This is a genomic window from Paenibacillus sp. (genome assembly GCF_031177825.1).
Taxonomy (GTDB): domain Bacteria; phylum Bacillota; class Bacilli; order Paenibacillales; family YIM-B00363; genus Paenibacillus_AE.
This window is the reverse complement of sequence record NZ_JAPSKE010000013.1, coordinates 115344-155969: the sequence shown is the minus strand read 5'-3', so window position 1 is coordinate 155969 and position 40626 is coordinate 115344. Positions and strand designations below refer to the sequence as shown.

32 protein-coding genes and 8 tRNA genes (1 of these 40 cut by a window edge) are annotated in these 40626 nt (G+C 57.5%); 32 read left to right on the top strand and 8 right to left on the bottom strand.

Annotated elements, in window-relative coordinates:
- Positions 1-46 precede the first annotated feature (46 nt).
- From RIN49_RS16490 to RIN49_RS16370, 25 genes are all read left to right on the top strand, one after another.
- Positions 47-122: transfer RNA gene (locus RIN49_RS16490), tRNA-Phe, on the top strand.
- Positions 123-150: 28 nt separating this feature from the next.
- Positions 151-236 (top strand) — tRNA-Tyr (locus RIN49_RS16485).
- A gap of 9 nt (positions 237-245) precedes the next feature.
- Positions 246-320 (top strand) — tRNA-Gly (locus RIN49_RS16480).
- An 8-nt stretch (positions 321-328) separates the two neighbouring features.
- A tRNA-Arg gene (locus RIN49_RS16475) sits at positions 329-405 on the top strand.
- 10 nt (positions 406-415) lie between these two features.
- Positions 416-488 (top strand) — tRNA-Lys (locus RIN49_RS16470).
- Positions 489-501: 13 nt separating this feature from the next.
- Positions 502-584 (top strand) — tRNA-Leu (locus tag RIN49_RS16465).
- A 12-nt stretch (positions 585-596) separates the two neighbouring features.
- A tRNA-Gly gene (locus RIN49_RS16460) sits at positions 597-671 on the top strand.
- Positions 672-685: 14 nt separating this feature from the next.
- Positions 686-759: transfer RNA gene (locus tag RIN49_RS16455), tRNA-Pro, on the top strand.
- A 171-nt stretch (positions 760-930) separates the two neighbouring features.
- Complete coding sequence (locus RIN49_RS16450) at positions 931-2202, top strand: hypothetical protein (protein ID WP_309121257.1); 1272 nt, start codon at positions 931-933, stop codon at positions 2200-2202.
- A gap of 75 nt (positions 2203-2277) precedes the next feature.
- Complete coding sequence (locus RIN49_RS16445; protein ID WP_309121256.1) at positions 2278-3009, top strand: ABC transporter ATP-binding protein; 732 nt, start codon at positions 2278-2280, stop codon at positions 3007-3009.
- A complete protein-coding gene (locus RIN49_RS16440; RefSeq protein WP_309121255.1) occupies positions 2996-3748 on the top strand; it encodes an ABC transporter permease in 753 nt (250 codons plus the stop codon). Before RIN49_RS16445 ends, RIN49_RS16440 begins: the two co-directional genes overlap by 14 nt.
- A gap of 13 nt (positions 3749-3761) precedes the next feature.
- The gene (locus RIN49_RS16435; protein WP_309121254.1) at positions 3762-5195 is read left to right on the top strand and encodes a sensor histidine kinase; all 1434 of its coding nucleotides are present in this window, start codon (positions 3762-3764) and stop codon (positions 5193-5195) included.
- 17 nt (positions 5196-5212) lie between these two features.
- A complete protein-coding gene (locus tag RIN49_RS16430) occupies positions 5213-5908 on the top strand; it encodes a response regulator transcription factor (RefSeq protein WP_309121261.1) in 696 nt (231 codons plus the stop codon).
- A 60-nt stretch (positions 5909-5968) separates the two neighbouring features.
- Positions 5969-6187, top strand: a complete 219-nt coding sequence (locus tag RIN49_RS16425) for a hypothetical protein (RefSeq protein WP_309121253.1) — start codon at positions 5969-5971, stop codon at positions 6185-6187.
- 229 nt (positions 6188-6416) lie between these two features.
- Positions 6417-7160: a polyphosphate polymerase domain-containing protein gene (locus RIN49_RS16420; protein ID WP_309121252.1), complete on the top strand. Its 744-nt coding sequence runs from the start codon at positions 6417-6419 to the stop codon at positions 7158-7160.
- On the top strand, positions 7153-7854 hold the full coding sequence (locus RIN49_RS16415; RefSeq protein WP_309121251.1) for a DUF4956 domain-containing protein: 702 nt from the start codon (positions 7153-7155) through the stop codon (positions 7852-7854). The genes RIN49_RS16420 and RIN49_RS16415 overlap by 8 nt, the downstream gene beginning before the upstream one ends.
- 26 nt (positions 7855-7880) lie before the next feature.
- Positions 7881-9812: a carbohydrate-binding domain-containing protein gene (locus RIN49_RS16410; protein WP_309121250.1), complete on the top strand. Its 1932-nt coding sequence runs from the start codon at positions 7881-7883 to the stop codon at positions 9810-9812.
- Between the two features lie 340 nt (positions 9813-10152).
- A complete protein-coding gene (locus tag RIN49_RS16405; protein ID WP_309121249.1) occupies positions 10153-11127 on the top strand; it encodes a sugar ABC transporter substrate-binding protein in 975 nt (324 codons plus the stop codon).
- Positions 11124-12599, top strand: a complete 1476-nt coding sequence (locus RIN49_RS16400; protein ID WP_309121248.1) for a sensor histidine kinase — start codon at positions 11124-11126, stop codon at positions 12597-12599. The genes RIN49_RS16405 and RIN49_RS16400 overlap by 4 nt, the downstream gene beginning before the upstream one ends.
- Positions 12574-14127 carry a response regulator gene (locus RIN49_RS16395; RefSeq protein WP_309121247.1) on the top strand — a complete coding sequence of 518 codons (1554 nt, stop codon included), beginning with the start codon at positions 12574-12576 and terminating at the stop codon, positions 14125-14127. The genes RIN49_RS16400 and RIN49_RS16395 overlap by 26 nt, the downstream gene beginning before the upstream one ends.
- Before the next feature lie 14 nt (positions 14128-14141).
- Complete coding sequence (locus RIN49_RS16390) at positions 14142-15242, top strand: sugar ABC transporter substrate-binding protein (protein ID WP_309121246.1); 1101 nt, start codon at positions 14142-14144, stop codon at positions 15240-15242.
- A 244-nt stretch (positions 15243-15486) separates the two neighbouring features.
- Complete coding sequence (locus RIN49_RS16385) at positions 15487-16590, top strand: sugar ABC transporter substrate-binding protein (RefSeq protein WP_309121245.1); 1104 nt, start codon at positions 15487-15489, stop codon at positions 16588-16590.
- Positions 16591-16683: 93 nt separating this feature from the next.
- A complete protein-coding gene (locus RIN49_RS16380; protein WP_309121244.1) occupies positions 16684-18204 on the top strand; it encodes an ATP-binding cassette domain-containing protein in 1521 nt (506 codons plus the stop codon).
- Between the two features lie 12 nt (positions 18205-18216).
- On the top strand, positions 18217-19437 hold the full coding sequence (locus RIN49_RS16375) for a sugar ABC transporter permease (protein WP_309121243.1): 1221 nt from the start codon (positions 18217-18219) through the stop codon (positions 19435-19437).
- A gap of 134 nt (positions 19438-19571) precedes the next feature.
- Positions 19572-20075 (top strand): DUF4825 domain-containing protein, encoded by a 504-nt coding sequence (locus RIN49_RS16370; RefSeq protein WP_309121242.1) that lies wholly within the window; start codon positions 19572-19574, stop codon positions 20073-20075.
- 49 nt (positions 20076-20124) lie between these two features.
- Here RIN49_RS16370 and pgmB read toward each other — a convergent pair whose 3' ends face one another.
- The 8 genes from pgmB to RIN49_RS16330 form a co-directional block, all read right to left on the bottom strand.
- Positions 20125-20805: a beta-phosphoglucomutase gene (gene pgmB / locus RIN49_RS16365; RefSeq protein ID WP_309121241.1), complete on the bottom strand. Its 681-nt coding sequence runs from the start codon at positions 20803-20805 to the stop codon at positions 20125-20127.
- A gap of 16 nt (positions 20806-20821) precedes the next feature.
- Positions 20822-23107, bottom strand: a complete 2286-nt coding sequence (locus RIN49_RS16360; protein WP_309121240.1) for a glycoside hydrolase family 65 protein — start codon at positions 23105-23107, stop codon at positions 20822-20824.
- 5 nt (positions 23108-23112) lie between these two features.
- Positions 23113-25218 carry an amylo-alpha-1,6-glucosidase gene (locus RIN49_RS16355; RefSeq protein WP_309121239.1) on the bottom strand — a complete coding sequence of 702 codons (2106 nt, stop codon included), beginning with the start codon at positions 25216-25218 and terminating at the stop codon, positions 23113-23115.
- Between the two features lie 18 nt (positions 25219-25236).
- The gene (locus tag RIN49_RS16350) at positions 25237-26073 is read right to left on the bottom strand and encodes a carbohydrate ABC transporter permease (RefSeq protein WP_309121238.1); all 837 of its coding nucleotides are present in this window, start codon (positions 26071-26073) and stop codon (positions 25237-25239) included.
- Positions 26073-26948 (bottom strand): carbohydrate ABC transporter permease, encoded by an 876-nt coding sequence (locus RIN49_RS16345; RefSeq protein WP_309121237.1) that lies wholly within the window; start codon positions 26946-26948, stop codon positions 26073-26075. The genes RIN49_RS16350 and RIN49_RS16345 overlap by 1 nt, the downstream gene beginning before the upstream one ends.
- A 121-nt stretch (positions 26949-27069) precedes the next feature.
- Positions 27070-28338, bottom strand: coding sequence for a sugar ABC transporter substrate-binding protein (locus RIN49_RS16340; protein WP_309121236.1), 1269 nt, complete (start codon positions 28336-28338; stop codon positions 27070-27072).
- A 119-nt stretch (positions 28339-28457) separates the two neighbouring features.
- Positions 28458-29999: a response regulator gene (locus RIN49_RS16335; RefSeq protein WP_309121235.1), complete on the bottom strand. Its 1542-nt coding sequence runs from the start codon at positions 29997-29999 to the stop codon at positions 28458-28460.
- A complete protein-coding gene (locus RIN49_RS16330; RefSeq protein WP_309121234.1) occupies positions 29996-31774 on the bottom strand; it encodes a sensor histidine kinase in 1779 nt (592 codons plus the stop codon). The genes RIN49_RS16335 and RIN49_RS16330 overlap by 4 nt, the downstream gene beginning before the upstream one ends.
- A gap of 184 nt (positions 31775-31958) precedes the next feature.
- On the opposite strand from RIN49_RS16330, the gene RIN49_RS16325 reads away from it, so the two are divergent.
- The 7 genes from RIN49_RS16325 to RIN49_RS16295 all read left to right on the top strand — a co-directional run.
- The gene (locus RIN49_RS16325) at positions 31959-34088 is read left to right on the top strand and encodes an ABC transporter transmembrane domain-containing protein (protein ID WP_309121260.1); all 2130 of its coding nucleotides are present in this window, start codon (positions 31959-31961) and stop codon (positions 34086-34088) included.
- Positions 34085-34612, top strand: a complete 528-nt coding sequence (locus tag RIN49_RS16320; protein ID WP_309121233.1) for a hypothetical protein — start codon at positions 34085-34087, stop codon at positions 34610-34612. Before RIN49_RS16325 ends, RIN49_RS16320 begins: the two co-directional genes overlap by 4 nt.
- The gene (locus RIN49_RS16315) at positions 34605-35120 is read left to right on the top strand and encodes a hypothetical protein (RefSeq protein WP_309121232.1); all 516 of its coding nucleotides are present in this window, start codon (positions 34605-34607) and stop codon (positions 35118-35120) included. The genes RIN49_RS16320 and RIN49_RS16315 overlap by 8 nt, the downstream gene beginning before the upstream one ends.
- Before the next feature lie 612 nt (positions 35121-35732).
- On the top strand, positions 35733-36092 hold the full coding sequence (locus RIN49_RS16310; protein ID WP_309121231.1) for a Lin0512 family protein: 360 nt from the start codon (positions 35733-35735) through the stop codon (positions 36090-36092).
- A 121-nt stretch (positions 36093-36213) separates the two neighbouring features.
- Positions 36214-38490: an AraC family transcriptional regulator gene (locus RIN49_RS16305; protein ID WP_309121230.1), complete on the top strand. Its 2277-nt coding sequence runs from the start codon at positions 36214-36216 to the stop codon at positions 38488-38490.
- A gap of 43 nt (positions 38491-38533) precedes the next feature.
- Positions 38534-40141: an extracellular solute-binding protein gene (locus RIN49_RS16300; protein ID WP_309121229.1), complete on the top strand. Its 1608-nt coding sequence runs from the start codon at positions 38534-38536 to the stop codon at positions 40139-40141.
- Between the two features lie 210 nt (positions 40142-40351).
- Positions 40352-40626, top strand: partial view of an ABC transporter permease gene (locus RIN49_RS16295; RefSeq protein ID WP_309121228.1) — the 5' end (the start) only. 661 nt of this gene lie beyond the right edge of the window; the window shows 275 of its 936 coding nt (coding positions 1-275); it begins with the start codon at positions 40352-40354; the stop codon falls past the right edge of the window.

The window sequence follows — 40626 nt, the reverse complement described above, 5'->3', positions numbered from 1 at the left end:
GCAGGAGACCGCGGGTTCGAATCCCGTCGGCTCCGCCATTTTTTACGGCTTGGTAGCTCAGTCGGTAGAGCAATGGACTGAAAATCCATGTGTCGGCGGTTCGATTCCGTCCCAAGCCACCATTTTCCAAGCAACATCGGTTTACCCCATGGGGGATTAGCGAAGTGGCCAAACGCGGGAGACTGTAAATCTCTTCTCTTACGAGTTCGGTGGTTCGAATCCATCATCCCCCACCATTACGATTTGCGGACGTGGCTCAGTGGTAGAGCATCGCCTTGCCAAGGCGAGGGTCGTGGGTTCGAATCCCATCGTCCGCTCCAAACGACGCGTGCCCTTAGCTCAGCCGGATAGAGCGTTTGACTACGAATCAAAAGGTCAGGAGTTCGAATCTCTTAGGGCACGCCATTATAAATACGAGCCATTAGCTCAGTCGGTAGAGCACCTGACTTTTAATCAGGGTGTCGAAGGTTCGAGTCCTTCATGGCTCACTTTGTTTCATATGCGGTTGTGGTGGAATGGCAGACACGCTATCTTGAGGGGGTAGTGGGCGTACGCTCGTGGAGGTTCGAGTCCTCTCAACCGCATTCCTTACATAAGCGGACGTGGCTCAGTGGTAGAGCATCGCCTTGCCAAGGCGAGGGTCGTGGGTTCGAATCCCATCGTCCGCTCCATGATGTAAAAACAACGGGACGTAGCTCAGCTTGGTAGAGCACCTGGTTTGGGACCAGGGGGTCGCATGTTCGAATCGTGTCGTCCCGATACTTATATATGGAAAAAGGGTCAAGCCGATGAGCTTGGCTCTTTTTTTGCTTCAACGAGTTAATAAACTGTTAATAGTTCCTTTAGAAGGATTCAATCGGCGTTGTCTATAATGAATAACAAGAGGAAACGTTTCCCCGAATCAAGCCGTTACATATAAGGAGAGATACTATGAAAGTCAGCAAGAAAGCGATCCCTGTCGTCGCCTTCGCGCTCGGCGCGTGCGTCTTCGTATCGACGGCGCTCGCGGATATGGCGCTCGGCACCGGCTACGACCGGTTGAAGGAAGCGGCGAAGCATACGGCCTCGCAAATGGAGGCGGAATTACAAAATTATACGCTGGAAGCGTCCTTCACGTTGAAGGACAATAACCGAATCCTTCTTCAATCGTCCAGCGTGAAGAAGATCGACACGGTCAAACAGGCGTCCATCGAAACCGAAGTGTCGAAAACCGGCAGCGGGGAAACGACGACGGGTCACTACAGGTACAACGATATGGAGCGGACGATATGGAAGTCCGACGAGGAAAATAAATATTACGTCTCGGAATACGTCGACAATCCGTTCGGACAGGAGCGCAGCCCATTCGCGAACCCATTCCGACGAGACGGCGCAGCAGAATTCGAACGCATCGTGGACGCCTTGGTCGGAAGTTTGAAAGAGCAGGTGCAGGTCGAGGAAAGGTCGGACGGGGGCATAACGTACTCGGGTACCTTAACCGAGGCGCAGGTGCCGGCTGTCGTCAACGCCGTAGCTTCGTTCGCGGTGAAACAGAGTATGAACGAGCAAAGCCATATGGACCCAGAACAGCGTCTGCCCGAGTTAACCAGCGACGTCTTCGTGAAGAAGATATCCGGAACGGCAGTCGAGAGCGAGTCGGGCTTGTTGGAGCAGGCGACGGGCGAAGCGATCCTATCCGGGAAAGACGCCGCAGGCGAGGTACACGATCTGACGTTGAGCGTGATCGTAACCTTAACTGACATAGGGACGACAGCGGTCGAGGCGCCGGATCTTCGGAATGCGGCGTTCGAGAAGGTCAGCAGATCGGGCATTACGGAAATGTACGTGGGAACCTACCGGAACGACATCGTCATGGAGAAGGACGGCAAGTTCCTAAAGGTCGGCGAAAGAACGCTAGAGATCACGGGCGTGGACGGGGATAAAGTATCGGGCAAGTATTCCGAGGCGGTCAAGCCCGGATTCGAGTCGGAGTACGGCGAACCGTACGACTTTACGTTCGAATACGAGCCGGACAGTTCCAAGCCGATGTCGTTCTTCACGTACGCCAACCCGCAAGGCGAGCAAGAGTACGGCCAGTTGTCTCCAGGCGGCGCGGGCAGGCTTTATCTCAACTTGAAGATCGAAATCATAGACGACACCTCGTACCGTTCCAACGATAAACCGTATTTCAACGGAGAGTTTAACCGCGTGTTCGAAGAGTAGAAAACAAAGGCTGTCCCAGCGGCGCTAATCGTCGCGGGGACAGCCATGTCAACGTTTCGGGAGATGTGGCCAACGATGAGGAAAGCGAAAGCGATCGAAATGATCGGTTTAACGAAGATGTACCCGAACGGTCGGGGGATGCGCGACTTACATCTATCGATCGACGAAGGGGACATCTTCGGGTTTCTGGGACCGAACGGTTCCGGGAAGACGACCGCCATGAAGATGATGACGGGGTTAATGAAGCCGGACAGCGGCGAGGTGAAAATTTTCGGAACGAGCGTGCAAACCGACTATGTCCAAGCGATGAAGCACGTCGGGTGTATTATCGAGACCGCGGAATCGTACCCGTATTTAACCGCGAACGAGAACTTGAAGTTATTCGCCCGATTTTATCCTCATGTAGATCAACGGAGAATCGACGAGTGCCTGGAGATCGCCGGCATGCTGAAATATAAGAACGAAAAATCGAGGAAGTTTTCGCTCGGGATGAAGCAAAGGCTCGGGGTTGCGGCCGCGATCTTGTCCAATCCGAAGGTATTGATTCTGGACGAGCCGCTGAACGGCTTGGACGTCGAGGGGATGCTCGATATGCGGAGATTGATCAAGCGGCTATCGGAGGAGGAAGGCACGACGTTCTTCATCTCCAGCCACTTGATTCACGACGTGGAGCTGACCTGCACCCGAATCGGCGTCGTCTACGGCGGGAAGCTCGTGAACGAGGATTACACGCAGAACATTCTAAGCGATTACGCCTCGCTGGAACATTACTTCGTAAGCGAGGTGGAGCGACATGGAAGGGTTTAAAGCCGCTTTCCGCAACGAAATGTTCAAGCTGTTCAAGCGCAAGAAGATGAACGCGGCGGCCATCTTGGCCATCCTTGCCGTCGTAATCGGGCAAGTCGCGGTGACTGCGGCGAAGCACGGACTCGGGCTTCGGATCGCGGGAGGGACCGAATTTCCGTTGGTCGTGTTGTCCGCCTTTTCCTATACGCTCTTGCCGTTATTCGCGGCGTTCGTCGCGATCGATATGTTTAACGGCGAGTTCGCGTCCAATACGATGAAAATTACGCTCGCGAGACCGGTATCCCGCCTCGGAGCGTTCAGCGCCAAGGTGGCTTCCGTCGCTGTTTTCATTGCGGACAGTCTGCTGTTCGTTATGGCGCTTTCCTTGGCTGCGGGGCTCCTCTTCAATCCGTCGACCGCGGGGTTGGGCGGGGTAGCGAGAGTGATGGTGTCTTATGTCGTGACGTTCCTGCCGGTTTTCGTGTTTTCGCTGCTCGTCGTATTGCTGTCGAACGTGCTTCGGGGAGGTTTAGCCGTTTTCTTCCTATCGGTGCTTCTTTTTCTCGGCTTCATGTTCTTAAGCGTCCTCTTCCCGAATGCCTCCAGCTTCCTAATCACGTCCATGTTCGATTGGCATGCGCTGTGGATTTCGGAGAAGATCAACGTTTTCAAGATCGTTCGGCAAGGTTTGATTATGACGGGGTTCGGCGTTATGCTGTTTACCGCGGGGTTTATGTTATTCGACCGCAAAGACTTATAGGAAGGTCGTCCGAATGCAGGTAACCAAACGGTTTTTCGCGATGAACGCCCTAGCGATGCTGGGATCTTTCGCTTTCGCCTTGCTCTCCGCCGTCATCTTCGTCGCGGTGTATATGAGGGTGATCGGCCCGGAGGCGAACCTGAACGACATGCAGCGATTATTCGAGACTCGCGCGGGAATCGGAGAAATCAAGAACGAAGCGGCATCGATGGATTTCGATCAGCTGCTCGAGGAACGATATCTAGAACAGCTGACCGACCGCGTCGAGATGTTCGGAGCGAGCGCGATCATCGTTCGCAATCGAACGGTGTTGTACGCGACGGAACCGATGAGCGCCGTCGACGCCGAGAGGAGCTTGTTGTTGTCGGAACATGCCGGGGGGCTGGATACGCTGGAGCTTGCCGGAACGACGTATATGTTCGCGAAAGCCGAATACAAGCTTGCCTCGGGAGAAGAGGGCGTTCTGTTATTGCTTGCCCCGATGAAGCTGAAGTCGAACTTCTACCTTCTCCTAGGCGTGGTGACGCTCGGCGTCTTCTTCCTGACGTTCCTTCTGTTGAACTTGTGGGTTTCCTACCGGTTCTCGCGCGGCGTGATCGAGCCGGTCTCCCGTTTGAGGGACGCCGCCGTGAAAATCAGCGAAGGCGATTTGGACGGAGGCATCGCGGAGGAGGGCGAAGGGGAAGTCAGAGAGCTGTGCAGGACGCTCGAGCTGATGCGCATCAAGCTGAAGGAATCGATCTACATTCAGCACAAGTATGACGAGAATCGCAGTTTCCTCGTGTCGAGCATATCGCATGATTTGAAAACGCCCGTCACATCCATCCGAGGGTATATCGAGGGAATTCTGGACGGGGTCGCGCATACGCCCGATAAGGTTAAGGATTATTTGGAGACGGCCCGTTCCAAGGCGCTGCAAGTGAACGCCATGATCGATGATCTGCTCCTCTATTCTAGATTGGACCTGAATCAGCTGCCTTATCACATGGAACGAACGGACCTGGAACGGTATTTCGCGGATTGCGTCGAAGATCACCGCTACGAATATGAGCAGGCGAACATGCAGCTGACGTTGCGAAGCGAGCTGGATGGACAAGTGATCGTGTTCATCGATCGCGAACGGATGAAGCGCGTCGTTCAGAACGTTCTCGACAACGCGAAGAAATATATGAAGAAGGGCGATGGAGTCGTAACGATTGTGCTGCGAGCGACGTCGTCGTCCGCGGTCGTGGAAATTCGCGACAACGGGCTAGGCATTCCGGAGGATGACGTGCCTCACATTTTCGAGAGGTTTTATCGAGCCGACCCGTCAAGGAGAAGCGCGGAAGGCAGCGGTCTCGGTCTCGCGATCGCGAAGCAGATCGTCGAGGGACACGAAGGGAAAATATGGGCGCGAAGCAACGTCGGGGAAGGCACCCGCATTATGATATCGCTTAGAATGTTATAACGAGGCCGGTGATGATCGTGAAACGAATCTTGATCATAGAAGACGATCCGAGTATCGCGAATTTACAGAAGGATTATTTGGAACTCAGCGGATATTCCGTCACGGTCGCCGATAACGGAACGGACGGGTTGGCGATCATGGAACGGGAACGGTTCGATCTGATCGTGTTGGACATTATGCTTCCGGGCGTCGGCGGCTTCGAAGTGCTGAAGGCGGTTCGGGAGAAGGAGGACATTCCCGTCCTCCTCGTCTCGGCCAGAGCGGAAGAAATTTATAAAGTGAACGGACTCGGCCTCGGCGCAGACGATTACATTACGAAGCCGTTCAGTTCCGGCGAGCTCGTGGCGCGGGTGAACGCGCACTTGAATAAGTACGAGCGAATGAAGGAGCGGTTCGGAAAAGAGCGGGAAGGCACCAAGCTGACGGTGCGCGGGCTCGAAGTTCATAAGGAGTCCCGAAGAGTGTTCGTGAACGGGAAGGAAGTCGCGATGGCGCAGAAGGAATACGAGCTGTTGTTGTTTCTTCTCCAGCATGCGAACCGCGTGTTCGACAAGGAAGCGCTGTTCGAACGGGTTTGGGGCATGGATGCGCTCGGCGACGCGTCGACGGTTACGGTTCACATCGCCCGAATCCGGGAGAAGATCGAAGACAACCCTTCCAAACCCCAATATATAGGGACGGTATGGGGGTCAGGGTACCGGTTTATCGTATAACCGAAGAGAGGAAGGAGGGACCCGATCACGAGAACAGAAGCGCTGCACGCGAAAGCAGATGTGCTGAAGCAGTATGAAGTGTACGGGTACCGGATCGCGGTGTACCTGTTAGGGGACGAAGCATCGGCGGCCGAGGCTTCGAAGGATGCGCTGGCGGAGCTTTACCGGACGGACGCGTTCTTCCGCCAGCCCTCCGCGCTTCAGGAGCGAACCGCGAAGCAAGTATTCATGAGGCACTCCTTGTCGGCGAAGGCGTCGTCCCGAAGACGTCCTTCCTAAGCGCCGTATTAACTAATTGTGTACCAAGCTCAATGCGTTAATGTTATCTTACGGAATTTATTATGAAATATACGGTACTGCGAGAAAAGAGCGGGGTTCGCGTCAATGCGAACCCCGCTCTTTTGGCGTTCGCTCGGACGTTCAGCTTACGTTCAACTAAGGTTCAGGGTCGATTCAGGCAAGAGGGTTACAATCCGTTATGTACATGAAACGAAGGAGTGCATCCCGGATGGCGATCGAAGTGTTTAACCGCTACGAAAACAAATATTTGCTCGACGACGAAGCCTATCGGCGCGTGTACGATCGGCTGCTCGAATATATGGAGCTCGACGAATACAACAAGCAGCATCCGTTCTATTCGATCGGCAACATCTACTTCGACACACCGAACGACGCGCTGATTCGGAAGAGCCTCTCCAAGCCGAAATACAAGGAGAAGCTCCGGCTCCGGGCGTACGGCGTCCCAAAGCCGGGAGCGAAAGGCTACTTGGAGCTTAAGAAGAAGGTGTTCGGCTTGGTGAACAAGCGAAGGACGTCTTTAACGCTCGACGAAGCGTTCGATTTCGTCCGTACGGGCGTCGAGCCGGAGCATAAGGATTACATGAACACGCAAGTGCTGCAAGAGATTCATTATTTTTTGCAGCGATACGATCTCGAGCCGAAGGTGTATCTGGCTTACGAACGGAAGGCGATGTTCTGCATCGGCAACCGCGATCTTCGCATTACGTTCGACACGAATATTCGCTCCCGCCGATACGACCTTAGGCTCGAGGACGGGGATTACGGCGAGCCGCTGCTCGAATCGGGACGCTGGCTGATGGAAGTGAAAGCGGAGAAGACGATCCCGATGTGGCTGTCGCGGATGTTGTCCGAGCATCGGATGTTCCGGACAAGCTTCTCGAAATACGGCAACGAATACAAGAAATACGCTGCGAACGGAAAGATTGGTAAGGAGGCCGCCATTTATGCTTGAATCCATCGAATCGCTATTCTCGTCAGCCGCCGCGGCGGCGACGCCGGAACTGACGTTGTCCCATGCGTTGACAACGATCTTGATTTCGATTTTGCTAGGGGGCGCGATCAGCTTCACGTACATGAAGACGAGCAACCGTAACGTCTACTCGCCGAATTTTACGCTGACCATGATGCTGCTGCCCATGATCGTCGCGATCATCATCCTTCTCATCGGCAGCAACATCGCCAGAGCGTTCAGTCTGGCCGGCGCGTTCTCCATCATCCGGTTCCGAAGCGCGCCGGGGGACCCGAAGGACATTGCGTTCGTGCTGTTCACGATGGCGGCCGGTCTCGCCGTCGGCGTAGGCAGCTTCGGTTACGCCGTCCTGTTTACCGTGCTGCTCTGCGCCTTGATGTTCCTGTTGAGTTACTTCAAGTTCGGGGAACGAAAGACGACGCAGCGGTTATTGAGAGTAACGATCCCGGAGGATTTGGGGTACGAAGAGGCGTTCGCCGAAGTGTTCCGCACATTCGGAATCGCCTACGAGCTGAGGAAAGTCCGGACGACCGAGTTAGGCAGTTTATACGAGTTGGTGTACGTCGTCACGATGGATCAGGGAACGAATCAGAAGGAGTTTCTGGACGCCGTCCGGTGCCGGAACGGGAATTTGGACATTACATTGACGATGACGCCGACGATGAACGAAATCTAAATCGATACGAAAAGAGGACGAACGAGATGAAAACGGAACATAAACGGTTCAAGTTATGGGCTTTGCTCTTCTGTTTCGCCGCGGCGTTGTCCGCGTGCGGCGGAGCCGAGGATCCGGCGTCGACGGAGACGGTGGCCGCGGTCGCGGAGACGACGGCGGCGCAGACGGACGGGAGCGCCGAAACGTCGGCGGCCGTCGCTGCGGATTCGCCCGTACCGGCGACATACGAGGACGAAGATCTCGCGGCGGATTGGAGCGCGGAAAACCCGACCGCGATCGACTTGAACGCCGAAGCGGGGCCGGTGAAGATTACGGCCGCAGGAACGTTCGTGTTAAGCGGAAAGCTGAGCGACGGCGGCGTCGTCGTCGAGGTTTCGAACGAAGAGAAGGTGCGGATCGTCTTGAACGGCGCGGACATTCGAAACGCATCCGGTCCCGCCATCGAGATCGTAGAGGCGGAGAAGGTGTTCTTAACGCTGCAGGAAGGTTCGAACAACGTCGTCTCCGACGGCTCGACGTATGCCGATACGGCCGAAGACGCGCCGAACGCCGCCGTGTACAGCAAAGCGGATCTCGTCGTGAACGGGAGCGGCTCGCTGGTCGTACAAGGCAATTATAAAGACGGCTTAACGAGCCGAGACGACTTGAAAATCGTGAGCGGCTCGATCGAGGTGCACGCAACCGACGACGGCGTCGTAGGACGCGACTTGTTGGCAGTCAAAGACGGCTCACTGACGGTCGAAGCGGGAGGCGACGGGCTGAAGTCGACGAACGATACGGAAGAGGGAAGAGGGAATATCGCGATCGAGGGCGGCGCGTTCGTCATCGACGCCGGCGGCGACGGGCTGCAAGCGGCTGTGTCGGTAAGGGTCGACGGCGGTTCGTTCGACATCGTCTCCGGGGGCGGCAGCGCCAACGGCGAGGTGCACACGGACGATCAAGCCTGGGGCATAGGGATGGGAGCTCGACAGCCGTCCGAATCGACCGCGCCGTCCGCGACCGCAACGGCGACGACGGCAACGGCAACGACAACGGCTGCGGATGCGACGGACGCCGCGAGCATGAAGGGGGTGAAAGCGGCATCCCATATCGTAGCGACCGCCGGTACGATCGCGATCGATTCGGCCGACGACGCGATCCACAGCAACGGATCGATCGCGATCGGCGGCGGAGAATGGAACGTCTCCTCCGGCGACGACGGGCTCCATGCAGACGCTTCGATCGTCGTCGAAGGCGGCAACCTCGTCATCGCGAAGAGCTATGAAGGAATCGAGAGCGCGGTCGTCACGATCGCTGGCGGCGACGTCCGCGTCGCGGCCGACGACGACGGCGTGAACGTCGCTGGCGGCAACGACGGTTCTTCGGCCGGCGGCCGTCCGGGAGAAGATGCGTTCGCCGGTTCCGGAGACTACAAGCTTGTCATCACGGGCGGTACCTTGATCGTGGATGCGGAAGGCGACGGTTTGGATTCGAACGGCTCGATCGAGATGAGCGGCGGCACCGTCGTCGTATACGGTCCGACTTCCGCCGGCAACGGAGCTCTGGACTACAACGGCTCCTTCGAGCTGAGCGGCGGCTCGTTGGTCGCCGCGGGAAGCGCGGGCATGGCTTCGGCGCCTTCCGACGGTTCTACGCAAGCGTCCATTCTTATGACGTTCCCGCAGACGCAAGCCGCCGGTACGACGGTTCGCGTGGAGGACGCCTCAGGCAAAGAGGTCGCGGCGGTCGCGCCGACGAAGGCGTTCCAGACGATCGCGATCAGTTCTTCGGGTCTGCAGCAAGGCGGCGCTTACACTCTCTATACGGGGGATACGGAAATCGTCTCCTTCGAAATCGCGCAGTCCGTCACTTGGTTGAACGAGTCGGGCGTGACCGAAGCCCAGTCCGGGGGACCCGGAGGATTCGGCGGCGGCCGCCGCCCTGCCGGCGGCGAGCGGCCGGCGTCGCCGCAGCCGTAACGAGTGCAAGGATAGGCTTTCGCACGCATCGCTTCAAGGCGCGTATTCCCGCATGGGAATACGCGCCTTTTTCTATGTCATCGTGCCATCCGCGAACTTTCAACTCATCCTCAAGAGGGACTCAGATTACTCTCCTATACGGCGGTTATATACAAATCTATTGCGGCGAGCAAACGACGATCGAAGCGACGTTCGGCGACCAAGCGTCGACGCAGACATCTCCGATCGTTTCGTAAGCGATGGAGTAGGGCTTTTGTTTGCTCCGGGAGGCAGGAAATTGAGAATTCGTTCGAAGATGATATGATGAAGCTAAGTCATCCAGTCGAAGGAGGGCGCCGCTTTGCGCAAAACCGCAGTCATCCTGTTGGGATTGATCGCTTTCGTCCTATGCTATTTCACGCTCGTCTCGGCGGGACAGGCGTTCCGCGCCGGCTGGCCGCTGCCGCGCGCCTTGGACGAACAGCAAGCTCGTTATCGTCTGCTTCTGATCACGCAAGAGCTGGAGACTCCGTTCTGGGATCGCGTCGGCGCAGGGGCGCTGGAGCGAGCGGCGCAGGACGACGTCGGCCTGCAAGTATGGGGAAGCTACGGCAGCGAAGACGAGTTCCTGAAGAAGATCGAACTCGCGATCGCCTCGAAGGTCGACGGCATAATCGTGCAAGGGTTGGACGCGGCGGAGTTCAAGGCGCTGACGAAAATCCAAGCCGGTCTGTACGGAATCCCGGTCATTACGGTGGCGAACGACGTGCCGATGCAGGACAGCCTAAGAAGGACGTACGTCGGATCCGATCATTTCGCGGCAGGACGGATGATCGGCCGCGAATTGGCGGCCGACATGGGACCGAAGGGGACGGTCGTCCTGCTCGGCGGCAGCCGGCAGCAGCATTACCAGAAGCAGCGGCTGGACGGCGTTCTGAATGCGCTTCGCGAATACCCGGAGATCGTCACGGTGTATGCGGAGACGGCCGATCCGAGGGAGCAGGTCATCGCCGCCACGCGAGACGTCATGAACCGGCACCCCGAGGCGGATGCCTTCGTCGCGTTGAACGCCAATATCGCCGAGGGCATGATACAAGAGATCGGGAAGCGCTCGCGGATCGAGCCTTATCATATCTTTACGTTCGACGACGGTCCGGAATCGGCCTCGCTCCTGAAGGAAGGGAAGCTGGACGGCGTGATCGAGCAGTCGCCCGAAGCGATGGGGAGACGCAGCGTCGAGCTGATGGTGCGATGGCTGGACGGCGAGACGGTGCCGCTCGATACGAACGGCTATTTCACCGACATTCGCATGCGGAAAGCGACGGACGCCCCATGACGACGACCATCCAAAGAAAAATATGGATTCTCGCCTCGGTCGTCCTTACGATCATGGCGGTCATCTGGGGCGCGCTGACCTATTACAATCAGAAGACGCAGGACCGATACAACGACATCCTGCAGCGGTACCTTCGCATGAACGAAGCGACGGTCGCGAGCCAGCAGCTGGTCGCTTCGTTGAACAATTATTTGTTGTCCCCGACGTCGGATCGCTTGGCGCAGCTGCAGGCGGGCCGAGACGCCATGCTCCGGGCGAAGTCCGAGGCGAGCCGTCTCCGCAACGCGGACAACGATTTCGAAATGAGCAGTTATCTTCACCTGATCGACAGTCTCGTCGAAACGACGGACCGGACGCTGTTGTTCCTCGATCTGAAGGACGCCGAAGCGTCGGGACGGACGTTCTCGGAGGCGACGCGCATCTCGAAATATATTTCGGAGATGACGCTCGCCTTGATCGACAAGGAGTTGAAGACGTACGACCGGTTCTATCGCGGAATTATCGAGCAATCGGAAGCGTTGAAGCGGCTCGGTTTGTGGCTGCTTCTGCTGATCACGTTTTCGCTGGCGCTGTTCGCGTATTGGTTCTCGTCCAGCATCACGAAGCCGGTATTCACGCTCATCCAAGCGGCCAAGGAGCTGTCTCGCGGACGATTCGACCTGAAGATCGAGGTGGCGTCGAACGATGAGATGTCGTTCCTCGCCAAGATGTTCGACCGCATGCGGATCAACATCAACAATCTGTTTCAGGAAATCCAAGAGAAGGCTCAATTGGAAAAGGAGCTCCAGCAAAGCAAGCTGCTGTTGCAAGAAAGCCAATTGCGCAGTCTGCAAAGTCAAATCAACCCGCACTTCTTGTTCAACACGCTGGATACGATCTCCAAGAAAGCCTACTTGGAAGGCTCGGAGGAGACGAGCGATCTGCTCGTCAACGTCGCCAGCCTGCTGCGCTACAATCTAAAGCGATTGGATCGCTCGGTGACGTTATACGACGAGGTGCGCGTGCTGCAGCAGTACATCGAGATTCAGAAGGCGAGGTTTTCGGAGCGGCTGCGGTTCCATACGGACATCGACGAGTCGTGTCTGCACGTGCAGCTGCCGGGGCTAACGCTGCAGCCGATCGTGGAGAACGCCGTCATTCACGCGGTCGAGCCCCGAGAGGACGGGGGCTTCATTCGATTCCGGGTCGTCGACGGTCCGGAGCGGGTCACGGTCGAGATCGAGGACGACGGACCCGGCATCGCCCCATCCGCTGTGGACAGAATGCTGGAAGGACTTGAGCCGGAACGCGATGCGGAAAGCCATTCGACCGGCATCGGGTTCGCCAACGTCGTCAAGCGGCTGCGCTTGTTTTATGCGGTCGAGGACGTGCTGGACATCGAGAGCGACGTCGGAGCGGGAACGAAAATCGTCTTGAAACTACCGAAAACAAGGAGAAGCGAAGCGTATGTTCAAGGTCCTGATCGTGGATGACGAGCGGATCGAACGGGAAGGGCTGCGCGCGATCTTGAAGAACGGCTGCCCCGATCTCGAAATCGAGGAAGCGTCGAACGGGAAGATCGCGGTGGAGCGGGCGGCTGCGTTCCGGCCGGACTTGATCTTAATGGATATCAAGATGCCGGGGATGAACGGCCTCGAGGCGGTGGAGCGGATCGCGGCCGACGATCCCGACATTCGGTTTATTATGGTGACGGCGTTCGATACGTTCGATTACGCGCGTCAAGCGATCAAGCTCGGCGTGAAGGATTACTTGCTGAAGCCGAGCAAGGCGCGCGAAATCGTGGAGACGGTCGATAAGGCGAGGAAGCAGATCGAGGAGGAGCGGAAGTCGCTCGAGCGGAACGAGAAGCAGCAGGCGGCGCTGAAGAAGGCGATGCCGCTCGTCGAAACCGACGTCGTGACGCAGCTGCTGTTCGATCATGTGCACGAAGTGCATCTGGAGGAGCTGCTCGGTCTTCTGGACATCCGGGCCGCGAACGAGATGTTCGTCATGAGCGTGCTGCTGCCCCCAGGCTCCGAATCGTCGTATTCGGCCGTGAAGGAGAAGGTGCGGCAGGCCGGCAGCGGCTGGGTCGGCGCCATGAACGGCCGGCGCATTCCGATCATCGTCTTTCGCGAGAACGATCGGTCGTTCCGCTCGCAGGCGATGTCCTTGGCGCGGAGTCTATTAACGGCCGCGCCGAGCGTCGGCGCCGGATCGGGTTGGTTCGTCGGGATCGGCAATCCGTACGCTTCGCTCGGTCAAATCCGGCAGTCGTACCAGGAGTCGCTGCTCGCTTCGATGGACCCGTCGATGGCCGTCAAATACCGTTTTTACGAGGATCTCCCGGCGCAGGGAACGGCCAGTCTCTCCATCGGGCAAGCCGCGAGGCAGCGGGAGAGGCAGCTGCTCGACTCCATTCGGCTCGGGCAATGGGATACCGTTCAGGAGAACCTGATGGAGGTCATCGGACGGTACGAGCGGGAAGGCGCGAATTTGGTGCTGACGCAGCAGCGCATGCTGGAGCTGCTGTGGATCGCGTCCCGCACGCTGAACGATCTCGGCGTCGAGGCGGAAGCGCCGACGTATACGTTCCAAGCGCAAGATTTCCGGCAGCTGCGCGCCGAAACCGGACATCTGCTGAAGCGAATGAAGAAGGCGTATGCGGAGCATTACAACCGCTTGGCGCCGGATACGATCCATCGGATCAAGCAGTATATCGAAGAGCATTCCCACGAGGATATTTCGCTCGAGGCGATCGGCAGGCGGGTCGGGCTCAGTCCGTTCTATATCAGCAAGATGTTCAAGGAGCAGCTCGGCGTCAACTACATCGACTACCTAACGGAATGCCGCATCGAGAAGGCGAAGAAGCTGATGGCCGACCCCGAGAAGAGTTTGAAGGAAATCACGTTCGAGGTCGGGTATCACGATCCGAATTATTTCAGCAAGGTGTTTAAGAAGCTGTGCGAGCTGTCGCCCACGGAATATCGGAAGACGCTGCTGCAGGGGGCGAAAGAATGAAAGGGGGCGGAACGGTGAATCGTTCTCGCGTTCGCGGCGGGACGGCGTGGCTTCTGTCGCTGCTCCTGCTTGCGTCGGCCTGCCTCTTCGCCTCCTGCGAAGAGAACGGAGACGCTTCGGAGCTCGCCCCGCCCGCGGAGCAGCCGACGGACGGCGAACGCCCGCCGGGCGACGGCAAGGTGAACATCGGCTTCTCGATGGATACGCTGCTGGAGGAGCGTTGGCGGAAGGATCGGGATTTGTTCAAAGCGGCGGCGGAGGCGCTTGGCGCGGAAGTGGACATTCTGGCGGCGGACGGGGACGACGCGCTGCAGATCGCGCAGGCGGAGACGCTGATCAGCCGCGGCGTCGATCTGCTCGTCATCGTGCCGCATAACGCCGAGGCGATGGCGACGATCGTGCAGAAAGCCCACGCCGCCGACGTGAAGGTGTTGGCGTACGACCGGTTGGTGCGCAACGCGAATGTCGATATGTACGTATCGTTCGACAACGTGCGGGTCGGCGAGCTGCAGGCGGAAGCGATCACGAAGCTGGTGCCGCGGGGGAATTACGCGTACATCGGGGGCGCGGAGACGGATAACAACGCGCATCTCTTGAAGCAGGGCGTATTCAACGTGCTGCAGCCGCGGATCGACAGCGGTGATATTAGAATCGTATATGACCAATGGACGGAAAATTGGGAACCGGCGAACGCGTTCGAGAACATGGAGGCCGCCTTGGAAGCGAACGGCAACGCCATCGACGCGGTCATCGCAGCGAACGACGCGACTGCGGACGCCGTCATCGAGGCGCTGGCGGCGCGCGGGCTGGCGGGCAAGGTGCCGGTCGCCGGTCAGGACGCGGACTTGACCGCGGCGCAGCATATCGTCGAAGGTACCCAGACGATGACGGTCTACAAGCCGATCCAGTCGCTGGCGCAGGCGGCCGCCGAATTGGCGGTTAAGCTGGCGTCGGGCGCCGCCGTGACGTCGAACCGGTCGATCCCGAACGGGAAGGTTGACGTCCCGTCGCTGCTGTTGGCGCCGATCGCCGTCGACCGGGCGACGATCGACGCCACGATTATCGCGGACGGCTTCCATTCGAGGGAAGACGTCTATAGGAACGTAAAAGAATAACGACTTACGAATCGGGCAGCGTCGGGTTTTCGAATCCGGCGCTGTTTTTTTATGGGCCGAACCGGTCCGGCTCGGTGCAGTCGGAGAAACTTCCGGCTGGTGCCGCCCCGACTTTGGGCCGCAAGTTAAAAAAGTGAAGACGATATTAAAAGAGTGCTATACGACAGCGCTTTCACGCCCCCCGCCCGGTGATATAGTTACGGTGTAGCCACACAAAAGAACTAGACCGAGAGGGGTAAGCCGTATGAAAAGATGGATGAAACCGTTGTCCTTATTGTTACTCGTTATGATGGTTTCCGCGCTCGTCGCGGCGTGCGGGCAGAGCGGCAGCGGCAATGTGAGCGTAGGCATCGTGCTGCCGACGAAAGACGAACCGCGTTGGGTGCAGGACGAACAACGCTTCAAGGAAGCGCTGTCCGGCACGGAGTACACGACCGAAATTTTGTTCAGTCAAGGTTCGTCCGCGAAGGAGAAGGAAAACGTCGAGACGCTGCTCAATAAAGGCATCGACGTCTTGATCATCTGTCCGCAGGACGGCGCAGCCGCGGCGGCGGCCGTCGAAGCGGCGAAGAAAGAAGGCGTCACGGTCATCGCGTACGACCGCTTGATTACGGACACGGACGCGGTCGACTACTACGTTACGTTCGACAGCGTCGCGGTCGGCGCGGCGCAAGGGCAGTACTTGATCGACAATGCGCAAGGCTCCGGCGTACCGCTGTACTTGTATGCGGGCGCGGCGTCCGACAATAACGCGTTCTTGTTCTTCGAAGGCGCATGGAGCGTGCTCCAGCCGAAGATCGCCGACGGCACGTTCAAGATCGCCAACTCGAGCGAAGCGGAAGCGCTGAAGGAGAAAGCCGAGTTGTCCCGGGACGAGATGAGCAAGATCATCGGTCAAGTGACGACGAACTGGGATCCGAGCGAAGCGAAGAACAAGGCGCAGACGCACTTGACGGCGGCAAGCGCGGACCTGAAGGGCGACGTCGCGATTCTTGCGCCGAACGACGGCACGGCCCGCTCGATCGCCGACGTATTCGGTTCCGACGGCGCAGTGTCCAGCTTCGTGGTGACGGGTCAAGACGCGGAGAAGGCGTCCATCCAATACATCATCGACGAGAAGCAATCGATGACGGTGTTCAAGGACGTTCGGACGCTCGTGAAGGACGCGATGGGCATGGCGGTGACGATCCTCGACGGCCATACGCCGGAGACGACAGGCTCGTACGATAACGGCGCCGTCGAGGTGAAAGCGAAGCAAACCGACGTCATCGTCGTCGACAAAGCGAACGTGAAGAGCGAGTTGATCGATTCCGGATATTACGAAGCAAGCGAGTTCACCGGCTTATAATACAATAGCGCTGCACGGAATAGCGGTAGAGCCTGGCTTCTATCGCTATTCCGCTCTTGCGAAAGCGGCAGGGGAGAGGGGGGTCGGCGAACCATGAGCGAATCGATATTGGAGATGCGACAGATTTCTAAGGAGTTTCCGGGAGTGAAAGCGCTGGCCGACGTGAATTTCAAGGTGAAGAAAGGCGAAATTCATTGCTTGGTCGGGGAAAACGGCGCGGGCAAATCGACGCTGATGAAGGTGCTCAGCGGCGTCTATCCCTACGGCACGTATGAAGGGGATATCGTGTTCGAAGGGGCCGTGCAGCAGTTCCATCAAATTACGGACAGCGTGAAGGCGGGCATCGCGATCATCTATCAGGAGTTGGCGTTGTTCCCCGATCTGACGGTGTACGAAAACATCTTCGCCGGCAACGAAGTGAAGCGGGGCAAGCTCGTCGACTGGAACCGGACGGTCGTTCAAGCGAAGGAGATGCTTCGGAAGGTGAAGCTGAACGTCAATCCGGAGACGCTCGTGAAAGATCTCGGCGTCGGCAAGCAGCAGCTCGTCGAAATCGCGAAGGCGCTCAGCAAGGACGTAAAGCTGCTCATCCTGGACGAGCCGACGGCGGCGCTGAACGAGGACGACAGCGAAAATTTGTTGCAGCTGCTGCGGGAGCTGAAGCAGCAAGGCATCGCGTGCATTATGATTTCCCACAAGCTGAAGGAAGTGATCTCGATCGCGGATTCGGCGACGGTGCTTCGCGACGGGCGGACGATCTGCACGTTGGACGGCGCCAAAGGGGAGATCACCGAGAACGCCATTATTAAAAACATGGTCGGTCGGGAAATCGAGGACATCTATCCGAAGCGAACGAATCCGACGTTCGGAGACAAAATCCTCGAGCTGCGGAACTGGAGCGCATACGACCCGCGGCTGGGCCGGAAGGTCGCGAAGAACGTCGATCTGCACGTGCGCAAGGGCGAGATCGTCGGAATCGCGGGCTTGATGGGCTCGGGCCGGACGGAGCTGGCGCTTAGCATTTTCGGAAATCCCAAAGAATACAAGCTGCAAGGCGAGCTGCTGCTCGACGGCAAGCCGGTAGCCTTCCCGCATACGAGCGACGCGATTCGCGCGGGCATCGCATACGTGACCGAAGATCGCAAGGGGAACGGGCTGTTCCTGGCCCAAGACATTAAGAGCAACATCTCCTCGGCAAACCTGTACGGCATCGCATCGAACGGCATCGTGAACGAGAACGAAGAAGTGAAGGTCGCGACGGAATACAAGAACTCGATGTATATCAAGGCGCCGTCCGTAGAGCAGTTGGTCGGAAAATTAAGCGGCGGCAATCAGCAGAAGGTATCGCTCGGCAAGTGGCTGTTCGTCGGGCCGAAGCTGCTGATCTTGGACGAACCGACGCGAGGCATCGACGTCGGGGCCAAATTCGAAATCTATTCGATCATGAACAAGCTGATTCGGGAAGGCATGAGCATCATCATGATATCGTCGGAGTTGCCCGAAGTGCTCGGAATGAGCGATCGCGTATATGTAATGGCCGAAGGCGAGATCAAAGGGGAACTGGCGATCGCCGACGCCGATCAAGAAAAAATTATGCAGCTTGCGACGCAATAGGAGGGATCCCCCATGGAATTGAATCGCGCGCCGGAGGCCGTCACGACCGGGACGCCGGCAGGCTTCTTCCAAGAAGCCCGGACGTTGATTCGAACGAATATTCGCGACTACGGCATGTACATCGCTTTATTCGTTATTATGCTTACATTCACGGTTCTTACCGACGGACTGTTCATGTCCTCCCGAAATATCAGCAATCTGCTCGATTCGACGGGATATATCGCCGTGCTGGCCGTCGGCATGACGCTCGTCATCGTCATCCGCCACATCGACTTGTCCGTCGGTTTCGCGGCCGGGTTCATGGGCGCGATCGCGGCGATTTTGCTAACGCAGATGGGCGTGCCGGTGGCGGTCACGATTCCCGTCATTCTCGTCCTCGGCGTCGTCCTCGGCCTGATCAACGGGGTGCTCGTGGCGAAGATCGGCATCCCTGCGTTCGTGGCGACGCTGGCCGGCTGGCTTGTGTATCGGGGCGCCCTGCTCCAAATTACCGAGAAATCGGGCACGATCATCATTAAAGACGAAGCGTTCAACGCGATCGGCAACGGCTTCATTCCGTCGCTGATGGTCGTGAACGGGCTGCACCTGCTCTCGCTCCTTGTGGGACTGGCCGGCATCGCGTTGTATGTGTGGAGCGAAATATCGAACCGCCGCAATAAGCTGAAGTACCAATTCGAAGTCGTCTCGAAGCCGATCTTCGTGCTGAAGGTCGCGTGCGTATCCGCCATTATCGCGTATGTCACTTGGATTCTCGCGGGCTACAACGGATTTTCCTGGACGGTGATCATTATGCTGCTGGTGGTCGTCGTCTATCACTTCTTCACGACGAAGACGGTCACGGGCCGCCATATTTACGCGGTGGGCAGCAACCCGGAAGCCGCGCATCTGAGCGGCATTAACGTCAAGAAGATCACCTATATCGTCTTCGGTTCGATGGGCATGCTCTCCGCGCTGTGCGGCATCTTGTTTACGTCCCGCCTGCAATCGGCGACGACGACGGCGGGCACGCTGTTCGAGCTGGACGCCGTCGCAGCCGCTTACGTCGGCGGCGTTTCTTCCGCCGGCGGCGTCGGCAAGGTGACGGGCGCCATCATCGGCGCGATCGTTATGGCGTCGCTTTCCAGCGGCATGAATCTGCTGGGCGTCGGAATTTCGTACCAGTACATGATTCGCGGCGGCGTATTGGCGGCGGCGGTCATCTTCGACGTCATGACGCGTAAGAAGCGGGGATAAACGGCAATGAGACAGCATGCGGAATGCGCACCCTAGAGGTGCGCATTTGTCGTTGCTGCAACCTATTGCAGTTACAAAGCGTAATATGAACATTGCGGGCAATAATAAGGAAGTACCGGGAGGGATGAGGAAAAGTGAACAAGGGGATCTTTATCATCCTTTTACTGGCTCTATTCCAAGCAGGCATCGGATGCAATTCAAATCCTAAAGAAGAAGACGACCTATTTCGGTTTAAAAACTCATATGTAGGGGATAACGGGGCCGTCGGGAACATTGCGAGGCGATTGCCGGGTCCAGGCGGGGAACATCTGGACGGTTTCGAACTAAAAACTACCGAAAAACCGTATGGGATCATTTTGAATTACAAAAATTCGGAAACAAACCAAGAAACGATGAAAAATTACGAAGAAAACGCTCTATATAATGCCAGTATCATGCTGGCATTGGTACAGAATGCTGATTGGGTTACCTTTCGTTACGCGGAACAAACGTATACCGTCGCCAGAGAGGATTTACAGAGATGGTATGAGCAAGACCTCAGGGATTTCGAAAGCGAAAATGAACTGATTCAATATATCCAAAAATGTTTAGAGGATGAAGACCAAGTGACGCGATTTTTCCATTCAGTGCCGCAATAGTAAAAAACGAAAAAGGCGCGAGGAATCGCGCCGAGTTCGCAAAGCTTTCTTACGCTTTTCTGTTCCGTTCGAACGCTTCCTGCACCCGCTCCACGGTCAATGCCCCGGTAGAAGGCAACACCAGGTCGGCCTTGGGGAACGCCTCGCGAGCCCCGATCGCGATCGACGCCATGTTCGCGGCGCGAATCGCCTGAACGCCGGCGACCGCATCCTCTACGCCGACGCAAGCTTCCGGTTCCACGCCTAACAGCTCCGCCGCCTTCAGGAACACCTCCGGATCCGGCTTGGAGTTCCGAATGCTCGCCGCATCCACGATACAATCGAACCGGTCGTTCATCCGCAGGTTGTCGATGACGGTGAAGGCGTTCTTGCTGGCGGAGGCGATCGCGGTCTTCACGCCGAGCCGCTTCAGCTCATCGAGCAGCTCCGGAATGCCGGGCAGCGCGTCCTGCGGCGTAATCTCCATGATGAGCCGCTTGTACAGCTCGTTCTTGCGCGTCGCCAGCGCCTCCAATTGCTGTTCCGTGAAGTGCAACGGTTGCTTCGATAAACTCAACAACAACCGAAGGGACTCCATGCGGGAGACGCCCTTCAGGTTCTCGTTGAATGCTCTGGTGAATGGCAGCCCGAGCTCGTCGCCGATCGCCTTCCACGCGAGGTAATGATGCTCTGCCGTATCCGTAATGACGCCGTCCAAGTCGAAGACGACGGCTTTCAGCGATAGGTTCATGGTCGATGCCGCTCCTTTAGGATTGAATCGCTTGGGTGTAAGGGGTCCGAGGCGCCAACGAAATGTCTCGATCGTACAGACGCACCTGCAGCGCGTCGCCTTCCGTGAGCGTCAATTGCGCTTCGGCTTTCGTGATGCGGACGTCGATCGTACGGCCTTTGTACTGAATCTTAAACTCGTAGCGATCCCACGCGGCAGGAATGGCCGGCGCGAGCGCCAAATGCGTGTCCTTGATTCGCGCCCCGGCGAAGCCGAACACGATCGCCATCCACGTTCCGCCCATATTGGCGAGATGCAAGCCGTCCTTCGTATTTCCATGCGTATTGTCCAAGTCCAGACGGGCGGTTTCCTTGAAATAATCGTAGGCTTTCTCCGCGTATCCGACCTTCGAAGCCATAATGCTGAAGATGCAAGTGGACAACGACGAATCATGCGTCGTGATTTTCTCGTAATAGTCGTACGAGCTTCGGATCGTGTCCAAGCGCTGCTCGTCCTCGAGCAAGAAGTGGGCGAGAACGGTGTCCGCCTGCTTGCACACCTGATAACGATAGATCGTTAACGGATGGTAGTGCAGCAGAAGCGGGTAATGTTCTTCCGGCGTATTGTCGAAATCCCACACCTGCTTGCGAAGGAACGTGTCGTCCTGCGGGTTGATATCGAGCGCTTCGTCGTACGGGAGCAGCATCGCTTCCGCGGCGCGATCCCACCCTCGGATTTCCTCCTCGGATACGCCGAGCTTCTCGGCCAACGCGTCGAATCGTTCGGCGTCCAACCGCGACAACGTACGGCAGCTTCGAGCGGCCCATCGCAAATTGTTTTTCGCCATGGCGTTCGTGTAATAATTGTTGTCGACGCAGCACGTGTATTCGTCCGGGCCGGTCACTTCGTCGATATGGAACGCGCCGTCGTAGTAGTGGCCGATCTCGATCCACAGCCGCGCCGTCTCGATCAAAACTTCCGCGCCGTACTGCCATAAGAAGTCGTTGTCTTCCGTCGCCATATAATATTGGGAATAGCTGTACGCGATGTCCGCGCTGATATGATATTGCGCCGTGCCGGAAGGGAAGAAGGATGAGCATTCCGTACCGGAAATCGTTCTCCACGGGTACAACGCGCCTTTCTTATGTCCCATCTCTCTCGCTCGCGCTCTTGCGAAATCCAGAATTCCATGGCGGTAAATCAACAGCTGTTTCGCGATGGCCGGCTGCGTCATCAAGAACACCGGGAACATGTAGATTTCCGTATCCCAGAAGTAATGGCCCTCGTAGCCTTCGCCGGTTAACCCCTTGGCGGCAATGTTGCTGTGCGCGTCTTGGCCCGCCGATTGGAGCAGTTGGTACAGGTTGAAGCGGATGCCTTCCTGAAGACGGGCGTCGTCGCCGATGATGATGTCGGACCGTTTCCAGAAGTCCGCGACGTAGGCGCGCTGCCGCGCAAGCTGCTCGGAGAACGGGACGTCCGCCGCTTCGGAGGCGATCCGAAGGCCGGCCGTCAGCGGATCGGCGCCGTGGCGCAGCGTGTCCGTATAGACGTTCCGCTTCGTAAAGAAGAGCGGCCTTCCGCCGTCGAACCGGGCCGTGTACCGAACCGACCGCTCGTTCGCCGCGCGCTCGACCGCGATCGCGTCGGAGTGCGAATACGCGGTCGCGCAGCTCATCCGCAACTCCGACGCGGACGTCTCGTTAACGACGTAGTCGACGTCTCGCGCCGTGCCGCTCGATACGGTGCGCAGCAGCTTAGCGTGGCCCGACGCGACGCGCGGGTCGTTCGCCGCCGTATAATTTTCCACATCGCCGTTAATAGTAGAAACAATCGTAATCGGACCCTGTACGGAAATCGGCTCGATCTCGACATGAATCGCGAACAATTCGCGCACCGCGAACGAGACGAGACGCGTGAACGTGACCTTCAGTTCTTGCCCTTCCGGGGACACCCAATGCACCGAACGGACGGCATGTCCGGCGTCCATGTTCAGCGCGCGCTCGAAGGAGCGCACCGTTCCCGTAAATAAACTGAACGGTTCCCGCTTGTCGCCGACCAGGATCGAGACGGTTTGCGCGTCGATGCCGTTGACCAGCTTCTGCTGCGTACCGGGGAAGCCGTGCAGTTTCTCCCCGTAAGGGATCGGAATCACGTCGTGGAACGCGTTCAAGTACGTCCCGCGGATGCTGTTCATCCCGGGCGCGTACCCTTCCTCGAAGTTGCCGCGAACGCCGATATATCCGTTCCCTAACGCGAAGATGCTTTCGTTATTTAAGAGCTCCGCCTGGGTAAGCTCTGCGTTTCGAATCGACCAAGACATGCTCGTCACTCCTCAAGATGGCGAAAAATTTCGGTCGTCAGACCGGTGGTATTGGACAGAATGTCCGCATGAATCGCAGCGGGATCGCCTGCATCGCGAACGAGGCGAACGCTCAACGTTCCTCTGCCGACCGTCACGTTGTGGACGGTCAGCTCGTCCAGCTCCGGAGGCAGAACGGGCCGCAGACGCAGCGTACCGGCTAAGGCGTCGGGATCGAGCCCAAGCATCGCTTGCACCATGACGAACGCGGTCGCACCCGACCAAGCCTGCGGCGAGCAGGTGGTCGGATACGGCACGACGCCGTCCGACTCCGCCGCGTCGTAGCCGCAGAACAGCTCCGGAAGGCGATCGCCGGGGAACTGGCGCGCCGCCTGCAGCAAGCCCGATACGACGCGCATCGCTTCCGCGGAACAGCCTTGCCGGGCCATGCCCAGCACGATCATGCCGTTATCGTGCGGCCATACGCTGCCGTTATGATAGCTCATCGGATAATAGCCGGTAGACGACGTACTCATGGTACGGATGCCGTAGCCGGAAAACAAATCCTCTTCCAGCAGCCGTCGGGCGACGGTCTGCGCGCGAGGGGCGTCCAAGATGCCCGTCAGCAGCAGATGTCCGGGGTTGGACGTCAGCGAGCGGACTTGCGCCTCGTTCTCGTCCAACGCGATGCAATAGAAGTCTTCTTCTTCCATCCGGAAGGAACGTTCGAACTGCTCTTGCAGCCCCAACGCTTCCGTCTTCAGCCGTTCGGCGCGTTCCGCGTCGCCCATCGCTTCATAGATGCCGGAGAGTCCGCGCTTCGCCGCGTAGACGTAGCCTTGCACTTCCGCCAGGGCGATCGGCGATACGGCATAACGCCCGTTCTCGTGGACGATCGAGTTGGCGGAATCTTTCCAGCCTTGATTGGGAAAGCCCTCGCTCGCCTCCTGCCGATACGTCAGGAAACGCGACTCGCTGCCCGCCGAATGCGCGTCGATCCACCGAAGCGCGGCGTCGATCGAAGCTTGCAACTCCATTACGATCGACGTGTCGCCGGACCAACGGACGTACTCGACGAGAAGCATCAGGAAGAGCGGCGTCGAATCCACTCCGCCATAGTAGGGGGAGAAGGGCGACTGGTTCGTATTCGCCAGCTCCCCGAACCGAATTTCATGCATGATTTTCCCCGGTTCCTCGTCGCGCCAAGGGTCATGCTTCGCGCCCTGATAGGCCGCAAGCGTTCGCAGCGTACCGACGGCATGGGACGGGTGGAGCGGCAGCATGAACAGGGAGGTAATCAAGCTGTCGCGGCCGAACGGGGTGGCGAACCACGGCAAACCGGCCACCGGGATCGCGCCGTAGCCGATATCGTCCTGCAGCATCCGCATATCCTGCAGGCTGCGACGGAAGAGACGGTCGAATCGCTCGTTCGACGAGGCGACGGCGCTATTGCTCGCATTCCATTGCGCGTAGGACGCGTCCAGCTTCTGCAGCGCTTCGTCGAACGAATACAACGACGGCGGCGCCTGATCGCCGATCGTCGGGATCGCATGCAGATGAATGGATTTCGTCTGCCGCGGCCCCAACTCGAAGGAGAAGCTTAGTCGCTTGCCGCCCTCGGTAACGGAGGCGGATTCGTCGTCCCAAGCGAGCGTCGTCCGGCGATTCAGATCGTCCTTCCCAAGGTAGCGAAGCGTGACGGATCGGTGCTCGACCACGGGCTCCAGCGCGTGCCCGACTTCCCCGGTCCGATACTTGCGAACGAGGAACATATCTTGAAAGTCGGCGTCCAGAAGGAACGATAGCTCGACTTGATTGTTTTCGAGATAATAATTCGTTATCGTCAGCCGTTCATAGAAGACGCCTTCATAGAGGAACGATTCTCTGCGTATCTCGATCGCGCCGCGATCCTTCGTCTCCTTCATTAACGTTCGGGACAATACATAACTTTTGTTCGAATTCGTCCCGAGCAGGGCCGGAAGTTCGCGATCGACCGACAGCTCCAGCCGGCTTAAGAAGCGAGTATCCTTCCAATACAAGCCGTGGCCTCGATCCGTGTCCGGAGCGAGGTCGCCCCGTTCGTCGCTAACGTAAAACAACGGTCCTTCTTTAATCGCTTGTTGTCCGTTCATGATGATCTTCCCCAATCTTTATTTCACCGCGCCGGCCGCAATGCCCTTAATAATGTATTTCTGAGCGAACGCGTAGAACAGTACGATCGGGACGATCGTCAGCGTCAGGCCGGCCATCGCTTGGTTCCATACGATCGTAAATTCGCCGAAGAAATAGAAGGTGGACAGCTGAATCGTGCGCAAGCCCTTATCGGACAGCACGAGGGACGGCAGCAAGTAGTCGTTCCAAGAAGAGATGACGTCCAAAATCGCGACGGTGACGGTGATCGTCTTGAGCAGCGGGAACACGATTCTCCAGAACACGCCGAATTTCGTGCAGCCGTCTAGGATGGCGGCTTCTTCCAAGGCGATCGGGATGGACTTCATAAAGCCGTGGTACAAAAATACGGCGATCCCGGCGTGGAAACCGATATTCATGAAAATCAGGCCCTCGTGCGTGTTGAGCATCGGAATGTGCAAGTACGTCCGGATCCAGTCCATGACTTGCATCAAGGGCATCATTAACGTCTGGAACGGAATCAACATCGTGGCGACGAACAATAGGAAGATGACCTTGCTGAGCGCATGGTCCTGCCGAACTAACATCCAAGCCGTCATCGAAGACAGCACGACGACGAACACGACGGTAGCCAAGGTCACGTACAGCGAGTTACCGAATACGGTGAGGAAATTCATCTTGGCGACGGCGCTGGCGTAGTATTCGAAGCTGAAGGAGGACGGCAGCGCGAGCGCGTTCTCGTACAGCTCCGACCGCGTTTTGAACGAGTTGACGAGCATAATGTAAATCGGCGACAGGAAAGCGAGTGCAAGGACCGCGATCAATACGGAAACAACCGTCTTGGCCGTATGTTTCATTACATCTGCACCTCTTTCCGCTTCGTGATGACGACTTGCGTCAAGGTGACGGCGGCGACCACGATAAAGAAGACGATCGCTTTCGCTTGGCCTAGGCCGTAATTGCCGTAACCGAAAATTTCATTGAAAATATTCATCGCGAACAGCTCCGTCGTATGCATCGGACCGCCGTTCGTCAGCGACAGGTTGACGTCGTATATTTTGAACGCCCCGGAGAGGGTCAGGAACAAGCAAATCGTGAAAGAAGGCATTAAGAGCGGGAACACGATGCGAGTGAGGCGGTACCACAAATTCGCTCCGTCGACCTTCGCCGCTTCCATAACCTCTTCCGATATCCCGTTGATGCCGGCGATGTAAATAATCATCGTGTACCCGGCCATCTGCCACGTGAAAACGACCACGAGGGCGTACAATGCGAATTCGGGGTTAATGAGCCAGTTAAAGAAGACGGAATCCATGCCGGTGCTGGCCCCGATCTGCTTGAAGCCGTCCGTAAAGATGAACTTCCAGATGTAACCTAAGATCAGACCCCCGATCAAGTTCGGCATGAAGATCAACGTCCGGGCCAGATTGCTAGTCTTAAAGCCTGCTGTCACGATCAGCGAAAACAGCAGCCCGAAGACGTTCACGGAGATCAACGCCAGCACCGTGAACTTCAGCGTGTTCCAAGCGGACGTTAAGAATCGTTCGTCCTGGAAGAGGGTCGCGTAGTTATCCAAACCGACGAACACTTTCGGATTGGCCGGAATGCCGTCCCAAGCAATGAAGGAATAGGCGATTCCGATGATGAACGGAATAATGACGACGGTTATGAAAATTAAGAGCAATGGCACCGTGAAGACGGCGTACCATACCCGATCCATCTTTTGATTCATCGCAAGTCACCTTCTATCGATGTAGTCTGAACGAGCCCCGATCCCGATATAGAAGAAAGCCTAACATCATGACAGAGTTAGGCTTTCCGTATTCCTTATCGATCTCGATGTCGAATTCCGTTTACTTTGCCGCTTTCGCCCACACTTGGTCCAAATTCTGGAGATATTGTTCAGGCGTCATGCTGCTGTCCAGGAAAAACGCGGACGTCGCAGGCGCCAGGTCGTTCACGATGATGCCTTGCGGGAACAGGCTGAGCGTCCACGGAATCGTCTCGCCCGATTGCGCCGCGTCGTACACGACTTGGGAGAGCGGATCGAGACTGAGGTTTTCCGCTTCGATCGTCGTGATCGCCGGGATGAAGCCGAATTCGTTCACGATCGTGTTCTTGCCCGTCTCGCTCGTGATCATCCAGTTTAGGAACGCGTTCGCCGCTTCGATCTGTTCGGCGGAAGCCGTATTGTTAATGACCCAACCCGCCGGGATGTCGACGGCGATCTTCTTGTTGCCGCCGATCGGCAGCGCCATCATGCCGACGTTCACGTCGTCGTAATCCGCGAGCATGCCGTAGCTCCAGTTGCCTTGGTGGACCATGGCCGTTTTCCCGGTTGCGAGGTCGCCCATCTGGCTGTCGTACGTAATTTCCATCGGGTTCGTCGCGTGCGAACGAATCGCGTCCATGATTTGCGCGAACTCTTGGAACTCCTTCGTATCCGCCATCTTCACTTCGCCCTTATTCAGCTGCTCGAGGAACGCGGCCGGGTCCGGTTGAAGCGCGAACGGCGTGTTGATAATGTGGCCGATGAGGAAGTACGCCTCTTGCGACAGGCTGAAGCCGTTGACGCCTTCGGCTTTGAACTTCTCCAGCGCGCTTGCGAAAGACGCGACATCGGCGATCGCAGCCGGGTCGACCATGTCTTGGTTGTAGACGACGCCGAAGCCTTCGACGCCCGTCGGAACGCCGACGACCTTGCCGCCGATCTCGAGCGCCATGTCCGGGGCGATATTCTTCACGTACTCCTCGTTGCTCATATCGTAGTAATACGAAGCGAACTTCTCGGCTTCCGCGCCCGGCGCGACGGAGAAGATCGTCGGGCCTTCGTTCGCGGCCAGCTTCGTCTGCAGCTGCGTAATGTACGCGTCGCCGGCGGAGCCCCATACCTCGACTTCGTTACCCGTTTCTTCCTTGTATTTTTCCGCGAGCGCCTCGAGCGGCTCCGCGATTTCGACCTTGCTTTGGAACAACGATATTTTCGCGAGCTGCTCGGTTCCCGCGGCCCCGCCGTTCGGCTCGCTCGCTTCGTTGCCGCCTCCGTTGCCGCCGCATGCGGCTACCGCAAGAGCGAGAACGCTGATGGAAACCGCTCCCATAAACTTCTTGGATCGTTTCATGGTCTTACCCCCAATGGATGTGTATTGGCGTGACATGCGCCATTGACAGGTTCATTATATGTTGTCGCCGACGCCAGCCACAGGGGATATCCTCGCGTAAATAAGTAAAATTTGAATCTTTATTTACGCTCCTTCCTGTATTGGGTCGGCGAGGCGCCGTAATGCTTGCGGAACACCTTGCCGAAATAATTGTCGTCCTCGTACCCGACGGTTTTGGCGATGTCTTGTACAGGAAGCTCCGTGTGTTGAAGTAGCGCCGCGGCTTTTTCCATCCTTGAATGCGTCAAGAAGTTTATGACCGTGACGTTGTACATTTCCTTGAACCGCTTCGATAAGTATTGCGGGCTGAAGTGAAACCGCTCCGCCAGCGAGGATAGCGTAATCTCCTCGTTCAGGTGATCGGCGATGTAATGTTTGACGGCCGAGATCGTGTGGATCGTGGACGCATCCTCGTTCGCGTTGTCGATAATGCTCTGGAACATCGAGATCAAGGTGCGCTCCCACTCCTCCAGATCCGACAACCATAACGGCATCGCCTCGAGCGGCGCTTGCTCCCGCAATTGGTGATGGATGCGCAGGAACAGCAGGTTCGCCTCCACCGAGTAATGCTGCAGCTCCTTGACGGGAACGACATCCTTCGAGCGCAAGGCGTCCGCGAATTGACGAACGAGCTGTCGTATCCGATCCTTGTCGCGATTGCGGATCGCCTCGAGCAGCAGCACCTCGTGATCCATGAAGCTGAGGAACGGCTTCGGTTCTCCGGCCTTCTCCCCAGGTCTGAATATATTCGCGTTTAAGATTTCCGATTTTGCCGTTTTTAATGAGGTTTGGAGCTGTCCCGCCGTCCCCGGGCGGCGGGAAGCGCCGGAGATCGTGCGCAGCCGTAACGCGTGCTCCCAAGCTTCGACGATGCGGTTGCGGTAAAATTCCAATTCGGTCTCGTCGAGCTCGGCTTGGAGCAGCACGACGAAGAACGAGTCGTAGGAGAAACCGTAATACGGACCCACGTGCAACACGATATCCCTCAGCACGTTCTTTACGGAAAACTGGAAGAGCGACTCATCGCCGAGGTAGTAACGTTCGATAACGTGATTGCCGTTGATCGGCAAATATACGAGCGTGTAAAAGGGCCGATCCGTCAGCCCGACGTCATGAAGGAGCTGGAGCACGCCTTCTTCGTGGATCGGTTCGGCTTGAAGGAAAGCCGCCATCTTCTGTTCGTTGAAGAGGGAATCGGCTTCCTTCAACCGATAGTTCTTGTGGATATCTTCCGTCTGAAGATGCCTGCTTTCTATGATCGATTCCACGGCTTTCGCGACGACCCGATCCAAGTCGTCGATTTTGAACGGCTTCAACAAATAGTCGACGCCGCTGGCCAGCAGCGTCGCTCTGGCATAGCGGAACTCCTGATACCCGCTGAGCACGATCACCTTGGCGTTCCAACCTTCTTCGCGCAGGAGCTCTAAAAACCGAGGTCCGTCCATTCTCGGCATACTCATATCGCAAACAATAAGGTCGGGGTCCTCGCGACGGACGATCTCCATTGCGCTCACCCCGTCTTCGGCCATGAGAATGCTCCGAATGCCGTAAGCTTCCCAGTCGATCGCGAGTTCCACGCCTTCTCTTACATGCTCCTCATCATCCACGATCAGCACTTTCATCGGTAAGACTCTCCGTTTCTTGGAATGAATAACGTCACGATCGTCCGGACGTAAGGCTCGCTTCGAATGTCCCAGTCGAAGGAATCGCCGTAATACAGTTGCAGCCTCGTCAATACGTTCGTCAAGCCGATCCCGACGCGCTGCTCCTCCGCCGGGTTCGGGTTTTGGTTTAGGTATCGCTGCCGGATCGCTTGGATCTCTTCCGGCGTAAAGCCTTTGCCGTTGTCGATGACGCGTATGCGCAGCTCGGCGTCGTTCAGCTCGATGTCCGCTTGAATTTCGCCGTAGCCCGTCCCTTTTTCCAACCCGTGCACGATGCTGTTTTCCACTAGGGGCTGCAGGATCATCTTCGGCATCCGGATGTCGTAGGCTTCTTCGGGACAAGAGACGGCGTACGTCAATTTATTTTTGAAGCGGCCCATCTGCAGCGAGGCATAATGCGCGACATGATCCAGCTCTTCTTTCAAGTAAACGACTTCCGTATCGATATCCATGCTGTAGCGGAAGAGCGCTCCGAATTCCGCCAATCGGTCGCTGACTTCTCTGGCATTGTTCTTGATCGCCAGCGTCCCGATGGACTGCAGGGTGTTATAGAAGAAGTGGGGATTGATTTGCGCCTGCAGCATTTTCAGTCTCGCGTGCGACAGTTCCAGTTGATGACGGTATTGCTTGTTCCACAGCCGGTCCAGCTCGAGTGCCATCTCATGGAAGCGTTCCTCTAAGAGATCCAACTCGTCCGGCGCGAGGTTGCGCTTCGGGGCTTTGAGCTTGAAGTCCCCCATCTGCAGTCGCTTGATATTTTGCAGGAGCCGTTCCACCCGATGCAAGATGAAATACGAGATGAAAGCGGCCATCGCGCCGACGAGGACGACGGCCCCGATTTGGATCGCGAGCGACCGTCCGAGCGCCGTGGACCTTGCTTCGTCGATGACGGATTGGGGCACGAACTTCACGAGCGTGACGGGCAGATCGTACGATACGTCACGGTAGTAAATATACGTGCCTTCGGGGTTGAGAAGAGAGCCCTTCGTAACGCCTTCCCGACCGGCGGATCGCTCGCGCAAGTCGTCGACCCAGTCCAATTCGGACTCGTTCGAGCCCGGAGGCGCGTACAAGAGCTGCAGGTCGTCCTGGATAAACACGTAGATGGAGCTCACTTGCGACGTCGTCAACGCGCTTACCAGCTCGCGAACTTGCGTAGCCTGTACGTCGAACGTCGTGAGTCCGATCGTATTGCGCGTGGTGATGTCGAGAAAATACCGATTGACGCGCAGCCTCCGCTCCTGGTTGACGCGGGTCACCTGAAAGTCGCCCTTCAGCTCTTCATGAGGGCGGGACAGTCGCCAGTCGCGGAAGTCCGGAATTTGAACTCGGGTGCTATAGTCGGTACCGATATTGAACTGCTTGTTCGTTAACGCGCTCTTATAGGACACGGACCCGATCTCCATATATCTAGCGAAGATGCGTTCCAGCTGTTGGGTGATGTATACGGACTCCGCCGGAGTTTGCACCTCTTCGGACGACAAGATCCGGTTCAGCGCAGGATCGCTGTAATAGGCGAGACCGAGCAGCGACAGATCGTGAAAATATTCATGGAGGCTGGCCGCCGTAATCGCCATCGAATTTTGGTTCAATTCGACGAGCTGTTCGTTGATGGCCTTCCCCGTAATCTGATAGGAAATATAGTTCGATAAGATGAACGGGATGATCGTGGCGACCAATAAACTGAGTAAGATTTTCGTAAAGATGCTTCGCTTGACCAACAACAAGCTCATTCGCTCCCTGCCGTGGATTATTGCTGTTATTGTAAAGCGGTCTTTCCTTGCATTGCAAACGCCCGGGAAGCGCGTACGTATTATTCGCCGATACGGGCGCACGCATCCGAGGTTAACAGACTCCTGCCGCCATGGTAAGATGGAAGAACTATGAACGTTCGACTAGGATGTGACCCGCTTGTTCGTGTTTCGCTTCGCGCTTCGGCTCTGCCGTCCGTATTGGGGCTCGCTGCTGTTGGTCGCGGCTTGCATCGTCGTCGAGACCGTATACGTCGCCGTCTCCCCGCTCAGCTTCCAATATTTAATCGACGACGCCTTCCCGTCGAAAGACGTCGGCCTGTTCTCGTTCATCATGACGCTGCTCGTTATCGGCGGGGCCGTCTACCTCGGCGCGGGCTTGCTTAGCGATCGTCGGCTGGCGAGGGTGAACGAACGAGCCGTCTATGATTTGCGCGCGCAGCTCTTCCGACACATCGCCGGGCAATCGGAGGACTTCCATCAACGATTCGACCAGGGATCGTTGACGAACCGGTTGACGGCCGACGTCTCGGCCGTCGACCGCACGATATCCGGCGTCATTCCGCGGACGTTCCGGGAGCTATTGGCGCTGCTGATCGGTCTCCATCTGCTGTTTCAACTGGAGTGGAAGCTGGCGCTCGTCATGATCGCCGGCTTCGTCGTTTTGTTCGCGAGTCCTTACGTGCTGCAGAGGAAAGCCGAACGCAGCTCGGAGCATTACCGCGGGGAGAACGACGCGTACATCGGCATGATCGACGAGGTGCTGAAAGGCCGGCGCGTCGTGAAGGGGATGCATGCAGCGCCTTACGTGCTTGGCAGAGCGGAACGCCGATTAGCTTCCTTGTTGACTGCCGGCATCCGAGTTACATTCGTGTATGCCCTGCTCGACCGTCTTCCGCAGACGGCGTTCCTCGCGCTGAACGGGGTCATGATCGGCTACGGCGGAACCCTCATTTTCCAAGACAGCTTGTCGGTCGGCGCGTTCATCGCGTTCTTCACGATCTTCATGGCCGCGGGGCAATCCGTCTCGTCGTTAGCGCAGATCATCCCGAGCTTGATCGAGGCCGGCGTCAGCTTCCGGCGTATCGACGAAGTGTTGCGGTACCGTTCCCCGCTGAAGCTGCCGAGCCGGCCGAGAACGTTCGAGGGGGTTCGAGACGGCTTCCGCTTCCAAGGCGTCTCGTTCGGCTACGACGAGCGCACGCTCGCGCTGGACGACGTCACGCTCACGATTCCGGCCGGCGGCATGACCGCGTTCGTCGGGCAGAGCGGTTCGGGGAAGAGCACGGCGCTGCAGCTGCTCCTAAGGTTCTACGATCCGAAGCAAGGATCGATCGAGGTCGACGGCATCGACCTGAGGGAGCTGAGCGAGACCGATTATCGGCGGCATACCGGCGTCGTCTTTCAGGATTCCTTCTTATTTAATGATACGATCCTTCGGAATATTAGCTTATCTCGTCCCGGGGTCGCCGAGGCGGACGTGCGCGCCGCGGCCGAAGCCGCTCGCATTCGCGAACTGATCGAGCGGATGCCAGAGGGGTATGCGACGCAGGTGAAGGATTTCGGCGGCAACTTCTCCGGCGGCCAGCGGCAGCGCATCGCGATCGCCCGCGCGCTGATCGGCTCGCCGCGCCTGCTTGTTCTCGACGAAATAACGTCGGCGCTGGATCCGTCGACGGAGGCCGAGATCAATGAGCTGATCGAGAGCTTCCGGGGGGAGCGGACGATCGTAACGGTTACGCATCGCCTCGCTTCCGTGACGAACGCAGACCTCATCGTCGTGTTTCGGAACGGCAGCGTCGCCGAGACCGGAACCCATCGCGAGCTGCTCGAGCGCGGCGGCCTGTACGCGAAGATGTGGGAGAAGCAGCACGGCTTCGTGTTGTCGGGCGACGGCTTCCAGGCGAAGGTCGAGGGGGAGAGGCTGTCGAGGCTGCCGTTCTTCCGGGGCATCCCGTTCGAGCAGTTGGACTCGATGTCCGATTTGTTCGTCACCGAGAAATACGATGCCGGTCATACGGTCGTCCGCGAGAACGATCGAGGCGACAAGTTTTACATCATCGTGCGCGGCCGCGTCTCCGTCGAGAAGGCCGGCGTTCGCGTAGCGGTGTTGGAGGACGGGGATTACTTCGGCGAGATCGCCTTGCTGAAGGACATCCCGCGTACGGCCGACATCGTATCGACGAAGCCGACCGTGCTGCTGTCGCTGCGCCGGGAGCAGCTGCTCCAGCTGACGGCCGCGTATCCGTCCATGCGCGAGGTGCTGGAACGCACGTTGGAGGAGCGGATGAAATGATCGAGATCGTACAATGCGGCGACGACGACGAACGCTGGGACGAATATTTCCTCCTGCTAATGGAGCATTACGGCGAGCTGACGTTGCCTTATGGATTCCGGGTAGCCTTCAGCTTTATCGGAAATCCGATCATCGAAGGCGATGCGCTGCTCGTTCGCGATGCCGACGGCCGCACGAAGGGGGTTCTCGGATTTACCTTCCCGGACGAGGGGGACGGCATGCCGTCCGCCGCGCGCGTCTGCCAAGCGGAGGCGTTGGTATTGCGGAAGGAAGCTCGCGACGCCACGACCTATTATCGGGTGCTTCAAGCGTTCTCCGACTACCTTTCCGAATGGGCGCCGGAGACGGAGACGATTCGGTTCTGGTCCCCGGCCGATCGGCCGGATTTGCGCAAGCTGTTCGGGAAGTGCTGCCGCCTCGTCAAGACGAGCGAGAAGGAGTACGGTCGCATCGACCTGTTCGAGACGGATCCGGCCGCTCTCGCTCGGTTTACGATGCGACGGGGAGGACGACGGCATGAGTAAAGCGTTACACGGGTATATTTGCCAAGAAGATTCCGATTTCAGTCGATGCATGACGTTCCTTCTGGAGACGAGACGCACGGCGGACCCAGGGCTTCGGACGGAGGACGCTTACGCCGCGATGCTCCGCGTGCTAACGTACGGAACGTTGCTTCGGGTCGAGGACGATCGGGGGGACATCGTCGGGATCGTCGGATACACGATCGGCTCTCCCCACCAAGACTACGAGGATCGTCAGACGGCCTACGTCGAATATTGTCTGGCCTCGGTTTCGCAACACGGCACGTCGTTTTTCCTGAAAGGCCTCGGAATGCTGGTTCGAGCGATCCAAGAGCGGCACCCGGATGTCGAATGGATGTCGTTAGCGGCGGCGACGGACCATCCCCGGAATAACCGCTTGTATTCGAAGTTCGCCCGACGGACCGGGCGGGTCGAGCATCCCCGGTTGAGCATGAACGTGTATGTCGCGGCGTTAGAGGATGTGTTGAAATATACGACCCGATTCGATTGACAGTCGGTAGACGTTCGAATAGTATGGAAGCAATAGGAAAAAGGAGGGATTTATTGTGGTCATCACGCCTGCAACGGTCAAGAGAGAAGCTGGTATTCGTCTCGGGAGCAAGTCCGATCCGAAAAACATTTCCTCGAACAACGATAAGCGCGCTTAATGTTCTCATCTAGGAATTAATTAAGAATGCTCCTGACCTCGCGGTCATGGGGCATTTTTTTCGTTTACATAATAAAGAGATGTAAAACTGCAGGTTTTTCGGCGGAAAACGGAGATGAAATGGCGAATACCTGCGAAAGTGCAGGTAATCGAAGGCCGTTGGTTACTTGCAACGCGATTTACATGCACTTTTGCAGGCATCGTGCGGTGCAGGGAATGCGGTGGGGGAAATAACTGTACTTCTACAAGCGAGGGGCATCATGTGCGTCGGACGACGGGGCACGATCTTCATAACGGCACGACGGTGAAGGCCGACGCGGGTTGGACGGCGTATGAATTGAATGGGCTCCTCGGGCATTCCCGGAGAGCCCTGTTTCGTCCCTAGGTGCTCCGCACAAAGCTTGTTATAATGAAGCTCTAGTTCATACCTTGCGAACAGGGAGCGAATACGAAAAAATGCAACAAGTCATGTTTATTCAAGTCGGCATGGGCATCGATCTTCACGGTCAAGACGTTACTAAGGCGGCCGTCCGCGCCGTGCACAACGCGATCCACCACAATTCCATGCCCGGCATCGTCAGCGTCTTGCCCGGCGGAGAGCTTTCCAATATGAAGGTGCGCGTCAAGCTGGCGGTGCCCGCGGATAAAGAGAAGCTGAATCTTCAGGCGGTACGGGACGAACTTCCCTACGGACAAGTGACGATCGAGCTGCTGGACGGAGGCATGCTGACGACGAGCGGCATCGTGCTGCCCGACAAGGACGATAAGAACGACCTCCTCTACGCGGTCATCGCGTCGGTCGAGGTGGGATACTAAAAATATCGCAACTTTGCATTCTGTACATCGAGGTTCAAATTGTACATAGGAATCCCCTAATGCGTTCGTGCTAATATAGAAAATGTACATTTTCGAAATGCGGCTTAGGGGGAACGGATCGATGTGGAAGAGGGGGAACTTTACGCGCAGCGTGGCGTTTCGGTGGATCGTCTCTTACGCCGTCATTTTGATGATCCCCGTTATCCTAAGCGTCATAATATACAGCCAGACCCGGGAAATCGTCGAATTCGAAATCGAGCGGGCGAGCGGCGCGATGCTGCAGCAGGTGAGATATATCGTGGATGGGGAGCTGCAGCAGATCGAAAGCTTGGCCGCGCAGCTTTCCATTCATCCGGACGTGCGCAAGTTTCTTGATTCGGCCGCGGAAGAAAACGCTTACCACATCTACAAGACGAAGCAGGAACTGAACAAGCTGCTGTCCACGAACGATTTTATCAAAGGAATATATCTGTATTCGGAGACGCGGCAGTCGGTCCTGTCGAGCGAAACGTACGTGCAGGATCGGATGTTTTTCGAGATGAAGCATCAGACCGACGCATTCGGTTACGAGGACTGGCTGCAGCTTATGAAGGAACGGCAGCCGGGCCGCTACGCGCTGCTCCCGGTCGAGAATGAAGGGAAGCGGACGGTGACGCCTTCCTATCTCCGGTCGTTCTCGATACAAGCGGGAGCCGGGCCGGCGGGCACGCTGCTCATTCCGCTGCACGCGGAGAAAATCAAGACGATGCTGGACAACATCGACTGGGTAGAGCAAGGCCAAGTGTTCATTCTGGATGCGAACGATCAAATTTTGTTTCGGAACGCGGGAGAAGCGACGATGGCGCCGACGGCGAACCAAGCGTGGCTCGAACGCGGCGCGGGCGCCTTCAACGACACGTTCGAAGGCGTCGAATCGATGATTACGATCGAGACGTCCGATACGACGGGGTGGAAATACGTCAGCGTGTTCCCGACGGACGTGTTCTGGGTACGGGCGCAGGCCATTCAACGATTGAATCTGCTGGGGCTGCTGCTCTGCTTCGCGATCGGCGGCGCGGTCATCTATTACTTCGCGCGCAAAAACTACGACCCGGTAAGAGAATTAGTGAGCGTCTTCTCCAGAGGCTCATCGTCTCAGACGAACCGAACCGACCTGGACGAATACACGTTCATCCGAAGAAGCGTGCTCGAGACGATCCGCGAGCGCGACGATATGACCAATAAGCACGTCCAACAGCTTCGGGTGCTGCAAAGCTATTACTTAGGGAGACTGTTGAAGGGCCAAGCCGATCGGAACGTGCCGCTCTCGGAGCTCGCGAAGACGCACAATTTAGACTGGACGTCGGACCGATTCGCAGCGTTGTTGTTTTATATCGACAGCGACGAGGGGGGCGTCGAGGACCTTGCGTTGTCGCAGTTCATCGTGTCCAATATCGTCGCGGATTCGGCGGGGGGCCGGGCAACGATTCACTTTACCGATGTGGACGGCACGCTCGCGGCGGTGGTCAACGTCGTTCGGGAACGCGCGGATGATTGGAAAGACGACCTGGAAGACGCGCTCGCGCAAGCTTCCGAATTCATCGCGGCCCGGTACAAGCTGCGCTTCACGACGGTGGGCAGCGAGCTTCAGACCGGCTTGGACGGCGTGCACCAAGCGTTCCTGCAAGCGTTGGAAGCCCAAGAGTACCGCATGGTGCTCGGGGAAGGCGGATTGATCTGGTACGGAGACGTGAAGCCGAGCGAAAGCAGTTATTTCTTCACCGTGAACGACCAGATCATTCTCATCAATTGCATGAAGGCGGAACAGTTCGAAAAGGCGAGACGCATGATCGACGACGTCGTCCAACAAGCTTTCCAACGCCAGACGTCGTTGGAAATCGCGAAGTGCGTCCTGCTGGACGTAGCGACGACGCTGATCAAGTCGATCCCCGATCAAGAGCAGGCGAGCATCGCCTGGGACGAATGGCGTCCGCTGAAGCGCCTGTTGTCCTGCGCGACGAAGGCGGAGTTCCATCAGGAGCTGCATGAACTGTTCGATCGGGTCGGCGGCGTGCTCCGGGCGAAGCAGAGCGTCCAGACGAACGCGGGCATCGGGGAGAAGGTCGCGGCTTTCGTGAAGGAGACCTATAGCGACAAAAATCTGAGCGTGTCGATGATCGGGGATACGTTCCGCCTAACGCCGCAGTACGTGTCGCGATTGTTCCGCGAGCAGACGGGGCAAGGGCTGCACGATTTTATTAGCCAGACCCGGGTGGAAGCGGCCAAGGCGTTGCTGGCGGAAGGGGCGCACATCGACGATACGGCGGAGCGGGTCGGCTTCGCCAGCGGCCACGCCTTCATCCGGGTCTTCAAGAAGTACGAAGGAATCACGCCCGGGAAGTACAAGACGATCCAATGACGGACGCCGGGAACGGACGGCTAGCGAAAGGAGAGAACTGGCCATGGAAGCGCGAATATTCGGTCGGACGGGGAAAAGCTGGATCGTCGCGGCGGCTCTAGTCGCGTTGATATCCGGATGCTTCGGCGGAGGAGGCGGCGGGAAGGGGCCGTCGTCCGAATACGCGGAAAGCCGAGGGACCGATTCGGCGGCGAAGCCGTTCGCTTATCCGATGCCGGACGCGCCCGAGCTGACGCTCATGACGGAATTCGCGGATATGGGAACGCCGAACCGAGGCGCGATCGACGTAGAATACGAGCGTCGAACCGGCATCCCGATCGACCATCTCGGCGGCGTTCCGATGCGGGACGATAAATTTCAATACCTGCTGGCTTCCGGCAATATGCCGGACATCTTCCTGAACAATTGGCTGCAGTACCCCGGCGGTCCCGAGAAGGCGATCGAACAAGGCTACATCCTGCCGCTCAACGACGTGATCGACCGATACGCTCCGAACTTCAAGCGCGTACTCGAGGAAAACCCGGAAATCGATAAGATGGTGAAGACGGACAGCGGCGTGTATTACGCGTTCCCGTTCATCCGATCGGAGGCGGGCCGGGTCTATGGCGGGCCGATCGTTCGCAAGGATTGGCTCGACGACTTGGGCCTCTCCGTACCGACGACGATCGACGAGTGGTACGAAGCGCTCAAGGCGTTCAAAGAGAAGAAGGGCGCGACGGCGCCGCTCACGTTCCGAACGTTGTTCCTTGGCGAACGAACGGCGGGCTTCGCGGGAGCGTTCGGCGTAATGGCTAACTTCTACGCGGAGGACGGGGTCGTGAAGTACGGTTACCTCGAGCCCGGGTATCGGGACTATTTGGAGACGATGAGCAAGTGGTACCGGGAGGGGTTGATCGATAAAGACTTCGCCGTGCTGGACCTGGAGACCGTGGACAAGAAGCTGACGACGGGGACGAGCGGGGCGACGATCGGATGGCACGCTTATGTCGAAAAGTATAACCTGGCGTCGCTCGCGAACGACTCGGAAGCAAGGTATGTGGCGGCTCCTTACCCGACGCTGCTCGAAGGGCAAATTCCGAAATTCGGGCAGCTCGATAACGCGTACGCCGGCACGAGCTCGGCCGCGATCAAGGCGACGACGAAGCATCTGGAGGCGGCGGCGCGCTGGCTGGATTACGCGTATTCGGAAGAAGGCAGCATGCTGAACACGTTCGGTATCGAAGGCGTGACGTACACGATGGAGAACGAGGAACCGAAATATACGGCTTTCGTCGAGGACAATCCCGACGGGTTATCGGGCGACCAAGTCATGCTCCAATACGCGCACCAGACGAACTTCCCGATGATTCAACGCGATTCGCGGTTGAAGTGGAAGTTCGAGGAGACGAATCGAGCTCCGGACGTGTGGGGAGCTACGGAGCACGAGGAATACTTGCTGCCGCCGATCACGCCGACGGCGGAAGAAGCGGGCGAGCTTTCGGCGCTGATGGATGCGATCGACGCGTACGCGAAAGACGCGGAGCTCCGCATCATTCTCGGCGTGGATCCGATCAGCGCTTACGACGAGATGGCGGAGCAGCTGAAGCGGCTGGGCATCGAACGCGTGTTGGAAATTAAACAAGCGGCATATCGACGTTATTTGAGCAGATGACCTCCGAAATATCGGAGGTCGTCTTTTTTTGCGAAAATGTTCATTGGTTTCAAGTTGGCGCCCCCGTTTTTTGCGCAACTGTACATCATTTTCGTTATTGCACATTGATGGAGATACCCGATCCGACTACAGTGAGGGGGCGACGGGGCGACGGGGCGGCGGCGTCCGAGTCGCGGCAAGGGCAAATTTCCGTATGGAAGGGACGACGTCATGGGAGCTCATGCAGAGAAGAAGGCCGCGGATGCGGGCCCGCTTTGGAAACACGTTCGGAAGGAATGGAAGCTGTATTCGTTCCTGATCCTTCCGGTTATCTACTTCGTCATTTTTAAATACGCTCCCATGGTCGGCAACGTCATTGCTTTCCGAAAATATCGGGGCGGGCCGAACATCTTCGGTTCGGAGTGGGTCGGATTCCAGTATTTCGAGATGTTTACGAAAGACCCGACGTTCTGGAGAGCGTTCTTCAACGATCTAAGCTTGAGCGT

What these genes read in the sequence shown, in the direction of transcription:
- RIN49_RS16450 (WP_309121257.1), top strand. Translation starts at nt 931, where the DNA reads ATGAAAGTCAGCAAGAAAGCGATCCCTGTCGTCGCCTTCGCGCTCGGC.
- RIN49_RS16445 (WP_309121256.1), top strand. Translation starts at nt 2,278, where the DNA reads ATGAGGAAAGCGAAAGCGATCGAAATGATCGGTTTAACGAAGATGTAC.
- RIN49_RS16440 (WP_309121255.1), top strand. Translation starts at nt 2,996, where the DNA reads ATGGAAGGGTTTAAAGCCGCTTTCCGCAACGAAATGTTCAAGCTGTTC.
- RIN49_RS16435 (WP_309121254.1), top strand. Translation starts at nt 3,762, where the DNA reads ATGCAGGTAACCAAACGGTTTTTCGCGATGAACGCCCTAGCGATGCTG.
- RIN49_RS16420 (WP_309121252.1), top strand. Translation starts at nt 6,417, where the DNA reads ATGGCGATCGAAGTGTTTAACCGCTACGAAAACAAATATTTGCTCGAC.
- RIN49_RS16415 (WP_309121251.1), top strand. Translation starts at nt 7,153, where the DNA reads ATGCTTGAATCCATCGAATCGCTATTCTCGTCAGCCGCCGCGGCGGCG.
- RIN49_RS16410 (WP_309121250.1), top strand. Translation starts at nt 7,881, where the DNA reads ATGAAAACGGAACATAAACGGTTCAAGTTATGGGCTTTGCTCTTCTGT.
- RIN49_RS16400 (WP_309121248.1), top strand. Translation starts at nt 11,124, where the DNA reads ATGACGACGACCATCCAAAGAAAAATATGGATTCTCGCCTCGGTCGTC.
- RIN49_RS16395 (WP_309121247.1), top strand. Translation starts at nt 12,574, where the DNA reads ATGTTCAAGGTCCTGATCGTGGATGACGAGCGGATCGAACGGGAAGGG.
- RIN49_RS16385 (WP_309121245.1), top strand. Translation starts at nt 15,487, where the DNA reads ATGAAAAGATGGATGAAACCGTTGTCCTTATTGTTACTCGTTATGATG.
- RIN49_RS16380 (WP_309121244.1), top strand. Translation starts at nt 16,684, where the DNA reads ATGAGCGAATCGATATTGGAGATGCGACAGATTTCTAAGGAGTTTCCG.
- RIN49_RS16375 (WP_309121243.1), top strand. Translation starts at nt 18,217, where the DNA reads ATGGAATTGAATCGCGCGCCGGAGGCCGTCACGACCGGGACGCCGGCA.
- pgmB (WP_309121241.1), bottom strand. Translation starts at nt 20,805, where the DNA reads ATGAACCTATCGCTGAAAGCCGTCGTCTTCGACTTGGACGGCGTCATT.
- RIN49_RS16360 (WP_309121240.1), bottom strand. Translation starts at nt 23,107, where the DNA reads ATGTCTTGGTCGATTCGAAACGCAGAGCTTACCCAGGCGGAGCTCTTA.
- RIN49_RS16355 (WP_309121239.1), bottom strand. Translation starts at nt 25,218, where the DNA reads ATGAACGGACAACAAGCGATTAAAGAAGGACCGTTGTTTTACGTTAGC.
- RIN49_RS16350 (WP_309121238.1), bottom strand. Translation starts at nt 26,073, where the DNA reads ATGAAACATACGGCCAAGACGGTTGTTTCCGTATTGATCGCGGTCCTT.
- RIN49_RS16345 (WP_309121237.1), bottom strand. Translation starts at nt 26,948, where the DNA reads ATGAATCAAAAGATGGATCGGGTATGGTACGCCGTCTTCACGGTGCCA.
- RIN49_RS16340 (WP_309121236.1), bottom strand. Translation starts at nt 28,338, where the DNA reads ATGAAACGATCCAAGAAGTTTATGGGAGCGGTTTCCATCAGCGTTCTC.
- RIN49_RS16335 (WP_309121235.1), bottom strand. Translation starts at nt 29,999, where the DNA reads ATGAAAGTGCTGATCGTGGATGATGAGGAGCATGTAAGAGAAGGCGTG.
- RIN49_RS16330 (WP_309121234.1), bottom strand. Translation starts at nt 31,774, where the DNA reads ATGAGCTTGTTGTTGGTCAAGCGAAGCATCTTTACGAAAATCTTACTC.
- RIN49_RS16320 (WP_309121233.1), top strand. Translation starts at nt 34,085, where the DNA reads ATGATCGAGATCGTACAATGCGGCGACGACGACGAACGCTGGGACGAA.
- RIN49_RS16315 (WP_309121232.1), top strand. Translation starts at nt 34,605, where the DNA reads ATGAGTAAAGCGTTACACGGGTATATTTGCCAAGAAGATTCCGATTTC.
- RIN49_RS16310 (WP_309121231.1), top strand. Translation starts at nt 35,733, where the DNA reads ATGCAACAAGTCATGTTTATTCAAGTCGGCATGGGCATCGATCTTCAC.
- RIN49_RS16305 (WP_309121230.1), top strand. Translation starts at nt 36,214, where the DNA reads ATGTGGAAGAGGGGGAACTTTACGCGCAGCGTGGCGTTTCGGTGGATC.
- RIN49_RS16300 (WP_309121229.1), top strand. Translation starts at nt 38,534, where the DNA reads ATGGAAGCGCGAATATTCGGTCGGACGGGGAAAAGCTGGATCGTCGCG.